Annotated in this window: 55 protein-coding genes, 1 tRNA gene and 1 pseudogene (1 of these 57 running past the window's edge); 25 read left to right on the top strand and 32 right to left on the bottom strand. The window is 74.2% G+C overall.

Translation table 11 applies throughout. The features are described from left to right. On the top strand, positions 1 to 2,154 hold the 3' portion of the coding sequence (locus ACZ6ZI_RS33565; protein WP_469527346.1) for a HAMP domain-containing protein. 1,860 nt of this gene lie to the left of the window's left edge; only the last 2,154 of its 4,014 coding nucleotides appear in the window; its start codon lies beyond the left edge, outside the window; it ends in the stop codon at positions 2,152 to 2,154. Positions 2,155 to 2,287: 133 nt separating this feature from the next. Then, positions 2,288 to 4,756 (top strand): SpoIIE family protein phosphatase, encoded by a 2,469-nt coding sequence (locus tag ACZ6ZI_RS33560; RefSeq protein WP_469527343.1) that lies wholly within the window; start codon positions 2,288 to 2,290, stop codon positions 4,754 to 4,756. A gap of 19 nt (positions 4,757 to 4,775) precedes the next feature. On the opposite strand, the gene ACZ6ZI_RS33555 is transcribed toward ACZ6ZI_RS33560, so the two are convergent. Continuing rightward, positions 4,776 to 5,243 carry an ATP-binding protein gene (locus ACZ6ZI_RS33555; RefSeq protein ID WP_469527557.1) on the bottom strand — a complete coding sequence of 156 codons (468 nt, stop codon included), beginning with the start codon at positions 5,241 to 5,243 and terminating at the stop codon, positions 4,776 to 4,778. A 188-nt stretch (positions 5,244 to 5,431) separates the two neighbouring features. Here ACZ6ZI_RS33555 and ACZ6ZI_RS33550 point away from each other — a divergent pair, with 188 nt between their 5' ends. Further along, positions 5,432 to 5,698 (top strand): DUF4235 domain-containing protein, encoded by a 267-nt coding sequence (locus ACZ6ZI_RS33550; RefSeq protein ID WP_469527341.1) that lies wholly within the window; start codon positions 5,432 to 5,434, stop codon positions 5,696 to 5,698. Positions 5,699 to 5,756: 58 nt separating this feature from the next. On the opposite strand, the gene ACZ6ZI_RS33545 is transcribed toward ACZ6ZI_RS33550, so the two are convergent. Beyond that, a complete protein-coding gene (locus tag ACZ6ZI_RS33545) occupies positions 5,757 to 6,974 on the bottom strand; it encodes an FUSC family protein (protein ID WP_469527339.1) in 1,218 nt (405 codons plus the stop codon). Positions 6,975 to 7,125: 151 nt separating this feature from the next. Here ACZ6ZI_RS33545 and ACZ6ZI_RS33540 point away from each other — a divergent pair, with 151 nt between their 5' ends. The 3 genes from ACZ6ZI_RS33540 to ACZ6ZI_RS33530 all read left to right on the top strand — a co-directional run bounded on the left by ACZ6ZI_RS33540 (position 7,126) and on the right by ACZ6ZI_RS33530 (position 8,485). Next, a complete protein-coding gene (locus tag ACZ6ZI_RS33540) occupies positions 7,126 to 7,593 on the top strand; it encodes a hemerythrin domain-containing protein (RefSeq protein WP_469527337.1) in 468 nt (155 codons plus the stop codon). A 35-nt stretch (positions 7,594 to 7,628) separates the two neighbouring features. Further along, positions 7,629 to 7,946: a hypothetical protein gene (locus ACZ6ZI_RS33535; protein ID WP_469527335.1), complete on the top strand. Its 318-nt coding sequence runs from the start codon at positions 7,629 to 7,631 to the stop codon at positions 7,944 to 7,946. Positions 7,947 to 8,128: 182 nt separating this feature from the next. Continuing rightward, a complete protein-coding gene (locus tag ACZ6ZI_RS33530; RefSeq protein WP_469527334.1) occupies positions 8,129 to 8,485 on the top strand; it encodes an SH3 domain-containing protein in 357 nt (118 codons plus the stop codon). 98 nt (positions 8,486 to 8,583) lie between these two features. Here the strand turns inward: ACZ6ZI_RS33530 and ACZ6ZI_RS33525 are convergent, their stop codons facing one another. Then, a complete protein-coding gene (locus ACZ6ZI_RS33525) occupies positions 8,584 to 10,977 on the bottom strand; it encodes an ADP-ribosyltransferase domain-containing protein (RefSeq protein WP_469527331.1) in 2,394 nt (797 codons plus the stop codon). Positions 10,978 to 11,230: 253 nt separating this feature from the next. Further along, complete coding sequence (locus ACZ6ZI_RS33520; protein WP_469527329.1) at positions 11,231 to 11,506, bottom strand: hypothetical protein; 276 nt, start codon at positions 11,504 to 11,506, stop codon at positions 11,231 to 11,233. 250 nt (positions 11,507 to 11,756) lie between these two features. On the opposite strand from ACZ6ZI_RS33520, the gene ACZ6ZI_RS33515 reads away from it, so the two are divergent. The 3 genes from ACZ6ZI_RS33515 (at position 11,757) to ACZ6ZI_RS33505 (ending at position 12,490) form a co-directional block, all read left to right on the top strand. Continuing rightward, positions 11,757 to 12,026, top strand: a complete 270-nt coding sequence (locus ACZ6ZI_RS33515; RefSeq protein WP_469527326.1) for a hypothetical protein — start codon at positions 11,757 to 11,759, stop codon at positions 12,024 to 12,026. Positions 12,027 to 12,055: 29 nt separating this feature from the next. Next, a tRNA-Ala gene (locus tag ACZ6ZI_RS33510) sits at positions 12,056 to 12,128 on the top strand. A 200-nt stretch (positions 12,129 to 12,328) separates the two neighbouring features. Further along, positions 12,329 to 12,490 (top strand): hydrophobic protein, encoded by a 162-nt coding sequence (locus tag ACZ6ZI_RS33505; protein WP_363058603.1) that lies wholly within the window; start codon positions 12,329 to 12,331, stop codon positions 12,488 to 12,490. 150 nt (positions 12,491 to 12,640) lie between these two features. On the opposite strand, the gene ACZ6ZI_RS33500 is transcribed toward ACZ6ZI_RS33505, so the two are convergent. Together ACZ6ZI_RS33500 and ACZ6ZI_RS33495 are read right to left on the bottom strand one after the other, a co-directional pair. Continuing rightward, the gene (locus ACZ6ZI_RS33500) at positions 12,641 to 13,099 is read right to left on the bottom strand and encodes a C40 family peptidase (protein ID WP_469527323.1); all 459 of its coding nucleotides are present in this window, start codon (positions 13,097 to 13,099) and stop codon (positions 12,641 to 12,643) included. 205 nt (positions 13,100 to 13,304) lie between these two features. After that, complete coding sequence (locus tag ACZ6ZI_RS33495) at positions 13,305 to 14,732, bottom strand: FAD-binding oxidoreductase (RefSeq protein ID WP_469527321.1); 1,428 nt, start codon at positions 14,730 to 14,732, stop codon at positions 13,305 to 13,307. Between the two features lie 303 nt (positions 14,733 to 15,035). Here ACZ6ZI_RS33495 and ACZ6ZI_RS33490 point away from each other — a divergent pair, with 303 nt between their 5' ends. After that, on the top strand, positions 15,036 to 16,025 hold the full coding sequence (locus ACZ6ZI_RS33490) for an AraC family transcriptional regulator (RefSeq protein WP_469527318.1): 990 nt from the start codon (positions 15,036 to 15,038) through the stop codon (positions 16,023 to 16,025). Between the two features lies 1 nt (position 16,026). Here the strand turns inward: ACZ6ZI_RS33490 and ACZ6ZI_RS33485 are convergent, their stop codons facing one another. Then, a complete protein-coding gene (locus ACZ6ZI_RS33485; protein ID WP_469527316.1) occupies positions 16,027 to 16,425 on the bottom strand; it encodes a hypothetical protein in 399 nt (132 codons plus the stop codon). A gap of 177 nt (positions 16,426 to 16,602) precedes the next feature. On the opposite strand from ACZ6ZI_RS33485, the gene ACZ6ZI_RS33480 reads away from it, so the two are divergent. Both ACZ6ZI_RS33480 and ACZ6ZI_RS33475 read left to right on the top strand, forming a co-directional pair. Further along, the gene (locus tag ACZ6ZI_RS33480; protein ID WP_469527314.1) at positions 16,603 to 16,971 is read left to right on the top strand and encodes a PRC-barrel domain-containing protein; all 369 of its coding nucleotides are present in this window, start codon (positions 16,603 to 16,605) and stop codon (positions 16,969 to 16,971) included. Between the two features lie 226 nt (positions 16,972 to 17,197). After that, positions 17,198 to 18,394 carry a PP2C family protein-serine/threonine phosphatase gene (locus ACZ6ZI_RS33475; RefSeq protein ID WP_469527554.1) on the top strand — a complete coding sequence of 399 codons (1,197 nt, stop codon included), beginning with the start codon at positions 17,198 to 17,200 and terminating at the stop codon, positions 18,392 to 18,394. A gap of 20 nt (positions 18,395 to 18,414) precedes the next feature. Here the strand turns inward: ACZ6ZI_RS33475 and ACZ6ZI_RS33470 are convergent, their stop codons facing one another. The 6 genes from ACZ6ZI_RS33470 to ACZ6ZI_RS33445 form a co-directional block, all read right to left on the bottom strand. Continuing rightward, positions 18,415 to 19,326, bottom strand: coding sequence for an oxygenase MpaB family protein (locus ACZ6ZI_RS33470; RefSeq protein ID WP_469527310.1), 912 nt, complete (start codon positions 19,324 to 19,326; stop codon positions 18,415 to 18,417). Positions 19,327 to 19,546: 220 nt separating this feature from the next. Further along, positions 19,547 to 19,843, bottom strand: coding sequence for a hypothetical protein (locus ACZ6ZI_RS33465; protein ID WP_469527308.1), 297 nt, complete (start codon positions 19,841 to 19,843; stop codon positions 19,547 to 19,549). 132 nt (positions 19,844 to 19,975) lie between these two features. Then, on the bottom strand, positions 19,976 to 20,842 hold the full coding sequence (locus ACZ6ZI_RS33460; protein WP_469527305.1) for a hypothetical protein: 867 nt from the start codon (positions 20,840 to 20,842) through the stop codon (positions 19,976 to 19,978). Positions 20,843 to 20,929: 87 nt separating this feature from the next. Next, complete coding sequence (locus ACZ6ZI_RS33455) at positions 20,930 to 21,607, bottom strand: hypothetical protein (RefSeq protein WP_469527302.1); 678 nt, start codon at positions 21,605 to 21,607, stop codon at positions 20,930 to 20,932. A 120-nt stretch (positions 21,608 to 21,727) separates the two neighbouring features. Further along, on the bottom strand, positions 21,728 to 22,648 hold the full coding sequence (locus tag ACZ6ZI_RS33450) for an NAD-dependent protein deacetylase (RefSeq protein ID WP_469527299.1): 921 nt from the start codon (positions 22,646 to 22,648) through the stop codon (positions 21,728 to 21,730). Positions 22,649 to 22,980: 332 nt separating this feature from the next. Next, the gene (locus ACZ6ZI_RS33445; RefSeq protein ID WP_469527296.1) at positions 22,981 to 24,117 is read right to left on the bottom strand and encodes a glutamate--cysteine ligase; all 1,137 of its coding nucleotides are present in this window, start codon (positions 24,115 to 24,117) and stop codon (positions 22,981 to 22,983) included. A gap of 322 nt (positions 24,118 to 24,439) precedes the next feature. On the opposite strand from ACZ6ZI_RS33445, the gene zwf reads away from it, so the two are divergent. Both zwf and ACZ6ZI_RS33435 read left to right on the top strand, forming a co-directional pair. Then, positions 24,440 to 25,915, top strand: coding sequence for a glucose-6-phosphate dehydrogenase (zwf, locus tag ACZ6ZI_RS33440; protein WP_469527294.1), 1,476 nt, complete (start codon positions 24,440 to 24,442; stop codon positions 25,913 to 25,915). 19 nt (positions 25,916 to 25,934) lie between these two features. Continuing rightward, on the top strand, positions 25,935 to 26,270 hold the full coding sequence (locus ACZ6ZI_RS33435; RefSeq protein ID WP_469527292.1) for a hypothetical protein: 336 nt from the start codon (positions 25,935 to 25,937) through the stop codon (positions 26,268 to 26,270). 9 nt (positions 26,271 to 26,279) lie between these two features. On the opposite strand, the gene ACZ6ZI_RS33430 is transcribed toward ACZ6ZI_RS33435, so the two are convergent. Beyond that, positions 26,280 to 26,681 carry a peptidase inhibitor family I36 protein gene (locus ACZ6ZI_RS33430; protein ID WP_469527290.1) on the bottom strand — a complete coding sequence of 134 codons (402 nt, stop codon included), beginning with the start codon at positions 26,679 to 26,681 and terminating at the stop codon, positions 26,280 to 26,282. Between the two features lie 324 nt (positions 26,682 to 27,005). On the opposite strand from ACZ6ZI_RS33430, the pseudogene ACZ6ZI_RS33425 reads away from it, so the two are divergent. The 4 genes and pseudogenes from ACZ6ZI_RS33425 to ACZ6ZI_RS33410 all read left to right on the top strand — a co-directional run. Beyond that, positions 27,006 to 27,665, top strand: a pseudogene (locus tag ACZ6ZI_RS33425) (lysophospholipid acyltransferase family protein); the annotation flags it as partial. A 147-nt stretch (positions 27,666 to 27,812) separates the two neighbouring features. Next, complete coding sequence (locus ACZ6ZI_RS33420) at positions 27,813 to 28,187, top strand: hypothetical protein (protein WP_469527286.1); 375 nt, start codon at positions 27,813 to 27,815, stop codon at positions 28,185 to 28,187. 221 nt (positions 28,188 to 28,408) lie between these two features. Further along, positions 28,409 to 28,756 carry an ArsR/SmtB family transcription factor gene (locus tag ACZ6ZI_RS33415; RefSeq protein ID WP_363058695.1) on the top strand — a complete coding sequence of 116 codons (348 nt, stop codon included), beginning with the start codon at positions 28,409 to 28,411 and terminating at the stop codon, positions 28,754 to 28,756. Positions 28,757 to 28,845: 89 nt separating this feature from the next. Beyond that, a complete protein-coding gene (locus tag ACZ6ZI_RS33410) occupies positions 28,846 to 29,298 on the top strand; it encodes a hypothetical protein (protein WP_469527284.1) in 453 nt (150 codons plus the stop codon). A gap of 54 nt (positions 29,299 to 29,352) precedes the next feature. Here ACZ6ZI_RS33410 and ACZ6ZI_RS33405 read toward each other — a convergent pair whose 3' ends face one another. From ACZ6ZI_RS33405 to ACZ6ZI_RS33375, 7 genes are all read right to left on the bottom strand, one after another. Then, on the bottom strand, positions 29,353 to 30,765 hold the full coding sequence (locus ACZ6ZI_RS33405) for a HAMP domain-containing sensor histidine kinase (RefSeq protein WP_469527281.1): 1,413 nt from the start codon (positions 30,763 to 30,765) through the stop codon (positions 29,353 to 29,355). Continuing rightward, the gene (locus tag ACZ6ZI_RS33400) at positions 30,762 to 31,487 is read right to left on the bottom strand and encodes a response regulator transcription factor (protein ID WP_363058635.1); all 726 of its coding nucleotides are present in this window, start codon (positions 31,485 to 31,487) and stop codon (positions 30,762 to 30,764) included. The genes ACZ6ZI_RS33405 and ACZ6ZI_RS33400 overlap by 4 nt, the downstream gene beginning before the upstream one ends. Before the next feature lie 142 nt (positions 31,488 to 31,629). Next, positions 31,630 to 32,199, bottom strand: a complete 570-nt coding sequence (locus ACZ6ZI_RS33395) for a hypothetical protein (RefSeq protein ID WP_469527278.1) — start codon at positions 32,197 to 32,199, stop codon at positions 31,630 to 31,632. 74 nt (positions 32,200 to 32,273) lie between these two features. Beyond that, positions 32,274 to 33,038: a cytochrome c biogenesis CcdA family protein gene (locus ACZ6ZI_RS33390; protein WP_469527276.1), complete on the bottom strand. Its 765-nt coding sequence runs from the start codon at positions 33,036 to 33,038 to the stop codon at positions 32,274 to 32,276. Between the two features lie 20 nt (positions 33,039 to 33,058). Beyond that, positions 33,059 to 33,664, bottom strand: coding sequence for a TlpA disulfide reductase family protein (locus ACZ6ZI_RS33385; protein WP_469527274.1), 606 nt, complete (start codon positions 33,662 to 33,664; stop codon positions 33,059 to 33,061). After that, positions 33,661 to 34,476, bottom strand: a complete 816-nt coding sequence (locus tag ACZ6ZI_RS33380) for a thioredoxin family protein (RefSeq protein ID WP_469527273.1) — start codon at positions 34,474 to 34,476, stop codon at positions 33,661 to 33,663. The genes ACZ6ZI_RS33385 and ACZ6ZI_RS33380 overlap by 4 nt, the downstream gene beginning before the upstream one ends. 274 nt (positions 34,477 to 34,750) lie before the next feature. Continuing rightward, entirely contained in the window at positions 34,751 to 34,963 is a 213-nt protein-coding gene (locus ACZ6ZI_RS33375; protein ID WP_469527270.1) for a hypothetical protein, read from the bottom strand. A gap of 1 nt (position 34,964) precedes the next feature. Here ACZ6ZI_RS33375 and ACZ6ZI_RS33370 point away from each other — a divergent pair, with 1 nt between their 5' ends. Then, positions 34,965 to 35,306, top strand: a complete 342-nt coding sequence (locus tag ACZ6ZI_RS33370; protein ID WP_469527269.1) for a hypothetical protein — start codon at positions 34,965 to 34,967, stop codon at positions 35,304 to 35,306. A gap of 298 nt (positions 35,307 to 35,604) precedes the next feature. Here ACZ6ZI_RS33370 and ACZ6ZI_RS33365 read toward each other — a convergent pair whose 3' ends face one another. Then, entirely contained in the window at positions 35,605 to 36,543 is a 939-nt protein-coding gene (locus ACZ6ZI_RS33365; RefSeq protein ID WP_469527267.1) for a CAP domain-containing protein, read from the bottom strand. A gap of 282 nt (positions 36,544 to 36,825) precedes the next feature. Between ACZ6ZI_RS33365 and ACZ6ZI_RS33360 the strand changes: the two genes are divergently transcribed. Together ACZ6ZI_RS33360 and ACZ6ZI_RS33355 are read left to right on the top strand one after the other, a co-directional pair. Next, positions 36,826 to 37,209 carry a VOC family protein gene (locus ACZ6ZI_RS33360; RefSeq protein ID WP_469527264.1) on the top strand — a complete coding sequence of 128 codons (384 nt, stop codon included), beginning with the start codon at positions 36,826 to 36,828 and terminating at the stop codon, positions 37,207 to 37,209. A gap of 287 nt (positions 37,210 to 37,496) precedes the next feature. Beyond that, the gene (locus tag ACZ6ZI_RS33355; RefSeq protein ID WP_469527261.1) at positions 37,497 to 38,540 is read left to right on the top strand and encodes a glycoside hydrolase family 26 protein; all 1,044 of its coding nucleotides are present in this window, start codon (positions 37,497 to 37,499) and stop codon (positions 38,538 to 38,540) included. A gap of 35 nt (positions 38,541 to 38,575) precedes the next feature. Here ACZ6ZI_RS33355 and tsaD read toward each other — a convergent pair whose 3' ends face one another. The 5 genes from tsaD to ACZ6ZI_RS33330 form a co-directional block, all read right to left on the bottom strand. Continuing rightward, the gene (tsaD, locus tag ACZ6ZI_RS33350; RefSeq protein ID WP_469527552.1) at positions 38,576 to 39,631 is read right to left on the bottom strand and encodes a tRNA (adenosine(37)-N6)-threonylcarbamoyltransferase complex transferase subunit TsaD; all 1,056 of its coding nucleotides are present in this window, start codon (positions 39,629 to 39,631) and stop codon (positions 38,576 to 38,578) included. 132 nt (positions 39,632 to 39,763) lie between these two features. Then, positions 39,764 to 40,750: a xanthine dehydrogenase accessory protein XdhC gene (gene xdhC, locus ACZ6ZI_RS33345; protein ID WP_469527259.1), complete on the bottom strand. Its 987-nt coding sequence runs from the start codon at positions 40,748 to 40,750 to the stop codon at positions 39,764 to 39,766. Between the two features lies 1 nt (position 40,751). Beyond that, positions 40,752 to 43,136, bottom strand: a complete 2,385-nt coding sequence (gene xdhB / locus ACZ6ZI_RS33340) for a xanthine dehydrogenase molybdopterin binding subunit (protein ID WP_469527257.1) — start codon at positions 43,134 to 43,136, stop codon at positions 40,752 to 40,754. Beyond that, complete coding sequence (locus ACZ6ZI_RS33335; RefSeq protein ID WP_469527255.1) at positions 43,133 to 44,635, bottom strand: xanthine dehydrogenase small subunit; 1,503 nt, start codon at positions 44,633 to 44,635, stop codon at positions 43,133 to 43,135. The genes xdhB and ACZ6ZI_RS33335 overlap by 4 nt, the downstream gene beginning before the upstream one ends. A gap of 323 nt (positions 44,636 to 44,958) precedes the next feature. Beyond that, a complete protein-coding gene (locus tag ACZ6ZI_RS33330; RefSeq protein WP_469527254.1) occupies positions 44,959 to 46,278 on the bottom strand; it encodes an AI-2E family transporter in 1,320 nt (439 codons plus the stop codon). A gap of 152 nt (positions 46,279 to 46,430) precedes the next feature. On the opposite strand from ACZ6ZI_RS33330, the gene ACZ6ZI_RS33325 reads away from it, so the two are divergent. Further along, complete coding sequence (locus tag ACZ6ZI_RS33325; RefSeq protein WP_469527252.1) at positions 46,431 to 46,721, top strand: hypothetical protein; 291 nt, start codon at positions 46,431 to 46,433, stop codon at positions 46,719 to 46,721. A 38-nt stretch (positions 46,722 to 46,759) separates the two neighbouring features. On the opposite strand, the gene ACZ6ZI_RS33320 is transcribed toward ACZ6ZI_RS33325, so the two are convergent. After that, positions 46,760 to 47,149, bottom strand: coding sequence for a hypothetical protein (locus ACZ6ZI_RS33320; RefSeq protein WP_469527250.1), 390 nt, complete (start codon positions 47,147 to 47,149; stop codon positions 46,760 to 46,762). A gap of 151 nt (positions 47,150 to 47,300) precedes the next feature. On the opposite strand from ACZ6ZI_RS33320, the gene ACZ6ZI_RS33315 reads away from it, so the two are divergent. Further along, complete coding sequence (locus ACZ6ZI_RS33315; protein ID WP_469527247.1) at positions 47,301 to 48,410, top strand: hypothetical protein; 1,110 nt, start codon at positions 47,301 to 47,303, stop codon at positions 48,408 to 48,410. Positions 48,411 to 48,477: 67 nt separating this feature from the next. On the opposite strand, the gene ACZ6ZI_RS33310 is transcribed toward ACZ6ZI_RS33315, so the two are convergent. Both ACZ6ZI_RS33310 and ACZ6ZI_RS33305 read right to left on the bottom strand, forming a co-directional pair. Continuing rightward, the gene (locus ACZ6ZI_RS33310; RefSeq protein WP_469527244.1) at positions 48,478 to 49,065 is read right to left on the bottom strand and encodes a Dps family protein; all 588 of its coding nucleotides are present in this window, start codon (positions 49,063 to 49,065) and stop codon (positions 48,478 to 48,480) included. A 233-nt stretch (positions 49,066 to 49,298) separates the two neighbouring features. After that, positions 49,299 to 49,733: a CAP domain-containing protein gene (locus tag ACZ6ZI_RS33305; protein ID WP_469527241.1), complete on the bottom strand. Its 435-nt coding sequence runs from the start codon at positions 49,731 to 49,733 to the stop codon at positions 49,299 to 49,301. A 343-nt stretch (positions 49,734 to 50,076) separates the two neighbouring features. Here ACZ6ZI_RS33305 and ACZ6ZI_RS33300 point away from each other — a divergent pair, with 343 nt between their 5' ends. Beyond that, the gene (locus tag ACZ6ZI_RS33300; RefSeq protein ID WP_469527238.1) at positions 50,077 to 50,664 is read left to right on the top strand and encodes a hypothetical protein; all 588 of its coding nucleotides are present in this window, start codon (positions 50,077 to 50,079) and stop codon (positions 50,662 to 50,664) included. A gap of 36 nt (positions 50,665 to 50,700) precedes the next feature. Here ACZ6ZI_RS33300 and ACZ6ZI_RS33295 read toward each other — a convergent pair whose 3' ends face one another. Together ACZ6ZI_RS33295 and ACZ6ZI_RS33290 are read right to left on the bottom strand one after the other, a co-directional pair. Beyond that, on the bottom strand, positions 50,701 to 51,237 hold the full coding sequence (locus tag ACZ6ZI_RS33295) for a hypothetical protein (protein WP_469527236.1): 537 nt from the start codon (positions 51,235 to 51,237) through the stop codon (positions 50,701 to 50,703). Positions 51,238 to 51,313: 76 nt separating this feature from the next. Continuing rightward, complete coding sequence (locus tag ACZ6ZI_RS33290; protein WP_469527234.1) at positions 51,314 to 52,360, bottom strand: AraC family transcriptional regulator; 1,047 nt, start codon at positions 52,358 to 52,360, stop codon at positions 51,314 to 51,316. A 453-nt stretch (positions 52,361 to 52,813) separates the two neighbouring features. Between ACZ6ZI_RS33290 and fabV the strand changes: the two genes are divergently transcribed. Next, positions 52,814 to 54,028, top strand: coding sequence for an enoyl-[acyl-carrier-protein] reductase FabV (fabV, locus tag ACZ6ZI_RS33285; RefSeq protein WP_469527231.1), 1,215 nt, complete (start codon positions 52,814 to 52,816; stop codon positions 54,026 to 54,028). Positions 54,029 to 54,323 lie beyond the last annotated feature (295 nt).

The following is a 54,323-nucleotide window of genomic DNA, read 5'->3' as shown; positions in this document are numbered from 1 at the left end:
GCCCGCAGCCACCGGATCATCGCCACGGACCAGGTGCCCGCCGCCTACGTGATCTCCTCGGGCCTCGGCCACACCACCCCCGGCAGCCTGATCATCCTGCCCATCGTGGTGGAAGACCAGGTGCTCGGCGTGATCGAGCTCGCCTCCTTCAGCGCCTTCACCCCCGTGCACCGCGACTTCCTCGGCCAGTTGATGGAGACCATCGGCGTCAACGTCAACACGATCGTCGCCAACGCTCGGACGGACGAACTCCTGGGCGAGTCCCAGCGCCTCACCGGCGAACTCCAGGCCCGCTCGGCGGAACTCCAGGTCCAGCAGGAGGAACTCCAGCGCTCCAACGCCGAACTGGAGGAGAAGGCCGCCCTCCTCGCCAGCCAGAACCACGACATCGAGGCCAAGAACCTGGAGATCGAACAGGCCCGGCAGGAACTGGAGGACCGCGCCCAGCAACTGTCGCTGGCCTCCAAGTACAAGTCCGAGTTCCTGGCGAACATGAGCCACGAGCTGCGGACACCGCTCAACAGCCTGCTGATCCTGGCCCAACTGCTCGCCCAGAACCCGACCCGCAACCTCTCCCCGAAGCAGGTCGAGTACGCGGGCATCATCCACTCGGCCGGCTCCGACCTCCTCCAGCTGATCAACGACATCCTCGACCTCTCCAAGGTCGAGGCCGGGAAGATGGACATCAATCCCGAACGGGTCCACCTGCCCCAGCTGCTGGAACACGTCGACGCCACCTTCCGGCCGATGACCACCCAAAAGAGCCTCGACTTCACCGTCACCACCGCCCCCGACGCCCCGGCCGACCTGCTCACCGACGACGCGCGACTGCGCCAGATCCTGCGCAACCTCCTCTCCAACGCCGTCAAGTTCACCGAACGCGGCGGAGTCGAGCTGCGCATCGAACCGGCCACGGCACCCGAGGTCCCCGCCGGCCTGCCCGGCCGCGGCCCCGTGGTGGCCTTCCGGGTCCGCGACACCGGCATCGGCATCCCCGAGCAGCACCTGGAGTCCGTCTTCGGCGCCTTCCAACAGGCCGACGGCACCACCAGCCGCAAGTACGGAGGCACCGGCCTCGGGCTCTCCATCAGCCGTGAGATCGCCCAGCTCCTCGGCGGCGCCGTCACCGCGGAGAGCACCCCGGGGCAGGGCAGCACCTTCACCCTCTACCTGCCGGTCAGCCGGGCCGACTACGAGGCCTCGCCCCTGCCCGACCCGTCGGCGCCGGCCGCCCACGACGGCTCCGCGTCCGGCTCCGAGCCGGGTCGCGCGGGCCTCCTCCTCCCGCCGCAACGCCAGACCCGGCGCCTCCTGGTGATCGAGGAGCGCCCCAACGGGCTGCTGTCCCTCGTGGCCGAGAGCGCCGACCGGGACATCGCCCCCGGCCACCGCTCGGTGGGGGACCACGGGGGCATCCAGGTGGTCAACGCGACGAGTTCGCGGGAGGCCGCCGCGGCCCTGGCATCCGACTCGTTCCACTGCGTCGTCCTCGAACTCGACATGCCCGACGGCGAGGCCCTGCGCTTCCTCGACGCCCTCGACGGAGACCCGGCCCTGTCCGCCCTGCCGGTCCTCGCGCACAACAACCCCCGCCTGAAGACGGGCCAGGACAGGGCGCTGCGGGAGCGGAGCGCCTCCCGCCACCTGGAACTCCTGTCGAGCCTGGACGAGCTGCGCGAACGGATCGTCCTGCACCTGTCCGCCGACCAGCCGGGGGACGTGCTCCCCCTCGGGAACGGCGCGGAGCGCCAACAGACCGCCCACGTGCTCGACGACGACCTGGCCGGCCGGACCGTCCTCGTCGTCGACGACGACGCGCGCAACCTCTACGCCCTCAGCGGCGTCCTCGAACTCCACGGCGTCCGCGTCCTGCACGCCGAGGACGGGCGCAAGGGCATCGACACGCTCCTGCGCAACACGGGCGTCGACCTGATCCTCATGGACGTGATGATGCCGGAACTGGACGGCTACGCGGCCACCGCCGAGATCCGCCGGATGCCCTCCTACGCGGGCCTGCCCATCATCGCGGTCACCGCCAAGGCGATGCCCGGCGACCGCGAGAAGAGCCTCGCCGCCGGGGCCAGCGACTACGTGACCAAGCCCGTGGACACCGACGACCTCATCGCCCGCGTCCGGCACTGGCTGACACGATGACGCCCGCCGCCCCGCCCGCCCCGGGAGCCCCCGGGGCGCCCGTGACATCGGCGGACGCACGACCCGCACGCGTACGCCCCGTACGGCCCGGCCCCGCGGACCCGGACCGCCCCAGCAAGGAGTCGGCAGCACGGTGAGCACCCCCGACACACAGCGCTACGACGACCGGCCGCCCGCGGGAGCCGCGGTCGCGGGGCCCGCGCGGGGCGCCGTACCGCACCAGGCCCCCTCGCCCCTGGGGCGGCTGGTGGCCACCGTCGAACGGTTGCGCCGCGAGGTGCGGGAGGCGCACGCGGCGGCCGACGGGAGGGCCCTGATCGAGCTCGCCAAGGGCATCCTGATCGGGCAGATCGGCTGCACCCCGGCCGCCGCGGCGCACCAACTCGACGAGCTGTGCCGCGAGAGCGGGCTGTCCCCGCTCGAACTCGCCGCCGACATCGTCAACCAGGCCGCCCGCGACCACGTCAGCGAGGTCGCCGCCGAGTTCGTCGAACGCACCGCCGGCGCGGCCCCCACCGGCACCGGCGCCCGCCCCGACACCAGCGGGTCCGCCGGCCCGGACGCGGAGCCCGCCACCGTCGCCGTGCGGCTGCGCACCGCCGAGAGCGGCGTGCTGGCCGCCGCCGACGACACGCAGGCGGTGGCCGAGTCCCTCCTGACCAACGCCCTGGCACCGCTCGGCGCCGTCGCCGTCGCCGTGTGGACCGCGGCCTCGGACGGTTCCCTGGCCCTCGCGGGCCACGCGGGCTTCCCGCCCGGGGAGGCCGCCCGCTGGCGCCACGTACCGCCGGGCGTCTCGACCGTCGCCGGTCTGGCCCTGCGCGAACGGCGCCTGGTCGACCTCGCCCGCCTCGAACCGGGCGGACCCCCCTCCATCGGCCGTCTCCACTGGCCCGAGGGCGGCCGCGTGGCCGTACCGGCCGGGACCGGTGGACGGATACACGGCGTCCTGGAGATCTGCTGGCCCGGGCCCCTGGCACCCCAGCCCCCGCGGATCGAACGTCAGATCGAGGCCCTCGCGGAACTCTGCGCCCGCACCATGGACACCTCGCCCCCGCGCGACCACGCCGCCGCCGAAGCCGTGCTCCCCGACGTGGCGGAGCTGATCGACCTCGCCGAAGGGCTGCACGACCCCGCCGTCGTCCTCACCCCGGTGATCGACGCCGAGGGACGCCTGGGCGACTTCCGCATCCGGCACGCCGGCAGCCGCTTCGTCGACCCCGCCGGCCGGCCGCGCGGCGACCTCAACGGCGCCCTGCTGCTGGAGGCCTACCCGATGGCCGCCGGCGAGAGCGGACTGTTCGACATCATCGAGCGCGTGCACGCCACCGGCGAACCCTTCCGGGCCCGACGCATGAGCCTGACCGCGCTCGTCGACCAGATCCCCCTCACCTCCGTCGCGGACATCAGCGTCAGCCGACACGGCGCGGCCGTCCTGCTGATCTGGCGCGTCGAGGACGAGACGGCGCGACTGGCCGACCTCCTCCAGCACGCCCAGCGCCTCGGCCGGATCGGCGGCTTCGAGGAGAACCTCCTCACCGACGAGGTCACCTGGAACGCCCAGCTGTACGCCCTGCACGGACTGCCCGCCACGGCGCCCCCCGTCCGACTGCGCGAGCTGCCCGACTACGCCCACCCCGACGACTCCGCGGCCCTGGGCCGGTTCCTGCGCGCGGTGCTGGGCTACCGCCGCCCGGCCTCCGTCGACCTGCGGCTGCGCCGGGCCGACGGGATCACCCGCCACATCCGCGTCGTCGCCGAACCCGTCCTCGACGCCGACGGGCGCCTGCACGCCGTACGGGGCGCCTACCAGGACGTCTCCGCCCAACACTGGACCGAGGTGGCCCTCGCCGCGACCCGGGACCAACTCGCCCACACCGCCGCCGAGTCCGCCGAACGCAACCGGCTCGCCCTGCAGCTCCAGCACGCCATCATGCCCCCGACCCCGCAGGCCATCGAGGCCCCGGGCCTGCGGGTCGCCGTCCGCTACCGCCCCGCCGAGACCGAGTCGCTCGTCGGCGGCGACTGGTACGACACCGTCGTACTGCCCTCGGGGCTCGTCATGCTCTCCGTGGGGGACGTGGCCGGCCACGGCATCGAGGCCGCCACCGGCATGGTCGTCCTGCGCAACGCCCTGCGCGGCCTCGCCGTCACCGGAGCGGGGCCCGCCCAGCTGCTGTCCTGGCTCAACACCGTCACCCACCACCTGGCCAAACACGTCACGGCCACCGCCGTCTGCGGGATCTTCGACCCCCGCACACGGGTGATGCGCTGGGCCCGCGCCGGCCACCTGCCGCCCGTACTCGTGCGCGGCGACGACGCCGAGGCCTTCCCCCTCATCGAGGGCCTGCTCCTCGGGGCGCTCCCCGACGTGACCTACGCCGAGCGGGAAGTGCGCCTCGAACCGGACGACACCCTCCTGATGTACACGGACGGGCTGGTCGAGCGCCGGGACTCCTCGGTGCAGGACTCGCTCGGCCACCTCGTACAGGCGGCCGCCTCCTGCGCCGGAGACCTCGACCGCCGGCTCGACCGGCTCCTCGTCGAGAGCCGCTCCGACACGGACGACGACACCTGCGTGATCGGCATCCAGGTCGGCTGACGGCACGCCCCGCGCGGCGTCAGCCGACCCGGACGCCGCGCGGTCGGCCCGAGCGCAGCCGGGCCCCGTCGATCTCGGCCCACACCACCTTGCCGTGCGCGTGGGTCTCGCAGCCCCAGCGGTCGGCGAGCCTGCGCACTATCCACAGGCCGTGCCCGCCCGGGGCGCCGGGGCGGGCCGCGGGCGGCGCCTTCGGCAGGTCGCCGCCGCCGTCGTACACCTCGACGCGGAACGCGTCCCCGCCGCGGAGCGCCAGCTCGTGACAGCCACCGGCGTGCAGATTGGCGTTCGTGACGAGCTCGGACACCACCAGGAGCGCGTCCTCCGCGGTGTCGAGACCGTCCCAGCCCCAGTCCCTGAGCGCCTCACGGGCGAACTCGCGACCCCGCGCGACCGGCCGGCCCGCGCCGCGCAGGCCGAGCCGGCGGCGCTGGCGCACGGCAGGTGCGCGGGCACCCGATGTGGGCCCGCCGGTGTCCGCTCCCATGGTGCGCACGTGCTCTCACCCCGTCCTCGGCTTCGTGGTCTCGTGTCGTCCCGTGGCGCCCTTGTACCCGCCCAGCCCGAACGGACACCCCGGGACCGGCGACGTTCGCCGAGAGCCGCGGTGTGTGCGCGACCCCCGCGGGGGAAGACGGGCCCGTGACGGAGCCGACCACGAAGCGGAGGTCCGCCATGAACGCAGCGAAGGTCGCCTACAAACCGGTCGGCACGGCCCTCGGGGCCGGGGCCGGCCTGTTGGCCGGTGCGCTGTTCACACGGGTGTGGAAGCTCGCCGGCCACCAGGACGACGCCCCGAACGCCACCGACGAGGATCGCCGGTGGCGCGAGATCCTCATCGCGGCCGCCGTTCAGGGAGCCGTCTTCGCCCTGGTCAAGGCGGCCGTGGAACGGTCCGGCGCGGTCGCCGTCCGCCGCCTGTCGGGAACCTGGCCCGGCTGAGCGACCTCCGCTCCGCGGCCGATCGGCATCCCTCCCGGACCGGCCGTCCGGGAGGACCTCAGCGGCGGCCCGCCGGCGCCCCACGACGCCGCGGCCGCACCGGTCGCCGCAGCCGGCCGCCCCGCTCGCGCCGGGTGCGCGCGTGCCGGTCCAGCTCCTCCACGAGCCGCTCGGACCGCTTCTCCACCCCCAGCTCGTCCAGCACCCGGTCCACCTCCGCGAGCAGGGCGCCGTAGAGCTGCCATTCCCCCGGGTGCGCCCGCGCCCGCTCCGCCAGCAGCCGCGCGGCCCGCTCCCGGCAGGTCCGGGCCGCCTCCAGCTCCCGCGCCAGCGCGGTCTCCGCCTCCTGCGCGCTCGAACTGATCTGGGCGGTGATCAACACCGCGAAGCTCTCGACGGCGACCGCCGTGTGCCCGAACAGCTCCCGCAGCGCCCCGGCCGCCTCGTCCGGAAACAGGGATCCGTCGCCGCGCGCCCGGGCCAGGTCCGTCAGCGTGCGGCAGGACATCCGCAGCACCACGGCGCAGATCTCCAGCGTGTCCAGGCCCGTACGCAGCACCAGCCGGAACAGCAGCCCCTCCTTCACGCGGGGGTTGAGGCGCAGGCTGTCCTCGGCCCGCCGCAGCGCCGCGTCCACCTCGGTGATGTCGCCGTCCAGGCGTCGTGCCTCGTGCAGCCGGGCCGTCGCCCTCTCGACCGGAGTGTGCTCGGCCAGTTCGTCGCCGAGGTGGACGAGCAGGTCGCGCATCCGCCGCGACAGCGAGGCGATCGCCTCGTTCGCGGGCGCCACCCACACCGGCGGCGCGAGGAAGAGGTTGAACAGGAGCCCCACCACGGCCCCGATCAACGTCTCCAGCACCCGGTCCCAGGCGGTCGCCGCCACCCGTGTCACCCCGAGCACCAGCATCGCGCTGATCGCGACCTCGGGCACGAACTCGTCGACCCGTACGAGGTGGCCGACGATCAGCGAGGTCAGGATGACCAGCCCGAGGCTCCACCAGGTCAGGCCGACGAGGGTGCTGAACCCGATGGCGACCAGGACGCCCGCGACGACGGAGTTCACCCGTCTGATCCCGGTGGTCAGCGTGGTGTACAGCGTCACCTGCACCACGAGCAGCGCGGTCAGCGGCGCCGTCAGGGGCGCGGGCTCGCTGCTCAGCCACAGCGCGACGACGTAGGACACGACGGCCGCCGCCGTCGAGCGGATCGTCTGGAGGACGATCGGCTCCCGACGACGGCCTATCAGGGAACGTACGGGGACGATGACGTGCTGCATGTGTGCCCGCCTTCCCAGAAATCACTTTGGCACCACACGTCACATGCGCCACGAGCTGCCGCGCCGGCCGTTAGCCCGGGGCCACCCCGGGTACCCGCGCGACAGGCCGGCGCCGGGCCGGTCGTCGACCCCACGGGAAGGGAGCCGTGCCATGGCACACGGAGGCGATGTCATCGCCGAACTGACCGCACAGCACCGCGAACTGGACGAGATGTTCGACATCATCGAGCGCGCGCCCGCGCCGGTCGAACGGCAGACCACCGCCGCGCGGCTGACCGCCGGCCTCGCCCGGCACGCGACGGCCGAGGCGGAGCACCTCCACCCGGCCGTCCGCGACCACCTGCCCGACGGCGGCCTCGTCGCGGACCAGGAACTCGCCGCGCACGCCCGGATCGCGCGGATCCTCGGCGACCTCGAAGGGCTCGACGCCGGCCGGCCCGACTTCGACCGGCTCATCGTGGTACTGAAGGCCGAGGTCACCGCGCACGTGTGGGCCGAGGAGGAGAACCTCTTCCCGCGGCTGCGGCGCGCACTGTGCCCCGACCGGCTGCGCACGCTCGGCGAGGAGGTCCGACGGACGCAGGCGGCCGGCCCGCACGCTCACCCGGTGCGGTCCTGAGCGGTTCGACCCGCACCGCCGCGTAGGCTCGCGCGATGACGGACAACGAGATCCAACTCAAGGCGATCGCCGCGCTCACGGCCCTGCGCTCCGGTGCCGACAGCGAATTCGTCTCGAACCTGTTGGGAGAGGTGGTCCCCAGCGAGTTCGTCGTCCCGGTCGGCGCCGGCGTGGAGGAGACGGGCCTGGCGGTGCTGCGACAGGTCTCGCAACCCCTCAACGCCCTGGTGAACGGGTTCATCCTCGCCTTCGACGTGGTCGCCACCGCCCTGGACGGCGCCGGAGTCGACACCGACACCGAGGAGCTGCTCCAGGCCCTCGCCCTCAGCCTGGCCGCGGAGGACACCGACTGACCCCGCGCTCCGCCCGCACCCGCACCCCGGCAGTGGGTGCGGGGTGCGCGGAGCGGGAACGGCGGGGCCAACCGGGGGAATTCGGGCGTGTCCACCCCCGTCGCGCCCGATTCGCGCGGATAGTCGCTGAGGGCGTCGAAGGCGCCCGACGCACGTCGATTCGCTGAAGCGAGGGCTCGCACATGAAGAAAGCACTGCTCGTGATGGCCGTCGGAGCGGCCCTGGCGGTCGGCCCGATGGCCGCCGCCCCCGGTTGGACCGCCGAGCGGCAGGCGACGCCGTCGGCGACGCCCGCCGCGCCGAAGGCCGCCCACCCGGTGGGAGAGGTCACCTCCAACGCCCCCCTCCACGTCCGCCAGAAGCCCACGGTGTACTCCAAGGTCGTCAAGACGCTGCGACCGCACCAGCGCGTACGGCTCAACTGCCAGAAGCGGGGCGGCTGGGTGGACGGCAACCCCGTCTGGTACCGCCTCCAGGGCGTCAACGGCTGGGTGTCGGCCCGCTACGTACACAACCTCCAGTCCGTGCGCCCCTGTTGATGACGCGCTGACGCGGGGCGCGGGGCTCCCGGTCACCGGACCGGTCATCGGACCCGGTGAGCGGGAGCCCCGCGGCCGTCACCGGCGCGGGAGCCGGATCAGGACACGAGGGGAGCGACGTCCGTCACCTCGGTCAGCCTCACCGTGCACAGGCCGCCCCGCTCGCTGCGGACGTCCGTCACCTTGAGCTGCGTGCCCGGCGCGAGGATGTACTCCTCCTCCCCGGTGAACGCCGAGAAGTTGCGGATCCCCACGGCCCGGGCCGGTGTCACCTCGAAGAGCGTCCGCTTGCCGCGGCTGCCCAGGAAGGACCGGGCCACGTTCGGCTCGGAGGTGCACGAGGAGACCCCCCACCAGGTCACCGTCCGCCCCACCGGGTACTGCGCGCGCAGGTCCAGCGACACGCCGCGCCACAGCGACCGGTCGTGGTTCGGCAGCCCCGAGACGGCCGAGAACAGCAGCCGCAGGTAGGGCAGGTACGGCGTGACCCGGCCGCGGTCGGGGGAGCGCAGGACGGCGTTGATCTCGCGGTAGAAGGCGGACTCGCACGTGTACAGGTAGAGGGCGGAGATCGCGTCGGCGGACAGGCCGGCGGCCGACTCGTCCGCCCGCCGCTTGCCGAAGTCGAGCGACCGGTCGATGTGCCCCGAGAGCCCCGCCAGCGTCTCGGCCACGGGCGCGACGGCCTCCCGGAAGTCCAGGAGCGGGGTGTCGAACACACCGGTGATCGCGGGGAGGACCAGGCCCTCGTCCTTCACGCTGGTGAGGCGTTCCAGGTACATCTGGTGCAGGTTCATGGTCGACTCGATGAAGGCGCCCATGCGCGCCGCGACGGCGCCGTCCGAACCGCCGTCGCCGGCCGTCCCCTCGTCCCAGCCCTTGCTCGGCAGCCAGTCGACCCCGTCGGCGCCCAGCGAGGCGAGGGCCTCGTTCACCATGCCGAAGTGCTCGCCCTCGCAGAACAGGTCGCCCTGCGCGGCCGGGTTCGCGTGGTCGATGTGCCGGACCTCGACGTCCGGGTACTTCTCCTGGAGCCGCAGGACGATTCGCTTCAGGCTGCGGGCGTGCGCCCCCCACCAGGCGAACACGACCCCGCGGTCCTCCTCGTCGGCGTCCTGCTTGGCCTTGAGGATCTCCTCGACGATCCGCTCGGCGACCGGCCGCCAGAACGCCGTGTGCCGGTCCGCGCCCATCGCCCCGTCACCGCTCGCGGTGAGCGAGGCGTTCAGCAGCAACACGCCCTGCGTCAGCATCGCCTGGAACCACTCCGGCGGCTGGACGGTGTCCCGCTCCTTCAACAGCGCACGCACGTCCGCGATGGGCGTCTTCTTGGCGATGCCGTACTTCCACATCGCCGCCGCCTTGATGATGCAGCGGATGCTGACCACCCGGCCGAACTGGCTGTCCTTCCAGTCGTTGAACGTGTTGTCGAACATGGCGATGCCCGTCGCGCTCTCCGGGCGCGGGTACGGGTTCTGCCCGAAGACGACGACCTTCCACTTGTGCGGCGGATGGGGCTTGAGCGCCTGGAACGTCAGCTCGCGCACCGGTACCACCTCGGGGCTGCGCCCCTTGCCGATGAACCGGGCGGCCTCCGGCTGCGCCTCGATGACGGGCGCCAGGAGGGGCAGCCAGGGCTCGCCGCCGCCGTCGAAGAGCGGCGCGAGCCCCAGCGGATCGTTCGCGTCGGTCGGGTTGGTCACGGCGTTCGCCTCGGTGGGGTCGGTGGGGTCGGTCGGGTTGGTCACGTCGGTCACGGGGGAGGGGCCTTCGTTCGTCGCGGCGGCGGTGGGGTGGACAGGGGGGTGCGCGTGCGGCGGGGCGGACGCCGCGGCCGGCGGCGGCACGATGCGGACCCGCTGCTCGACCGGCGCGTCCTCGATGCCGCCCAACTGCGCGGTGATCGTGGCCCGCAGCTCGTCGTCGTCCTCGAACCAGTGGTCGTGGAAGAGCGTGTAGCCGGTCCACATCAGGTTGGCGCAGACCCGGGCCGGCACCCGCCCCGTCTGCGCGCCCATCCCGACCAACGCCACCGACCGGATGCTGCCCGGCGCCTTCCGGTTCTGCCGGTGGACGGCCTGGAACGCGGCGGCGCACGCCAGGGCCACGTTCAGCGTGGCACTCACGTTCTGCGAGGACCCCACCATCGTCGGCGTCGATATCAGGAACCGGGGCACGGCCGCCCCCGAGGGGACGCAGACCGCGCTGCCCACCGGGAGGGCGCCGGAGAACCGGTCGCGGATCGCCCGCCGCACGCGCAGCTGGATCCCGGATCCGAGGTAGCGCTTGATGACGGCGTCGACGCCACCGTCCATCCGCCCCTGGGAGTTGGTCGGGGTGACCCAGGCGTCGACGTCCTCGTCGAGGATCGAACCCTTGCGGATCTCGATGCCGGGGGTGTCGGCGAACGCCGCCCGCCACGCCTCCACCACACGCTCGTTGACGTCTGTCAGCACCACCCTGAGCGCAGGCTGAATACCGCTCTCGGTCATCGTCCACTCCTTGTCGGAAAACGCCCTTGGCAACACCCCGAACCTAGCCCCCACCACTGACAACACGACTTCGGTGAAGCGTCGGTGACCTCGCGTCACGATTCCGGAACGAGGTCCGGAAGCCGGTGGGGGCCGGCCCCGGGAGGCCGTCGTGCGCGCTCGCGGGCGCACGACGGACCGGCCGCCCGCCCCCGGTGGGGCGGACGGCCGGCGCCGTCTCGGAGCGGGTCTCGAAGGGACCTCGCGGGCGGTGCTACCTCGGCTCGTGGGCGGCCGTGCGGCAGGCGCCGTTGGCGGCGCCGCCGGGGACGCCCGCCTCGGTCATGCCGCTCACGCAGCCCTGTAGATCGCCGCTCACGCCGAGCCGGCAGGCGGCCGTCACCGCGTCGGTGTCGGCGGCGCCCGCCTGGCCCGCCAGCCGGGTGCACGCGGGGATGTCCGCCCGGGCGGCGGGGGCGGCGAGCGCGGCGCCGCCGAGGGTGAGGGTCAGGCCGGCGAGGACACCGGCGAAACGGGTCGACCTGCGCATGGGAGCACCTGCTTTCCGGGACTTCCGCTTTCCGGGACTTCGCTCACGCGACCTCGCGCCGGCCCGCTCCGAAGCCACCCGCGGGCCACGCGCCCCTCCCGCTGTCTTAACCGTACGACCGGGCCCACCCCACCACGAGCCGGAATGGGACCCGGAGGTTTCCGGTCCGGCCGGCCGGGCACGCGCCGGGCGTGAAAGGGATGGTGGGAGTGGTGGGGGCGGTGGGGGTCGACGTACGAGGAGGACGATCATGGAAGACCAAGGCGGCGCCGGAGGCGCCCCCCTGCACGGCCACGACGACGAGCGACGGCGGCGGGCGCCGCACGTCGCACGGCGCTCCGAGGCCGACCCGGCCGACGCGGCCCGGCCCGAGGGCCTCGGGCCCGTGCGGGCCCGGGACACGGACGAGGCGAGTCGGCTGGACCGCCCCGACGACGCCGGCGCCGGTCCCGGTTCCGGTCCCGCGTCCGAGCGGCGCGGGCGCGGGACCGCACATCGGCAGAAGGGTGCGGGCGCGTAGGGGCGCTGCTCTATGATCACGGGCGGAACGGGGTCGTAGCGCAGTGGTCGTCGCGCCCTCACCGCATGTGGGAGGACGCCGGTTCGAATCCGGTCGGTCCCGTTCCGTCCGTCTTTCATCCTTCGTTGCGGCAGGGTCGCGAATTCTCGCCGACCCTGCCGTTTCGGCGCGATGGGTGCCCCTCGCGTATTTCGCGCCGAATGCCGGGAGGTCGCGAGGAATTCGGCCGGGGAAATCCGTGGGCCGCGGGCGTGCATGGGGGAGGGGGTCGGGGGCATACGGCTCCCTGGAGGTTGATAAACATGGTTCCCCTGCTTCTGGTGCTTCTGCTCGCCGTGCTTCTTTTCGGCGCGGGTTTCGCGATCAAGATCCTGTGGTGGATCGCTCTGGCGGTCCTGGTGCTCTGGCTCGTCGGATTCGTCGCCCGTCCCAAGGGGAGCAGCGGGCGGTGGTACCGCTGGTAGTCGGAAGAACGTCCCTCGGGACGTCCTTCGGGACGGGTGAAAGCGTCCGGCGTCCGACGCCGCGGGGGTGATCCCGTCTTCCGATCCCGGTCCGGGGGCCGCGCCGACGCGGCCCCCGGGCCTCGGCGCGTCAGGGGTCGTCGTGCGGGCTCAGTTCGCCCGGGTGTAGTGCACCGCGCCCGTCCAGATGCGTTCGAGCCTTACGCGGGTGCCGGGTTGGGGGGCGTGCCAGATCTTGTCGTGGCCGGCGTAGATGCCGACGTGGCCCATGGTCCGCCCGCTGGGGAAGAAGACCAGGTCGCCGGGGGCGCGCCGGTCGCGCGGGATGCGGCGGGTGTTCTCGTACTGCGCCTCCGCCGTACGGGGCAGGGTCCGGCCCGCCTCGCGGAAGGCGTAGAGGGTGAGGCCCGAGCAGTCGAATTCCCTGGGCCCGGTGGCGCCGTAGACGTAGGGGGCGCCCTTCTTGGAAGCGGCGACCGCGACGGCCTTTATGCCGTAGGAGGAGGCGGCCTGGGCGGGGTTGGCCGGGACGAAGAGGGCGGCGATGGAAATGACCAGGACCAGTGCCGGAGAGCGATGGCTCTCCCGGCGTTTATTCCTGTTCGGCAATCGTGATACCTCCGCATTCAGATTCAGGAACAAGACCGTGATGGTGACTGTTCTGTTCTCGGTGACTGCGTATCGGCTGCCGATAAGCGCCTAATTTGCCCGAAGTGTTCGCGATCGAGAGGGTCGGACACGGCGCGGAAATGTCTCGGTTGGGCAAAACAACCCGAGATGATATGCCTAATCCGGGACGGGCCGCGTGCGCCGGCTACAGGCCGTGGCACCCCGCGCGGCGCCTCGTCAGGATCCCGTCGGGGTCGTGGTGGGCACCGATCTCGCGCAGCCGCGGCAGGTTGCCGCCGTGGTAGGCGGTCGCGGCGTCGGCAAGCGCCGGGTCGGTGTAGTTCGGGTAGGCGTGGCCGTTGCCGTACGGGGCCAGCGCCGCGTGCAGGAGGTCGACCGTGCGCGCGCTCGCCCCCGCCGACCGCTCCGGCCCGGCGGGGTCCCACTCGCTGCGGCACTGTGCCAGGAAGGCCGCCCGCCGGTGCCAGAACGCCGTCTCGCGCGGCTGCGGGTCACGGGCCCGGCCGCCCCACGGCGTGAGGGCCACGGCGCCCCCCACCTCGCGGGGGGCGCCGTCCAGCACGTCGAGCACCGCGGCCGCGCCGACCTCGTCGAGGGCCCCGTCCAGGTAGTGCGACCGCGTCGCCGAGGCCCACCGGGGCGCGGTTCCCGGTCCGTCCTCCATCCCCGCGAACCAGCGCACCGTCCCGACGAACGACAGGCGGCGCACCTCCCGTCGGGCCCCCGGACCCACCTCGCGCAGCAGCGCCGCCAGCCGACCCTCCACGTCCACTTCCGGGCCGATCCCCACCCCCCGCACCCGTGCGAACGCGCCCCCGCCGGGCTCCGTGCCGAGCACCAACTGGGACCACAGCTCCGCGGGCGCCCCCGACGCCCACTCCTGCCACGCGCCCGGCACCCGCCGCGTCGCCGAGGACTCCCAGCGCAGGGTGAACACCGTGCACGGCGCCGTCGCCCAGGCACGACACAGCAGCGAGGTGACGACACCGGGAACCGCGTGCCCGCCACCGCGCACCGCCCACCACAGGTCCGGCTCGCGGTCGGGGCCGCACTCCACGACCCGCCCGTCGGCGAGCACCACCCGGGCCCCGACCACCGCGTCGCAGGTCAACCCCCGGGCGCGGCTGAAGGCCCCGTGACCGCCGCCCAGGGCCAGGCCGGAGAAGCCCACACCGGGACACGTCCCGCCGGCCACGGCCACCCCCGACCGGGCGAGGCGCCCGTAGACCTCCCCCTGGCGGGTTCCCGCGCCCACCCGCCACAGCCCCTCCTCGGGCCGCACGCCCGCCAGCCGCGACACGTCGATCACCAACGGTCCGCGGCTGGAGCACCCGCCGAAGCAGTGCCCCCCGCTGCGCACGCCGACCCCCACGCCCCGGGACCGCGCGAACTCCAGGCAGCGGGCCACGTCCGCCTCCCGCGCGCAATGGGCGATCGCCTCCGGTCGGGACCCGTCCGCGAACCGGGCGTTGTACGGGAGTCGCGACCGCTCGTGGTCGGCGGTTCCGGGGAGCGACAGGCGCCCCGCCAGGGCGCGTTGCAGCGGGCCCCAGTCGTCGCCCGCCTCCCGTCCGTCCCGCGGGCGACCGGCCGCCCCGGAGGATCCGCTCATGACACCGTCCTCAACCGTCCCCGGCCGCCGCTCTCGCACTCCCGTTCCCTTCCCCCGGGACCGGGCCCCCACCCCGACCGCGCCGTTCGGATCACGTCGGGCCCGTGGCCCGCCGCATCCCTTCCGCCGCATCCCTTCCGCCGCATCCCTTCCGTCGCATGCCGTCCGCCGTCCGCCGTCCGCCGTCCGCCGTCCGCCGTCCGGCGTCCGGCGAACGCGCCCGCCACCCGCACCCGGCCGCCTACGCTGGTACCGCGCCGCTCCCGCGTGCCGCGCCCGCCGCCCCGGAGGACGTCCACCGCCATGCACCAGCCGCCGCCGCGGCCCCGCCCGTCGGGCGCGGGCGAGCACAGCTTCACCACCACCGAAGTGGACGTCGCCCGCGACTGGTTGAGGGCGGCCTACGGGACGAGCCTGCGCATGCGGGCCCCCGCGCCCCACACCCCCTTCCGGTACGCGCGCGACAGCGCCGGCCCCGTCGCGCTCAGCACCCTGGACCTGCCCACGGAGTACTCCTACGCCACGGACCCCCTCGGCGCCGTGGCCGTCACCCACGTCGTCGGAGGCCGCATGGTCCGCGAGTGCCCGGACGACGTCACCGAGGCCGGATCCGGAGACGTCCTCGCGATCTCACAACCCCACCTCCCCTACGCGGGCCGGGTGTACCGCGCCGAACTGCGCGCCGTGACCCTCCCGGTGGCCCTGGTGGAGGAACACGCGGGCCGTCCGGTCGGGCACCGCGGTCGCCCGCTGCGCTTCACCCGCTTCACCCCCGTCTCGCGGGCCATGGCCGAGCACTGGAAGAGGACCGTCGCCTACGTCGGCGAGAGCGTCCTGCCCCTGCCACCGGGTGGCGCCCCGCTCGTCGTCGACGCCGCCGCCCGGCTGCTCGCCGCCACCGTCCTGGCGGTCTTCCCCACCGACGCCCGCCCCGACCCCGTGCTCGCGGACACCCGGGACGCCACCCCCGAGACCGTCCGGCGGGCCGTCGCCTTCATCGAGTCGCGACCGGCCTCGGAGATCGGTCCCGCCGAGATGGCGGCCGCCGCCGGCGTCACCCCGCGCGCCCTCCAGTACGCCTTCCGGCGGCACCTCGGCACGACGCCGACCGCGTACCTGCGCCGCGTACGACTGGCCCTGGCCCATGCCGACCTGGTGGCGGCGGACCCCTCGCGGGACACGGTCACGCGGATCGCCGCCCGGTGGGGCTTCCACCACCAGGGGCGCTTCTCCGCCGCCTACCGCCAGGCGTACGGGACCCTGCCGCGCAGCACGCTCGCCGCCTCCCGCTGAGTCAGCACGCGGGACGGCCCGCCCCGTCGCCGGCCCCGTCGGTCGGCCCGGTTCCGGGGCGCAGGACGACGAGGTGCTCCCCGTGCGGGGCGACGTCGAGTCCCGCTTCGCGCAGGATCACGGCGAGGGCCGTCCGCAGCGCCCTGTGCAGCCCCGTCAGGGAGGTGAAGCGGGAGAGGTCCTCCTCGTGGCCGTGGACCTGGACGGTCGGCCGCAGCACCTCGCGGGCGGCCCAGCCCACCACCACCCCCTCGGGCGCCCTCCAGACCCGTAGGCCGTCGCCCTCCAGCGGTGACGTGTCGAAGCCCGCGCGGCGCAGGGCGTCCACGACCCGCTCGTGGTCGTCGACGGGTCGGTCCTCGGGGGGTCCGGCGTCCGCCGGGACCTGTGTGGGGGGCATGGGCCCACTCCAGCGGGCCGCGTGCGGGGGCGAAAGCCGCTGCGCGAAGGCGTCGGGGCGCCGACGGCCGGAAAACGAAGCGGACCCGCGATCGGCCCGTGTGAGAGCGGTGGGCCTGGGCAGGCGCGGGGTCACACAGGGCAGAGGCCTTCACCCGAACGGAAAGGACCACTTCCGATGACCGACCACGTGTGGGGCTACCGCGAGACGTCCGGCCGATCGCAGGACATCGATCTGAGCGGATTCAAGGTCGAGGCCGTCGACGGCTCCATCGGCGAGGTGGACAAGCACTCCGACGAGGCGGGCTCGGCGTACATCGTCGTCGACACCGGCCCGTGGATCTTCGGCAAGGAGGTCCTCCTGCCGGCCGGCACGGTCTCGCGCATCGACGTGGGCGAGGAGAAGATCTACGTCGACCGGACGAAGGAACAGATCAAGAACGCCCCCGAGTTCCACCGCGACACCCACCTCGACCACCCCGGCTACCACGACGAACTCGGCGCCTACTACCGGTCCGGCGACGCCTTCGGCGGCCGTCCCCTCTGACGCTCCGGGCAGCCGGGGAGCCGCACGACCCGACCCGTACGCCCATCCGGCCGTACGGTCGAGGCCGCGGTGTCGGGGACTGTGGGACGCTGGTGGGACCGGCGGTCGGGCCCGGCTCGCGGGGCCGCCGCCCGTACCCGGGTGAGGTGCGGTGAGCCTGAACGATGGAGCCTGTGAAGCCGCCGGAGCCGATGGCCCCGACGGACGCGCCGGACGGGTGCGGGACCTGCTGGCCGGCCTCCTGGAGGCCAGTCACGTCATGTCCTGGGACGAACTCTCGGCGCAGGTCGCCGCCCGGGCCGCGCCGGCCGGCTTCCGCGACGTGGCGATCTACCTGGCCGACCTCCAGGAGGACGTGCTGCGGCTCCTGCCCGGCGGCTCGGGCGAGCGCGAGCTGCCCGTGGCCACGACCGTGGCGGGCCGGGCCTTCCAACTCGTCCGCCCCCTGTCGGTGACCTCCCCCGAACAGCGCGGGACGCTGTGCTGGCTACCGCTCCTCGACGGCACCGAACGGCTCGGCGTGCTGAGGGCGACGGCCGGGGCCGACGACCCGCCGACACGGCGGGAGCTGGGCCTCCTGTCCTCCCTGGTGGGACTCCTCGTCGTCAGCAAGCGCGCCTCCAGCGACACCCACGCCCGCCTGGTGCGGACCCGGCCCATGAACGTCGCCGCGGAGATGCAGTGGCACCTCATGCCGCCCACCACCTACGCCGACCCGCAGGTGGTGGTCGGCGCGGTGCTGGAACCGGCGTACGAGATCGGCGGCGACGCCTTCGAGTACGCGCGGGCCGGCCCCGTCCTCCACCTCGGCATCTTCGACGCCATGGGGCACGACACCTCCGCCGGGGTGACGGCCAACCTGGCGGTCGCGGCCTGCCGCAACGGCAGGCGCCAGGGGCTCGACCTCGCCGAGACCTCGGTCGCGATCGAGCGGGCCCTCATGAACGAGTTCGGCCGACAGCGCTACGTCACGGGGATCCTCGCCCGGCTCGACACCACCACCGGAGCCCTCTCCTGGGTCAACCGGGGCCACCACCCTCCGGTGATCATCCGGGGCGGACGTTGGATGACGAGCCTCCACTGCCCGCCCGCCCACCCGATGGGCACCGACCTCGGTCTGGAACCCACCCTCTGCCGGGAACAACTGGAGCCGGGCGACCGCGTCGTCCTCTACACCGACGGCCTGACCGAGGCCCGCAACGCCGACGGGCAGGAATTCGGCCTCGAAGGCTTCGTCGACTTCCTCGTCCGCCACCACAGCGACGGCCTGCCCGTCCCCGAGACGCTGCGCCGGTTGATGCGCGCCATCGTCACCCACCACGCCGGCTACCTGACGGACGACGCCACCGTCCTGATGGCCGAATGGCTGGGCCCCGAGGGCGGCAGCTCCCTGGCCCGCGACCGGGTGGGGTTCCCCGGGTGACCCGATCCGCAGGACACGACCTAATCGACCCGCCCGGCGTACGCCTCGGGGGTCGGCGGCGGGGGTTGTGCCTGGAGCGCCCAGCGGATCACCGAGGTCAGGGCCCGGCCGGCGGGGCGTACGCACAGGGCGTCGAGCCCCGGCAGGCGGGGCACGCCGAGCAGGTCCCGGCCCCAGGGCGGCAACAGGGCGACGGCGTTCGCCGCGAGGACGGCGTACGGGCCCCGGGCCGGCAGCGGCAGGGGCGGACGCAGCAGGATGAAGCGGGCGGCGTCCCGGGCCTCGCGGGTGGCCCGCAGTTCGGGCCGGTAGGCCTCCAGTCGGGCGGCCAGGGCGGCCCGGTCGCACGGCGGGTCGAGGACCCCGAGGGCGGCGGCGACACGGGCGGTGCCGGCGAGGTACGCGTCGCAGCCTGGGCCGTCGAGGGGGTGGGCCCCGTAGCGCTGGTGCGCCCGCAGGAAGGAGTCGACCTCGGCGGCGTGCACCCACCCCAGCAGGTGCGGATCGGCGGCGCGGTACGGCAGGCCGTCGGCGGTGACCCCGCTGACGCGCTCGTGCACCGCGCGGACCCGCGCGACCGCCCGGTCGGCGTCCGCGGCGGTGCCGTACGTGGTCACGGCGAGGAAGGTGCTGGTCCGCTGGAGCCGGCCCCAGGGATCGCCGCGGTAGCCGGAGTGCGCGGCGACGGCGGCCATGGCCACGGGGTGCAGGGACTGCAACAGGAGCGCCGCCAGACCACCGGTGAACATCGAGGCGTCGCCGTGCACCGCACGCACGGGGCTGTCCGGAGGGAACCAGCGGGGTCCGGGGGTGCCGTGGATCCGGGCGCGGTTCTGGGGGCCCGACGGGCCCGCCACACGGGTGAACAGGCTACGGCCGAGCCGTTCGCGGATCCCGGCGGGAGCGCCGGGGGAGGGGGCGGACGGATTCACCCCTCCAGTGTCGCGCGGACGCCGCGATCGCGGGCCGCGACGGGCCGGGCGTGGCACGGGCCGCGGCGGGCCGCCGCGACGGGCGAGGCGGGGCGTGGCGTACGCGCCGGGCGTGGCGTGGCGTACACGCCGGGCGTGGCGTACGCGCGGGTTCCGGGGAGGGGCGTCGGCCCTGGGCCTCGCCCCGCCCGACCCGCGCACACGCCACGCGCTGGTCGACTCAGTTGCCGATGCCGGCCGTGCCCAGGCCCGAGTTGCCGATGCCGGCGGTGCCCAGGCCCGTGTTGGCGAGGCCCGCGTTGCCGATGCCGGAGTTCAGGACCCCCGCGTTGCCGAGGCCGGTGTTCAGGGCGCCCGCGTTGCCGACGCCGGTGTTGACGAAACCGTGGTTGCCCACGCCGGAGTTGCCGATGCCGGAGCTGCCGACGCCGTCGGCGCAGGCCAGACCGGCACCGCCCAGGCCCAGGACGGCGGCCGTGCCCAGGGTGGCGGTGAGACGGAGAAGATGAGTACGCATTACATACCTCCCGATTTGAGGTCGAACCGCCCTATCTGTAGCACCGCCGGCTCCGTACGCGCCGGCATCCCGCGTGCGGCGCGCCCGTGTCGCGCCGAGTGGAGTACGCGAGTGGGCGCGCGGGTCGTCCGGTCAGCGGCCCCTGCTCAACCCGTACCGGTCGGCGGCGTCCGGATCGCCGACGTAGCGGACGAGTTCGGGGCTGCCGTCGTGGCCCTCCACCCGCCACGCGGGCAGCGAGCAGCCCGCGATCCGGCTGTCGACGCGCTGCCCCCAGGTGTTGCGGAGTCCGGGAGTAAAGGTCCAGGTGCCCGTTCCGGTGCAGGTGCGCGTCACGTCGTCCGCGCTGTCCCCCGGCCCGAACAGGCTGATGCCGGAGGCCGTGACGCGGCCGTCCGCCTCGAAGGTCATGTGTCCGCCCCGCCCGTCGTGCCAGGTGCCGGTCACCGCGGCCGCGGTGATCGACGGCGGCCGGTACCTCGGCACGATGTCGGTCCACAGGGCGAAGGCGCCCAGGAGGGCGATCCCCGCCACGACCGCCGTGCCGCGCTTCGCCACCAGGGCGAGCAGCCCCTCCCGTCGTGGGCGGCCGAGGAGGGCGGCGACGGAGAGGACGGCGGTGGCCACGGCCCAGGCCGTCGTCACCCCGGACCCGTCCGAGCCGCTCCACAGGGCCCACGCCGCCGGGACCGCGAGCACGGCTCCGACGGAGGCGGGCACCCACGCCCAGGAGTCCGCGCCGCCGACCAGGCGCCCGAGGGCGTCGCCGAGCGCCACGGCGGGCAGGACCACCACCAGCGACAGCACCGCGCCCACCAGCGCGGAGATCCAGGTGAGGTGCACCAGCGCCGGCACCACCTCGACGGAGACCCCGCCCAGGTGCGGCGGCACCCGCGTCATCGCGTACAGCACGCCGATCGCGGCCGCGAGCGCCACCTCCAGGCAGAACACCAACGTCGAGACCACCAGAATCCGGCCGAAGGATCGCTTCGTCTCCATGGCCCCCCCGTTCCCGGCATGCCGAAGGGACGCCACCCTCCGCTCGGGGGACGCCTCACCCCATGGTGCCACTCTTCCTGAACGTGTTCAATTATGGGTGGCGTCGGGGAGGGCGCCAGGGGCCTCGACGCGGTAGTGGGACGTCAGGGCCGCCGCGTACGGCTCGGGGACGGACCCCCTGAAGACCAGGGAGAGGTACGTGTCCAGCGCCTGCTCCACCTCCCGGAAGGGCCCGAACTCCGCCCGCCACGCGTCACGGGTGGCCCGGTCGGGAAACCCTTGGAAGACCGCCACCTCGGGGTCCCGTTCGCCCCAGCAGCCCCACTTGCGCGAAGGCCCCGTCAGGGCCACGACGTTCGCCATGATCGTGATCGCGTCCCCGACGTCGTCCCCCTCGTCGAAGCCCACCGCCTCCCAGTAGTCGTCCTCGTGGGCCTCCACGGGCAGCGCCAACGGGGCGAAGGAACAACGGTCGTCGTCCGGCGAGAGAACCAGCAGTTCGACGTACCGGTCGCCGTGCGAGCGCGCCAACGCGCGCAGGGCCGGCCACAGTTCGGGAGTGAGGAGCGAGTCGAAATCGACGAACAGGGAATCTCCCGCATCCTGGCGGAAGACCGGTTCGGGCAGCCGGGCGTCGAGGTCGAAGACCTCGGCGCAGTGCGCACGGATCCCCTCCGGGCCCGGGTGGTCACCGGGGTCGCCCGGCGGGGGAGTGCCGGACCGCGTGCGGTCCGATCGGGCGGCGGCGGTGCGTGGGTCGTGCACGATTTCCTCGACTCCGTCCTTCGTGAGCCGCTGCCCGCGAGGGACGGCGGACGGCCTGCCAGGGCCTGTCGTCGAACTCCCGCCTGCCTCCGGGCGACGACAGGAGTGTGACGACAGGCTCTAGGCGGAGTCCGAGCGTACGTTCCCCCCGGGGGGATCCTCCACGGGGATGCCCAGCCGGTCGGCGATCGAGCCCAGGGCCGATCCGAGGGGGAGTGCGACGCGGGCGCCGGCGTGCCGGTCGCCCCGGGTGGGGTCGCGGTTGACGATGAGCACCGGTTTCCCGGCGCGCTCGGCCTGCCGCACGAAGCGCAACCCGGACATGACGGTCAGGGAGGAGCCCAGGACCAGCAGGCAGGACGCCCCGTCGACCAGCGCGCGGCACCGCTCCACCCTGGGCGGCGGAACGGATTCGCCGAAGAACACCACGTCGGGCTTGAGTACGCCGCCGCAGTGCGCGCACGGCACCACCCGGAAGTCGGCCACCTGCTCGTCGGTCAGGTCGGCGTCGCCGTCGGGATTGAGGCCGGCGGCCACCGGCTCGAAGCCCGCGTTGGCCTCCTCCAGCCGCCCGGCGAGCTCGCGGCGCGAGCAGCGGGCGCCGCAGGACAGGCAGACCACCCGACCCAGGGCCCCGTGGAGCTCCACCACGCCCTCGCTGCCCGCGGCCTGGTGCAGGCCGTCGACGTTCTGGGTGATCACACCCGCGAGCAGCCCGTGCCGCCCGAACGCGGCCACCGCCCGGTGCCCGGCATTGGGACGGGCACGGCCGAACGTGCGCCAGCCGAGGTGGCCGCGCGCCCAGTAGCGGCGCCTGGCCCGGACGTCGCCGACGAACTCCTGGTAGGTCATCGGGGTGTGCCGGCTGAGGCTTCCGCCCTCGCCCCGGTAGTCGGGGATGCCCGACTCCGTGGAGATCCCGGCGCCGCTGAGCACCAGCACGCCGCCCGCGCGCAGCGCGGCGGCGACCGGCTCCACGTCGGTGGTGCCCGGCGGCAGGTCCTCGGCGGGGGTCCAGCTCAGAGTGGGACGCGTGCGCATGCCGCCAGCGTACGAAACGGGAGGAGCGAAGGCACGGGTCCGGCCGGTCCGTCCCGTCCGTCCGCTCCGCCCCCACGGAGCCGGGGCCTCGGCGCAGGACGGCGGCCGCGCGCCGGTGCCCGGGGGGACGGGACACCGGCGCGCGGCCGTCGACCTCGGCGGGTCGCCGCCCCGCTCGAACGGCGACCCGCCGACATGGACGCGTATGACCCCGAATCGAGACCTCAAACGGGGTCCGCGAAAACTTTTCCCCGCGCTCCGCGCTCGGCGCTCGGCGACGCGGCCGCGGCGAGCCGGGTACGACGGGTGGGCCGGGGGCCGGGTGGGCCGGGTCAGCCGTACGACCGGCCCCGAGCGGCCTCGACCCCGGTGTCGCCGGTGGTCCGCCGCGCGCAGTCCCGGACGACGGAGGCGAGGTCCCCCTCCGCCCGCAGCAGCTCCCGCTGCACGCGCGCCCCGTTGCCGTGCTCCAGCAGGTCCGCCACCCCCGCCCGTACGAGGTGCTCGTCGCCGGCGTCGGCCAGGGCGTCCCCCACGTGCCGGCACAGCGCCTCGACGGCCGCCTCGGGCGAGGTGGCCCGCAGCGACCGGGGGTCCAGCAGGGGTCCGTCCAGGCCGGAGCGGCCCGCCTGCCAGGACGCGAGCCGCAGCAGGCCGGTGCTGACCCGGGCGGGCGGCTCACCGGCCCGCCACTGCCGGGCCGCCGTCTCCACGAGCCCCCGTACGAGCGCGGCCAGCAGGACGGGGGTCGAGGCGTCGAGGCACACGTCCGCCACGCGCACCTCCACCGTGGGGTAGGAGGCGGACAACCGGGCGTCGAACCAGAGCATGCCCGCGTCGCGGAGCACGCCCGACTCCACCATGGCCCGCACCTCCGCGTGGTAGCGGTCCGCCGAGCCGAACACGTCGACGGGCCCGGCCGAGGGGAGCCGGTTCCACACCCGGCTGCGGTAGCTCCCGTACAGGGTGTCCTCGCCCTGCCAGAACGGCGAGTTCGCGCTCAGCGCGGTCAGGACGGGGAGCCAGGGGCGGATGCGGTCCAGTACGCCGACGCCCTCCTCGTCCGACTCCACCGACACATGCACGTGGCAGCCGCAGGTCAGCTGCTCCTGCGCGGTCATGCCGAACTGCCGCGCCACCCACGCGTAGCGGTGGCCCGGCGAGATGGAGGGCTGCACGGCCAGCGGGGAGGTGGCGATGGCCGCCACGACCGCCCCGGCCGTCGCGGCGTGCCGGGCGGCCTCGGCGCGCCACCGGACGATCTCCTCGCGCAGCTCGCCCATCTCCGTCACCGGCTTCGTGGCGAACTCGACCTGCTCCTCCTGGAGCTCCGCCTCGAAGGTGTGTTCCCGCCGGTCATCGGCCCCGGCCCGGTCGGCCGCGGCGAGCACGGCCCCCGCCACGGCCAGCGGCGCCCCGGTGTCCGCGTCCGCCAGCAGCAGTTCTTCCTCAACGCCCACGCTCCGCATGCGACCGCCTTCGTTCTCGTTCTCGTGCTTCCGGCTCCCCGGTCTTCCGGTTCCCCGGTGGTCGTCACCGCCTGCCCGACTCCGCCACGGGTATGCCGGGCCGCCGGGGCGGCGGACACCCGACACCGCGCACCAGGACACCGCGCACCAGGACACCGGGAGCGGGGTCGCCCGGGAGCCAGGCGGGGCCGGGGCGACGGCGCCCCGCACCCGAGTGGACGACCCCGGGTGCCGGTCCGGCCCGGGGCCCGCACAGTGGGGCCCTGAGGACGGTACGAACGCCGCCGAGGCGGCGGAGACGGCACGAGTGAGGACGCCCACCATGGCCCAGCCGGACCAGTCCCCCGAACCGCCCCCGGCGGACCACGTCATCGTGTTGTTCGGCGCCACCGGGGACCTGGCCCGGCGCAAACTGCTGCCGGGCCTGTTCCACCTGGCCCGGGCGGGACTGATGCCGGCCCGCTACCGCATCGTGGGCACCGCGCCGGCGAGCGAGGCCCTCACCGACACGGAGTTCCGCGCCCACGCCCGGCAGGCCGTCACCGCGTTCGGACGGGCCCGCCCCGAAGGCCCGGCCTGGGAGGCCTTCGAGGCCGCCCTGACGTTCGGCGCGGCCGACACGGGCGCCGCCGAACCGCTGATGACGGCGGTCCGCGAGGCGGAGGCCGCCCTCGGCGGCGGCCCGCGCCGGCTGTTCCACCTCGCCGTGCCGCCCGTCGCCTTCACCTCGGTCGTCGACCTGCTCGGCGCCACGGGACTCTCCCGGGACGCCCGCGTCATCGTCGAGAAGCCCTTCGGCACCGACCTGGAGTCCGCCCGCGCGCTCAACGCCGCCATCCACGCCGTCTTCGACGAGTCCCACGTGTTCCGCATCGACCACTTCCTGGGGAAGGAGGCCGTCGACAACATCCTGGCGCTGCGCTTCGCCAACGGCCTCTTCGAACCCCTGTGGAACCGCGAGCACATCAGCCACGTGCAGATCGACGTGCCCGAACGGATCGACATCCAGGGCCGCGCCCACTTCTTCGAGGGCACCGGCACCTTCCGCGACATGGTCGTCACCCACCTGTTCCAGCTCCTCGGGTTCGTGGCCATGGAGCCGCCGGTCGCCCTGGAGGCGCAGTCGCTGCGCGACGAACAGGTCAAGGTCTTCCGCGCCCTGCGGCCGGTCGATCCCGCGCACGTCGTCCGCGGCCAGTACACCGGCTACCGGGCCGAGCCGGGGGTGGACCCGGCCTCGGACACCGAGACGTTCGTGGCGCTGCGGGTCGAGATCGACAACTGGCGCTGGGCGGGGGTGCCGTTCCACCTGCGGACCGGCAAGGCCCTGGCCGAGGGGCGGCACGTGGTCACGCTCGGCCTGCGCGAGCCGGTGCTGCGCATGTTCCCGCTGGACGCGCGGGCGGCCGTCGACGGCCGGAGCAACGAACTCGTCATCGACTTCGCCGACCCCGGCTCCGTCACCGCCCGCTTCCTGGTCAAGGAACCCGGGCCGTCGATGCGGCTGGCGGAGGCCGACCTGGTCTTCGGCTACGACACCTCCTTCGCCGCCGCGAACTCCCTGGAGGGGTACGAACACCTCCTGCTGGAGGCCATGCGCGGCAACCAGTCCCTCTTCACCCGCTCCGACGGCATCGAACGCCTCTGGGAGGTCGCGGGGCCCCTGCTCGACGCCCCGCCGCCGGTTCGGCCCTACGCCCCGGGGAGTTGGGGCCCCGACGCCATCGCCGCCCTGGTGGCGCCCTACCGCTGGCACCTGCCCGACCGGCCCGCCGGAGCGGACGCCCCGTCCTCGTAGCCCCGCGCCGGCCACTACGATGCCCGGCGTCCTCGGACTTCCGGGGAGGATCGTCCTCTGGGCGGTGTGCCTGTGGTCGATCGTCTTCGCCCTGTACGGCATCGGGCTGTCGCTCGTCCACGTCTTCCGCACCGCCGACATCCACGAGGTGCTGCCCCCGCTCCTCGCGGGCGTCCTGGTGTGGGAGATGGCCCTGCTGGACGTGGTCACCGGCGCGTACCCCGAAGTCCCGTCCGGCGCCCGGGCGTTGTTCATCCTCGGCGCCCCCGTCACCGTCACGGCCCTGTCCTGGTGGGAGACCCGCCGCCTGCGCCTGCACCACGGCCTGACCATCCGCGACGCCCTGGGCCGCTGACGTGCCCGGTCAGGGCGGCGGGCAGGGGTGGAACCGGTTGGAGCGGACGTTCCCGAACGAGGCGGGCAGCCGTGCGACGCCCTGGTCCGGACGCAGGACCAGGCTCCGCCCCCGGTACTCGGTGGCGTTGTACACGGTGACGCAGCGGGCCTGGAGCCGGCCGTCCCGGCTCCGGGTCCCGGCGCCGTTCCAGACCGAGGCCCCGTCGTTGAAGCCGACGTAGGCCGTCGTCTCCGGGTACCGCGGGAAGTCCTCGGCGACGAGGCTCGCCACGCCCGTGAAGTCCGGGCCCGTCCAGCCGCACATCCAGCCGGGCGGGCAGCCCCCGGCCGGGGCCGGGGCGGGCGCCGCCGGCGCGGCGGGGGCCGGTGTCAGGGCGAGGCAGGCCGCCGCGGCGAGCGCCGCCGCCATGCGCCCCGGGTGAAGGGGGCCGCAGCGGCGCCCGGTGGGCGGTCGCCCGGGCGGGACGGGCTCGGGCACGGGATCACCACCCCTTCGGGAAGGCCGCGCGGCGCGCGAGGCACGGTCGGGGAGTCCCCCGTACCTCCATCGCACCTCCGCCGCGCCTTGATCGCACCACGGGGATCGCACCGGCGGGGCCTTCGCCGTCCGCGTACGGGGACCGGATGAGTACGCGGACCCGTACGGGCTGAGGCGGACGACTCAGGCGGAACGGGCGGGCGGCGGAGAGTCTGGGGACAGCAGTTGCCGCTGTGACGAACGGGGAAGAAAGACATGCTCAGCCGCCTCGCCCACCTCCTGGTACCCACCCTCGGACGCCTGTCCGTCACCACCGCGCCCGACGCCCGCGTACGCCCCGGCAGCGTCGTCGTCGCCAACCACACCTCCCTCGCCGATCCCGCCGTGGTCCTCGCCGCGCTGCGCCGGTGCGGGGTCGAGCCCGTCGTCCTGGCCACCGCCGGCCTGTGGCGCGTGCCCGTCCTGGGCCGCGCGCTCGCCCGCGAGGGCCACGTACCCGTCCACCGGGGGCACCGGCGGGCCGCCGAGGCCCTCGACCACGCGGCGGCGGCGTTGGCCTCCGGCCGGACCGTCCTCCTGTACGCCGAGGGCGGGATCCCCACCCGCCGCGACGCGGCCGAGGCCGCGCCGGAGGCCTTCCGCAGCGGCCTCGCCCGCCTCGTCGCCCGCACCGGAGCGCCCGTGGTCCCCGTGGGCCAGGCGGGAGCCCGGCGCATCACCTCGGGCGGGGTCGCCAAGCAGGTCGCCGGGCTGCTCACGGCGCCGCTGCGGCGACCCGACCTGCACGTCCACATCGGGCGGGCCGTCGACCTGAGCGGGGACACCGCGGCCCGCACGCTCCAGGCGCACGCCGCCGTCACCGAGGCCTGGCGCACGGCCGCCGCCCACCTGCGCGAGCCCGCCGCGCACGCCGCGGGGGAGCGCCGGCGGGGGTGGGAGGAGGGCGAGGGGCGGGATCGAGCCAATTCCCGGGATCGGGCCGTACGGAGCCGAGCGGTCGGTAGCGTCCCGGTACGGAAGATCGGTGCCACGCCCGGCACATGACACCAAGGGAGGACAACCATGGCCAACGTGGAAGTGTCGCTGAAGGAAGCGATGACCTCGATCGAGGGGGCCCTGGGAGTGGCGTTGGTCGACTACGCCAGCGGAATGGCCCTCGGCACGCTCGGCGGCGGCAAGGACCTGGACCTGATGGTGGCCGCCGCCGGGAACACCGACGTCATCCGGGCCAAGGTCCGCACGATGGAGATGCTCGGACTCCAGGACGAGATCGAGGACCTCCTGATCACCCTCAGCAGCCAGTACCACCTGATCCGCCTGCGACGCAGCCGCTCGGGAGGGGGACTGTTCCTCTACCTCGTCCTCGACAAGGGCCGGTCCAACCTGGCGATGGCCCGGCACCAGCTCGGACGCATCGAGGCGCAACTGGAGGTCTAGGCGCGGCGCGTCGTCGGGCCCACGCATGCCCACGAGTTGAAGAGATCTTCAACTCGACACATGTGAAACAGGTCAACTTCCGGTCCGCGGGAACGGGCGGGCAGCGACGATGGGCACCGGTACGACCCACCGACCCGCCCGTGACGACCGGCCGGCGGTCGCGTCCCGGTCCCCGTTCCCGTCCGAGATCGAGCGCGAGGAAGAACAGGAGCGTCGTGGGAATGCAGGTCCCGCTGTACCAGGTCAAGGCCGAGTTCTTCCGGATGCTCGGCCACCCGGTCCGCATCCGTGTCCTGGAACTCCTCCAGGACGGCCCGATGCCGGTACGGGACCTGCTGGCCGAGATCGACGTCGAAGCCTCGAACCTGTCCCAACAACTGGCGGTCCTGCGCCGGTCGGGGATCGTGGTCTCGACGCGGGAGGGCTCCACCGTCACCTACGCCCTCGCCGGCGGCGACGTCGCCGAACTCCTGCGCGCCGCGCGCAGGATCCTCACGGAGATGCTGGCCGGGCGCAACGCGCTGATCGCCGAGCTGGGCGAGGTCGAGGCGGGCCCGGCCCGCACCTAGGCCCCGTCGCCCTCCCCGGGGCGACGGCCGAGGTGCGGCCACCGGGGTGATGGGGGAAGCTGGGCTCGGTACCAGAAGGAGCGTTCCCCATGGACATCGCAGGCAGGACCCGGACGGTCACGGTGTGCGCGGTCACGGCCGCCCTGATCGGCGCGACCGCCACCGCCTCCCTGGCCTCGGCCGCGCCCGCCGTCGAGCCCGAGCCGGTGGTGGCCGTCCTCGACTGTGTCGGGAAACCCCAGGTCAAGCCGGAGGAGTACCTCCTGGCCTGCGGAGACGGGAACAACCGGCTGGTCGGGCTGGACTGGAAGTCCTGGGGGCGGACCACGGCCACCGCCACCGGCACCGACATGGTGAACGACTGCAAGCCCTACTGCGCGGCCGGCCGGTTCCGGGGGTACCCGGTCGAGGTGACCCTCAGCCACCCCGAGAACGATCCCGACCGCACCGACCTGCGCCGCTTCACGCGCATGCGCCTCGTCTTCCCCGAGGCGGCCCCCGCGCCGATCCCGCACGACGTGACCTACAAGATCGTCTGGTGACGGCCCGGACACCCACCGGGCACAGCCCGACCCCCCGCTCCGGGATGACCCGGCCTACGCCGGGGACGCCCCCTGACGCCGGCGGTTGCGGCCGCGGGAGATCCGCGAGCGGTGCCCGGACGGGGCCGGCGAGGCCAGCGCGAACGTCACCGTGATGTGCGCCCCGCCGAGCGGTCCGCGCGCGACGCGCAGGGCCCCGCCCGTCGCGTTCGCGGCCCGGTGCGCGATGTCGAGACCCAGACCCGTGGACCCCGTGCTGCTCCCTCGGGACAGCGCCCGGTCCGGATCCGGGATGCCCGGTCCGCCGTCCTCCACCACCAGCTCCACGGCCTGGGCCGTCCGCACGACCCGCACCCCGAACGCCGTCCCGTCGGGGGTGTGCCGGAAGACGTTGCCGATCAGCGCGTCGATGACGGCGGCGAGGTCGTCGTCCGAGAGGCCGACGGCCGTGGGCTCCTGCGTGAGGTCGAGGGTGCACGGGCGCTGCTGCTGCTCCGCCAGCACGGCCCAGAAGGCGGTCCGCCGCCGTACGACCTCGGCCGCCTCGCAGCGCGGTGCGGCCTTCCCCGACCCGGGGCCCGGGCGCGGTGCGGCCGGTTCGGTGCCGAGCAGGCCCTGACCCATGGGCCCCACGGCCAGCGGGGTGCGCGCCGCGGCGATGATCGCCCGGAGCTCGGCCTCCAGCTCCCCGACGGCCGCCTCCACCCGCGCCGACTCCGGCGTGCCGGCCATGCGTTCCGACGCCAGGTGCAGGGCGGTCAGCGGGGTGCGCAACCGGTGCGAGAGGTCGGCGACCAACTCTCGCTCGACGGCGAGCAGCTCGTTCATGCGGTGCGCCATCGCGTTGAACGCGACGCCCGCGTCCCGCAGCTCCCTCGGGCCCATCGGCTCGACCCGCGCGTCCAGGTCACCCAACCCCAGCGCGTGCGAAGCGTGGGCCAGCCTCTTCGAGGAACGGACCACCTTCGCGCCGAGCCGGTCGGCCACCAGCACCGAGCCGGCGATCAGCCCCACGGCGAGGAAGCACATCACCGCCCACGACTGCGCCACCCCGCGCGTGAGTTCCGCCTCGGGCACGAAGTTCTCGATGACGGCGACCTCGTCGCCCGGAAGCACCACCGGCTGGAGGCAGATCCACCCCTCCGGGACCTCCTGCGAGATCGACTCGCGCCCGCGTTGCGCCCGTTCGAGGAGCGCGGAGGGCGCCTTGGAGCGGCCCAGGGTCCCCGATCCCGGCAGGTGCACGACCAGGTGCTCCGCCGCGTCCAGGCTCGCCACGGACTCCCGCAGCGCGTTCGGGTCCGTGGTCAGGGTGAGCACCGGCGCCAGCGCGGCGGCCCGCTGTTCGGCGGCCGTCACCCCCTGTTCCTTGACCAGCGACATCACCAGGGCGGCCAACGGTATGAGGAAGGACAGGGCGACCATGGAGGTCACCGCCAGCGCCACCCCGGCGAGCGAGCGCCTCAACGCGGTGCCACCAGCTTGATGCCGACCCCGCGCACGGTCAGCAGGTAGCGCGGGGCCGCCGCCCGTTCGCCCAGCTTGCGGCGCAGCGAGGACAGGTGCACGTCGACCGTCTGGTCGTCCACGTACGGCTCGCGCCAGACCTCGGTCAGCAGGCGCCGCTTGGAGACGACCTGACCGCTGTGGTGCGCGAGGAAGGCCAGTAGGTCGAACTCCCGCCGGGTCAGCCGCAGCTCCCGCCCGGCCAGGTGGGCGGTGCGCGCCCCCGGATCCACCGCCAGCTCGCCCACGACGCTGGGGCGCGGCGGTTCGGCGGCCTGCGGGGGCGCCGCCGCCCCGACCGCCCCGCCCGCGGCGGGAACACCGCCGGTGCGTCGCAGGACGGCGGAGAGGCGGGCGAGGAGCTGCCCCCCGGAGAAGGGTTTGACGAGGTAGTCGTCGGCGCCCGCGTTCAGGATGTTGATGATCTCCGACTCGTCGTCGCGGGCCGTGGCCACCAGCACCGGTACGGAGGAGATCCCGCGGATCATCCGCAGCGCGTCCCCGCCGTCCAGGTCGGGCAGCCCCAGGTCCAGCACCACCGCGTCCACGGGCGACTGCGTGACCTCGCGCAGCGCCCCGAACCCGTCGGCGGCGCTGCGTACGGCATACCCCTGTTCCGTCAGTACCTCGATCAGTGACTGGCGGATGCTGGGGTCGTCTTCCACGACCAGGACGCTCGGCATGCGGACACCTTAGACCGTGCCCCGCACGGCCGTTGGCCCGTGGGCCCGCATATCGGACGGGGTGAGTGGAGTCGGATATTCCGGATGGGTCGCGGTCGCGCGGCGCGGTGCGGCGACGCCGACAGCGGCCCGTTCGCGCAGGTCACGTACCCGTGAACGTCAGGCCGTCCGGGGTGACGTCCACAGCCACGGCGCGGTCGGACACCGGGATCGTGCAGCCGTCGCGCGTGCTGCAACTCGCGTACCCGAGGACCACGGTGGCCCTTCCGGGGCCGGACGCGCGGACGGGCAGGGTCGTGGTGACGGGGCCGTCCGGGTAGACGGGTACGGGCGCGTCGACCCCGGGCACCGGGATCGACCGTTCCGTCGAGTCGGTGCGCAGGGGGCCCTGCGCCGCGAGGGTGCCGGTGACGGCGACCGCGGTCGGACGGCCGACGCCCTCGACGCCGGTCGGCGGGAGGTCCTTGCTGTAGAGGTGGAACCCCTCGGTCTCGGGGGTGAAGACCACGGCGAGGGTGCCCCGGGAGCCCTGCCAGTCGGAGACCGAGAGCGTGACGGTGACCCCGTTCTCGGAGAAGCGCGTCGTGGCGCCCGGGGCGACGGGCGACGCCCCGGTGGGCGCGCCGCCACAGGCCACGAGCGCGGCCAGGGGGAGGAGGGCGGTGGCGAGGCGGGCCCCGCGGCGGAGGCCCGGTCGTACGGAAAGGTTCATCTGTGTGCCTCGGTGTCGGGTGGTCTGGGGGCGGGGGACGGGGGACGGGGGGTGGGAGGGGAGAGGTGGACGGCCTACACGGCCGTGGTGAAGTTCGCGCTCCACACCTGCGCGCGGTAGACGAGGTCGTTCCACACCCCCGTGGCCAGCAGTACGCCGACCAGCACGAGCAGCCCGCCGCCGACGCGCAGCACCCACGGGTAGTGCCGTTTGACCACGCCGAACGCGCCCAGGGCCCGCCGGAAGGTGAGCGCGGCCAGTACGAACGGCAGCCCCAGCCCGAGGCTGTACACGGCCATCAGCAGGGCTCCGCGCGCCGCGCTCGCCTCCGTCCAGGCGAGGGCCTGGACGGCCGCCAGCGTCGGACCGACGCACGGGGTCCAGCCGACGGCGAAGACCGCCCCGAGCACGGGGGCGCCGGCGAGGCCGAGCGCGGGCCGCCGGTGACTGCGCAACTCCCGCTGGGCGAAGCCGGGGAGGAAGCCCATGAAGGCCAGACCCATCAGCACGGTGAGCCCCCCGAGCGCCCGCGTGACCGGCTCCTGGTGCTCCGCCAGGATCCGGCCGAAGTGGCCGAACAGGGCGCCGCCCGAGACGAGGACGGCCGTGAACCCCAGGACGAACAGGAGGGCGCCCGTCACCATGCGCCCGCGCCGCGCGCCGCGCGCGTCCGTGAGGTCGGCCACCGACAGGGTGGTCACGTAGCCGAGGTAGCCGGGCACGAGGGGCAACACGCACGGCGAGAGGAAGGAGACGAGCCCCGCGAGGAAGGCGACCGGAGCCGCCACCAGGACCGTTCCGTTGACGAGGGAGGAAGCGGTGTCCGGGGCGGCTGCCATGGAAACGGGCATCACGAGCGTCATCGTTCCGCCACCACCCGGGCGATCAGGGGCCGCAGTTGCCCGTCGGTGACGGAGCCGCCGATGGCGACGGCGACGCGGCCGGCGCGGTCGATCACCAGCGTCGAGGGGATCGAGGCGGGGTTGAGCTGAGCGGGAGGGAAGCGGAGCAGCAGTTCGCCGTCCGGGTCGTGGAGACTGGGGAAGTCCAGCCCGTGCGCGCGTACGAAGGACCGTGCGGCGCTCCGGTCCCGGTCCCGGGTGTTGATCCCGAGGAAGCGCACCCCCTGGCCCCGGGTCTGTCCGCTGAGCCGGCCGAGGTCGTCGGCCTCCGCACGGCAGGGCGCGCACCAGGAGCCCCAGACGTTGAGGACGACGACCTCGCCGCGGAGGGCTTCGAGCGACACCGGGTTCCCGTCCAGGTCGGCCCCCGCCAACGCGGGCGCGGCCGCGCGGGCGCCGACGGCGAGGACCTCGGCGTCGGCCGCCGCGCGGAGCCCGCCCCCACGACCGGCCGGAGCGCCGCCGTCGCGGTCCGTTCCGACGCCGGTCAGGAACAGGCCCGCCGCCACCGCGAGGCCGGCGCCCACGGCGACGACGACCCGCCCCCGCACCCCTCGTCTCACGGAGCCCACTTGCGCAGGAAGGCGTTGACGCCCTCAGCCGTCAGAGACGGGTTGCCCGTGACGTGGGTGTCGGTGCGCGTCGCGCCCGACGGCGAGACCACCACCAGGACGGGCATCGTGTACGTCCCGCCCGAGGGGCTGTACTTGCGCAGGAGCGCGGAGTTGGCGGAGCTGTCCCCGCCGATGTCGACCTTCACGAGGTGGTACGAGTCCCCGAGGATCGCCGAGGTCTGCGGCTGCGCGAACACCTTGTCGGCGGCTTTGCAGTTGCCGCACCAGTTCGCCCCGAAGTCGAGCAGCACCATCCGCCCGTCGGACTTGGCGGCCCGCAGCGCCGCGTCGATCTGCGCCCGCGCGTCGGCCGAGGCGTCGTAGCCGGGACCGGGAACGTGGGCCCGGCCGGGCGAGGCGGTCGTCGGGGCCGGCTTGGTCGCCGTCCCGCCGCCCCCGGACCCGGAGGAACCGGAACCGGACCCGGAACCGGTGCCCTTGGCGGTACGGGAGGCACTGGGCGACGCGGCGCCGGAGGCGGGCCCGGACGCGGAGGCAGAGGCCGAGGCCGAGGCCGAAGCGGAAGCGGACGGCAGCGTCGACGGGGTCGCGGAGGTCTCCGGGGAGGCTGACGCCGACGCCGACGGGGACGGCCGGGCGCCGGCCGGAGCGGCCGATCCGGCCGGCTCGGAGGAGGGGCCGCAGGCGGCCGTCATCCCGGCCACGACCACGGCGGCGGCGACCAGCGGCAGCCTCCTGCCGAGCGCGCCGGCGGGGCGGTCGGACGGCGTACGGCCCGCGGCGCGGACGGATCGGAGCATGCGAGAACTCATGACGAGGACACCCCTGGGCAAGGTCGGGACGCGGGGGCGGGCGTGGCGCGCCCCCGATCGGTGAAAGCCGGGGTCGACGGTCCACCGGGCCTTGACGCGTCCCGGTGCCGACTCCCGCTCGGCTGACGCGAGCATAGGACCGCCGGGGGCCCGCGGAACCGCCCCGGCCCGATCTTGAGGTTGCCCTAAGGAACCGCTCACCTTCCGCTTCGGCGGAACCCGGCCCACGGCCGTACACAGCGGCCCGAATCCGGCGAACGGTTCAGAAGGAGGTTTCGCGGACGCTCGCCTTGGCCGCCGGGGTGATCGTGGCCGTGACCACCGAGCGGTGGTCGTCACCGGAGAACGTGACCGTGAGCGTGTCGTCGGAGGTCTGCGAGGTGGTCGCCTTGAAACCGAGCCCCGGGACCGCGGAGATCAGGCACACGCCCCGACTCCCGTACCGGACCGTGACCTTGCCGCCGCGGGAGGGCACGGTGTGCAGGCCAGCCCCGCCCTTCTCGCAGTCGACGGCGGACTTCGGCGTGGAGGTCCGCGCGGGGCCGCCCGACGGGGTCCTGACGGGGGAGGGCGTGGGGGAGGCGGACGCGGACGGCGACTGCGTCGCGGAGGGCGAGGGGCTCGGGGAGGCGCTCGGGCTCGCGGAGGCGCCCTCCGGCGGCGGACTGCCCGCCTGCCAGGCGGGGGGTGTGTCGATGACCACCGGCGCGGAGCGCGCGACCGGCGGCGAGTGCCGGGTCGAGCCGACCACGAACTGGACCGTGGCGAGCACGGCGGTCACGCTGGCGGCCGTGCACGACAGCCATATGAGCAGGTAGCGCGGAGTTCGGGGCACGGCCCCATAGTGGCGGATGGCCGGCGGGCGCCGTCACCGGCACCCCCGGAAGCGGTATCCGCCCCTCCGCGTGCCCGCGTACGTGCCTGGCCCCCGCGGGGTCAGGGGAACGCCGACGTCCCCCGGACCCGCGGGGGGTCGGGGGGACGTACCAGGGCCGCTCCGGAGGCGACGCGCTCCGGAGGTGGGGCGGCCCGGTTCCAGGGCCTGTCGTCACACTCCCGCCTGCCCCGCGGGCGACGACAGGAGTGTGACGACAGACCCTGGGGCGTGGCCGGCGGCTACTTGCCGGTGCCGAAGTTCTGCGTCCACCAGGGGCCGCCGTCGCCCTTGTGGACGCCGATGCCGATCTCGCGGAACTCGCAGTTCAGGATGTTGGCCCGGTGGCCGGAGCTGTTCATCCAGGCCTTCATCACCGCGTCGGCGTCGCTCTGCCCGCGGGCTATGTTCTCGCCCAGGCGCGACCACTTGTACCCGGCGGCCTCCACCCGGCTGGTCATGGTGGATCCGTCGGGCCCGGTGTGCGACATGACCCCGCTGCGGGCCATGGTGTCGCTGTACGCCCGCGCGGCGGCGCTCAGCTTCGCGTTGGCCGTCAGGGGGCCGCACCCGGCCGTCGCCCGCTCCTTGTTCACCAGCGCGAGCACCGCGGACTCGGTGCTCGCGTCGACGGTGCCCGACCCGCCGGAGCCGCTGCCGCCCGAGGTGCCCGTGCCCCCGGTCCCCTTGGAGCCGCCGGAGCCCGTCGATCCGCCCGAGCCGCCCGTTCCGCCGGAGGTGCCCGATCCGCCGGAACCACCCGAGCCGCCCGCCTTCGTGGGGGAGGAGCCGCGCGCGGGGTCGCCCGCCCCGCCCGCACCCGAGGTGGCCGGTGCGGCGTTCGTCTGCGGGGCGCCGTCGCCGGCGGCGGCCGACTGCGAGGCCGCGGTGGAGGGCGAGCCGGAGGGACTGGCGCTCGCCGACGCCGAGGCGGAGGCGTCGGGGCTGCCGGTCGGGGTCACGTCCGCGGGGTCCGGGGTCGGCGTCGGCGCTCCCGTGCCGGGCGCCGCCTCGGTGTTGCGCTGCTCCGTGCGGGAGCCGCCGTCCGAGTCCGCCACCGCGACGCCCACCGCCACGGCCGCGGCGGCCGCGGTGACGGACAGCACGATGCGCGTGCGCGCCGTCTTCTTGCGACGCGCCTCGACGCGGGACGGGTTCGCGGGGGTTCGACTGCGGCTCATACCGGTGACACCTCACTGGAGAGGGGGAGGGGATGCGACCGAGCCTAGGCACGTGACCAGGGCGAAGAACGCCGTGGAGGGGGTTCCTCAGGTTCCCTTAAGGAAGCCCGCAGGATCGACTCAGGGACGAGCCGGACAATGGCCCCAACTCGCCCCGCCCGAGCGGTCCGGCCCGCCCGCCGACCGGACGCCTCCCACCCCCGACCGGCGGCCGGCGCGCGAACCGTCCGCCACGGCCGGTCACCGAGCGTGGGTGCGCGTCCGCGGGGTAGCTTCAGGGGCATGGCATGCCGCATCAGTGAACTGGTCCTCGACTGCGTCGATCCGGAGGGACTCGCCGCCTTCTGGAGTGAGGTCCTCGGCTGGGTCGAACTGGGCCGGGAGGACGACGGCAGCATCGAGATCGGGCCGCCCGACGCCGGGTTCGGTGGTCCGCAGCCCACCCTCGTGTTCCTCCCCGGAACCGACCCGCGGCCCCCGAAGCTGCGCCTGCACCTCGACGTCAACCCCACGGACCGCGACCAGGACGCCGAACTGGAGCGGCTCCTCGCCCTCGGCGCCCGGCGCGCCGACATCGGCCAGACCGGCTCCGAGGCCTGGCACGTCCTGGCCGACCCGGAGGGCAACGAGTTCTGCCTCCTGCGCAGGCGGCTGAGCCCCCTCTGACCGGGCCCCTCTGACCGGGCCCCTCCGCCGGGCTCCTCCGCCGGGCTCCTCCGCCGGGCTCCTCCGCCGGGCTCCTCCGCCGGGCTCCTCCGCCGGGCCCCTCCGACCGGGTGCCCGCCGACCGGAGCGAGGGCGTGACGGCGGCGCGGACCCTCACCCGGTCGGGCCAACCGACGGCGCCCCACTGCCGCGAACGGCCCAGCCCCGCGACCCCCGACAGGCCGGACCTCGCGAGAGGTGCCTAACGTCGCTGGCGCAGACATCGATTCGCGAAGTGTGGAGACACCATGTCCCGACGACGCCGTCGACTGGTGGGAGCGTGCGCGGGCACGCTCGCCGCCGGCATCCTCGCCACCGGTGGCGGTCTCACCGCCGCGCCGCGCGAGCTTTCCGACCGGGGCGGCGGACGCGAGATCGCGGTGGGCGCCTACCTGCACTACGGCTCGCCCGGCGTCGAGCGGATGCGGGACCTCTCGCGCTGGCTCAGGGGCACCGAGCTGCGGGCGGGGCACACGTACCTGCCGGGCGACACCTGGTCGAACATCGAGGGCGCGCCCGACTCCCTGCGGACCTGGGCGCGGTGGCGCACGGCGCGGGCCGACCGGCTGTTCGTCCTGAACGTACCCATGCAGGCGGGCAACGAGGCCCACCTGTCCGACGGACGCGTCGCCGAACTGATCCGCGCGGGCGCGCGGGGCGAGCGCGACCACCACTTCCGCAGGCTGGCCGAACGCCTGGTCGCCCTCGGGGTCCCGGACACGGTGATCGTGCTCGGCTGGGAGATGAACGGCTTCGACTACACCCACCGGTGCCGGCCCGATCCCGAGGGCTGGAAGACGTACTGGCGGCGCGTCGTGGCCGCCATGCGCTCGGTGGAGGGGCAGCGCTTCCGCTTCGACTTCGCCCCCAACCGCGGCGCGGACGCGATCGCCTGGACCAGGTGCTACCCCGGCGACGACGTGGTCGACATCGTGGGCATGGACTCCTACGACCAACCGCCCGGCGAGACCTTCGACGAGCAGGTCACCCAACCCTACGGACTGCGGCACCAGGTCGAGTTCGCGAAGGCGCACGGCAAGCGGATCTCGTACCCCGAGTGGGGACTGTTCCGGGGCGGCGACAACCCCGCCTACATGCGGGCCATGTTGACCTGGATCGCCGAACACCGGCCGCTCTACCACAGCATCACCGACTACTGCCCGCACGGTGTGTGGCAGTGCACCGAAAACCCGCGTTCCGCACGGGTGTTCCGGGACTTCCTGTCGGCGGGACACGACCGGGGCGCCCGCCGCCGGCCGTCGACCGCCTCCGGCGTCCTGACGCCGCCGTAGGCCGGCCCGGAAGCCGGGCGGCGGTCCCCGCCGCCCTACCCGGCGGCCCGCGGGGCGGGGAGCGGGGTCAGCGAGGCGTACTCCAGGGGTGCGGACGGGTCGATGGACACGTTCAGCGGCGCCGGATGCGCCCCGGAGCGGACCAACAGGTCACCGACGGCCGCGATCATGGCACCGTTGTCCGTGCACAGGGTCATCGCGGGCACCCGCAACTCGATGCCGGCGGAGGCGCACCGCCGCTCCGCCAGGGCCCGCACCCGCGAGTTCGCCGCCACGCCGCCGACCACGACCAGCGTTTTCACGTCGTGGTCGCGGCAGGCCGCGACGGCCTTGCGGGTCAGCACGTCCGCGACCGCCTCCTGGAGCGCGGCGGCCCCGTCGGCCACCGGCGGCTCCTCGCCCCGCAGCCGGTGCCGCTCGGCCCAGCGCGCGGCGGCCGTCTTCAGGCCGGAGAAGGAGAAGGCGTACGGATCGTCACCCGGCCGGGTGAGCGGACGCGGGAACACCACGGCCTTCGGGTCCCCGTCGCGGGCGGCCCGGTCGATGGCGGGACCGCCCGGATACGGCAGCCCCAGGATCCGGGCCACCTTGTCGAAGCACTCGCCCGCCGCGTCGTCGAGGGTGTCGCCCAGGTGGACGATCGGGTCGCGGACCAGGTCGCGCACCAGGAGCAGCGAGGTGTGGCCGCCGGAGACGATCAGCACCACGCAGGGGTCGGGCAGCGGACCGTGGTCCAGGGTGTCGGCGGCCACGTGCCCGGCCAGGTGGTGGACGCCGTACAGCGGCACCCCGGCGGCGTAGGCCAGGGTCTTCGCCCCGGCCAGGCCCACCTGGAGCGCGCCCGACAGGCCCGGTCCGGTGGTGACGGCGACCGCGTCGATCTGGCTCATCCGCAGGCCCGCCTGGTCCAGGGCGCGCCTGACCACGGGGTTGAAGGCGTGCAGGTGGGCGCGGGCGGCGATCTCGGGCACGACGCCGCCGAAGCGGGCGTGCTCGTCCATGCTCGACGCCACCACGTGCGCGAGGAGCTCGCCGTCCCGCACGATCCCCGCGCCCGTCTCGTCACACGAGGACTCGATCCCGAGCACCACCGGACCGCCCACCACGGCACCCCTCTTCTTGCCTGTCACTCTTTATTGCCAAAGACTCGCAATAAGGATAGGGCACCGGGCCGCCCCCTCCGACGGGGCGGATCCCGCCGGTCGGGGGGGCGTCCGCACCGGCTACCGAGGGCCGCCGGTCAGTCCCGCGCCGGCCGGCACCCGCCGTTCCTCGACCTCGCGAGGTTCCTCGGGCCTCCGGGGCTCCTCGGGCCTCCGCGGTTCCTCGGCCACCCGCGGTTCCTCGGGCGCCCCCGGTTCCGCGACCGCGTGAGGTTCCTCGACCGCGAGCGGCACCGACGCGCGGTCGTCGCGCTCGAAGGTCCGCAGCAGGTCCGCCGCGACGCTCACCGCGATCGTCGCGGGCTCCTTGCCGTTGATCCCGAGGATGCCGATCGGGGTCTTGATCCGGTCGATGGTCGCGGCGTCGTGACCGCCCTCCGTCGCCAGGCGCAGGCGGAACCGCGCCCATTTCGCGGCCGAGCCGATCAACCCGATCGACCCGAGACCGGAGGTGCGCAGCGCGGCGTCGCACAACGCGGCGTCCTCGGCGTGATCGTGCGTCATGATCAGCACGTGCGTGCCGGGCGGCAGCTCCGCGAGCACCTCCTCCGGCAGCAGCGGGGTGTGGTGCACGTGGACCTGCGCCACCGAGTCCCCGAGCACGCCGAGCCGTTCGGGCGTCAGCATGTCGGGGCGGGTGTCGATCAGGTGCAGGTCGAGGTCGTGGCGGGCCAGGATGCGCGCCAGCTCCAACCCGACGTGCCCGACCCCGAAGAGCGCCACCGCCTGCACCACCGGCAGCGGTTCGAGGAACACGCTGACCGCGCCACCGCAGCACTGCACCCCGTGCGGGCCGACGACCTTGTCGTTGAGCGCGAACTCCATCAGCTCAGGCTCCGGATCGGGAGCGCCGTTCAACTGGCGGGCCCGATCGATCGCCACGGCCTCGATGTTGCCGCCGCCGATCGAACCCCAGGTCTCGGTCCGACCCACCACGAGTTTGGCACCGGCCGCGCGGGGCGCGTGGCCGCGCACGGACGCGACGGTCACGAGCACGCCGGGCTCCCGGCGTGCTCGCAACCGCGCGACCGCGGCGACCCAGCCCATGTCAGGCATGGATCGGTACGCCGATGTCGACGGCGACCCCGCCCGATGCGGCGGGCACCCTGTCCGCGCGGGCCGCCTCGATCGCCCAGTACACCGCCTCCGGCGTCGCCGGGGAGGCGAGTTCCACGCTCACCCCGGCCGGCCCGAAGGCCGCCGCGGCCTGCCGCAACGCCTCCCGGACCGAGAACGCCAGCATCAGCGGGGGCTCACCCACCGCCTTGGAACCGTAGACCGCGCCCTCCTCGGTGGCGTTCTCCAACAGCGTGACGTTGAACTCCCCGGGCATCTCCGAGAAGCTCGGCAGCTTGTAGGTGCTCGCGGCCTGGGTCAGCAACCGGCCCCGGTTCGGCCCGTCACCGGTGTCCCACCGCATGTCCTCCAACGTCAACCACCCCGCACCCTGCACGAACCCGCCCTCCACCTGGCCGATGTCGATCATCGGGGACAGGCTGTCGCCGACATCGTGGACGATGTCCACCCGGCGGATGCGGTAAGCGCCCGTGAAGCCGTCGACCTCGACCTCGGCCGCGGCGGCCCCGTAGGAGAAGTACTTGAACGGCGAGCCCCGGAAGCCCTTGGCGTCCCAGTGCAGCCCCTCCGTCCGGTAGAAACCGGCCGCCGACAACTGGACCCGCTGGAAGTAGGCGGTGCGCACCAGGTCGTCCCAGGCCAGTTCCTCGTCACCGCCCAGGGCGCGCGCGACGCCCTCGACGATGCGCACGTCCGAGGCGTTCGCGCCCAGGCGGGTGCCGGCCACCCCGAGGAGCCGCTCGCGCAGTTGCTCGCAGGCGTTCTTCACCGCCGCGCCGTTGAGGTCCGCCCCGGCGCTGGCCGCGGTGGCGGAGGTGTTCGGCACCTTGTCGGTGCGCGTCGGGGCCAGTCGCACCTTGTGCATCGGGATGCCCAGGGTGGTCGCGGCCACCTGGAGCATCTTCGTGTGCAGCCCCTGGCCCATCTCGGTACCGCCGTGGTTGATCAGGACGGAGCCGTCCTTGTAGATCAGCACGAGGGCGCCGGCCTGGTTGAAGGCGGTGAGGTTGAACGAGATCCCGAACTTGATGCCCGTCAGCGCGAGGGCCCGCTTGGTGTGCGGGTGCGCGGAGTTGAAGGCCGCGATCTCGCGCTCGCGAGCGGCCAGTTCCCCGTTCTCCCGCACCTTGCGCCAGACGGCGGAGATCCGCTCGGGGTGCGCGACCGGCTGCCCGTACGGTGTCGACTGGCCGGCCCGGTAGAAGTTGCGCTCCCGCAGTTCCATCGGGTCGAGGCCGAGCAGCGGCGCGCACCGCCCCATGATGTCCTCGATGACCAGCATGCCCTGCGGTCCGCCGAAGCCCCGGAATGCGGTGTTGGAGACCTTGTTGGTCTTCGCGATCCGGCCCGTGACGTGCGCGTTGGGGATCCAGTAGGTGTTGTCGATGTGACACAGGGCGCGGGCGACCACCGGCTCGGACAGGTCCAGGCTCCAGCCGCCGTCGGCGGTCAGGGTGGCCTCCAGGGCCTGGATGCGGCCGTCGGCGTCGAACCCGATCTTCCACCGGGCGTGGAAGCCGTGCCGCTTGCCGGACATCGTGAGGTCCTGGGTGCGGTTGAGACGTACGCGCACCGGGCGGCCCGTCAGAAGGGCGCCGAGCGCGGCGACGGCCGCGAACCCGTGCGGCTGCATCTCCTTGCCGCCGAAGCCGCCGCCCATCCGCAGGCACTGCACCGTCACCTCGTGACTGTGCAGGCCCAGCACGTGGGCGACGATCTCCTGCGTCTCCGAGGGGTGCTGGGTGCTGCTCTGGACGAACATCTGCCCGCCCTCGTCGACGTGCGCCAGCGCCGCGTGCGTCTCCAGGTAGAAGTGCTCCTGGTCGGAGAAGAGGAACTCGCCGGTGAACACGTGCGCGGACTCGGCGAAGCCGTCCTCGACGTCACCGGCCACCATCACGGGCCGGGCGCCGTGGAAGCTCTCCGCCGCGATGGCCTCCTGGAGCGTGACCAGGGAGGGCAGTTCGTCGAGTTCGACCTCGACGGCCGCCGCGCCCAGCCGCGCCGCCTCCAGGGTCTCGCCCAGCACCCAGGCCACCGCGTGGCCGTGGAACATGACGTGGTCGGGGAAGAGCGGCTCGTCGTGCTTCATTCCGGCGTCGTTGACACCGGGTACGTCGGCACCGGTCAGCACGCGGACCACACCGGGTACGGCGAGGGCCGGCCCGGTGTGCAGCGCGGTGATCCGGCCGTGGGCCTTCATGACCTGCACCGGGTAGGCGTGCAGGACGTCCTTGGCGCGGTGGATCAGGTCGTCCGTGTAGAGCGCGGCGCCGGTGACGTGCAGGCCGGCGCTCTCGTGCGGCAGGGAGAGGCCGACGACGGGCTTCTCGGGGCGTTCGGACAGATGGCTCACGACGACACCGCCTCGGTGGTTTGTGCGTACAGCTTGAGCAGGCTCTGGCCGAGCATCGCGGAGCGGTAGCCGGCGCTGGCGCGGTGATCGTCCATCGGCGTGCCCTCGGCGCGCAGCGCCCGGGCGGCGGCCTCGACGGTCGACGCCGTCCAGGCCTCGCCCTCCAGGGCCGCCTCGGTCTCCAGGGCGCGGATCGGCGTGGCCGCCACCCCGCCCAGGCCGATGCGGGCCTTGCGGACGATCCCGTCCTCGATGTCGAGCGCGAACGCGATGGCCACGCTGGAGATGTCGTCGAAACGCCGCTTGGCGATCTTGTGGAAGGCGGTGACCGGCGACAGGGGCAGCGGGACGCGCACGGAGCGGATCAGCTCGTCGCGGCGGCGCACGCTCTGCCGGTACCCGGTGAAGTAGTCGGCCAACGGGACGTGGCGCTCGCCGTCGGCGTCGGCGAGGGTCAGCGTCGCCTCCAGCGCCAGCAGGACCGGCGGGCTGTCGCCGATGGGGGAGCCGGTCCCCAGGTTGCCACCGAGGGTCGCACCGTTGCGGATCAGCCGTGACGCGAACTGCGGGAACAGGTCGGCCAACAGCGGGACGGCGCCGTCGAGGCGGCGTTCGATCTCGGTGAGGGTCAGGGCCGCGCCGATCTCGACGTGGTCGGACCCGACGCGCAGTTCCCGCAGTTCGGGCAGTCGATCGACGGCGATCACGCGATCGGCGCGCCGGGAGCGGATGTTCACCTCGACGCCCCAGTCGGTGCTGCCCGCGACCACCACGGTGTCGGGCCGCTCGCGCAGCAGGCGCAGGGCCTCGGCCAGGGTGCCCGGCCGCAGGAACGTCCGCTCGCCCTGCGTGTACGCCGTGGCGGCCGGCTCGGGCGGTGCCTGCTCGCGGCGGCGCGCCAGCGGGTCGTCCTCGGCGGGGGCGCCGACGGCGAACGCGGCGTCGCGGATGGGGCGGTAGCCGGTACAGCGGCACAGGTTGCCGCTCAGCGCGTGCAGGTCGAAGCCGTTCGGACCGTGCTCGGCGTCCGCGTCCGCGTCGGCACCGGCACCGGCACTGGCACCGGCATCCGCGTCGGCGGCATCGGCGTGGGCGCAGCGGTCGGGCCGGTAGTACTCGGAGGCCATGCTGCAGATGAACCCCGGCGTGCAGTAACCGCATTGGGAGCCGCCGCGGACCGCCATCTCCTCCTGCACCGGGTGCAGGGTGGCGGGCGTGCCCGGCTCGCCGGGGGTGGCGAGGCCCTCGGAGGTGATGACCTCCTGGCCGTCGAGCGAAGCGGCCGGGATCAGGCAGGCGTTGACGGCCACCCAGTCGGTGGGCTTGTTCACGCCGGGACGGGCCACCAGGATCGAGCAGGCTCCGCACTCTCCTTCGGCGCAGCCCTCCTTGGTGCCGGTGAGGCCGCGTTCGCGCAGCAGGTCCAGCATCGTGGTGTGGGGCGCGGCCGGTGCGATCGGGGTGTCGTTCCCGTTGACCGTGATGCGGGGTGTCACCATCGGGCACCCTCGTTCCGGTGAGCGGTCGAACAGATGGTCCTGAGACCGATTGTCCTGAGAAGCATGTCGGGCTTTCCATTTCGTGGCGCGGCGGCGCGGGGAACCGCGGCGCGGATCGGCACGTACGGGCGTGCCGCGGGCGGTGTCGGAAATCGAAAGAAGCCGGGGCCCGCGATCGGGCATACCGGTGGGAGGCTGGTCAGCAGCCGTGGGCGACGAGACCCGGAGCCCAGGCGATCTGATGGGCGGGGCGACGCAGTTCGGAGAGGGTGGACATCCGACGTCGCCTCCTTCCATCGGCTCAGGGGTCGGTCCGCCCGAAGCTACGTTGCCGCAGGTCGATCGGTCAAGACGTCGTCCGGCGGCCGGGACCGTGGCCCCTGTGGACCACCGTCCCCACCGCTCCCCTCGACCTCGTCGTTCCCGTCGTTCCCGTCGTTCCCTTCGTCCCCGTGGGCCCGGAGGTGCGAGACGACCGTGTGGACGACGGCGGTCAGCGGGACGGCGACGACCGCGCCGCCGATCCCCGCGATCAGCCCTCCGGCGGACACGACCAGGACCACCGCCAGCGGATGGATCCGCACGGCACGTCCGAGGATGAACGGCTGGAGCACGTGGCCCTCGATCTGCTGCACGACGAGCACCACCATCAGGGCCATCAACGCGGTGAACACGCCCTCGGTGACCAGGGCGACGATCACGGCGAGCGCGCCGGACGCGATCGCGCCGATCAGGGGCACGAACGAGGCCACGAAGATCACCACGGCGATGGGCACGGCCAGGGGCACCCCGAGGAAGTAGATGCCCACGCCGATGAACACCGCGTCGATCATGGCCACGATCATCGTCCCGCGTACGTAGGCGGTCAGCGTCCGCCAGGCCGGAGGACCGGCGTCCGCCACGGCGGGGCGGGCCGGGGCGGGGAGCAGTCCCAGCGTCCACTGCCAGACGCGCCTGCCGTCGTACAGCAGGAAGAGCGTGGAGAACATCGCGAGCAGGGCCCCGGTGACGACCTCCACGAGGACCGTCACCCCGCGCAGACCGGTCGAGGTGATCTCGCTGGTGTTGGTGCCGATGGCATCGCTCAGACCGGAGGCGACGTCGTTGATCTGCTGCTCGCTCACGTGCAGCGGACTGTTGACGAGCCAACGTTTCAGTTCCTCCAGGCCCTCTTGAAGGCGTCCCGAGAGACTGTCGAGGTTGTCGAGCACCTGCCAGACGACGAACCATCCGACCAGGCCGAGGACGACGAACCCGCACAGCGCCGTGACCACCGTCGCGACGGCCCGGGGCAGCCCCCGGTGTTGGAGCCGGGCGACCGTCGGCTGGAGCAACGCGGTGACCAGCAGGGCGACGACGAACGCGAGGACGACGAGCCGGACGGCGCCGATCACCCGCATCAGGACCCAGACGGTGGCGGCGAGGACCAGGAACCGCCAGCCCAGCTCCGCCGCGACCCGCACCCCCCACGGCACGGCCAGGGCCGGGTCGCCCGTCCGGGCGCGCGGCGCCCGTCGCGCCCGCAGCTGCTCGGCTTCGACCTCGTAGACGGCGTCCTTGCGGGCTCGGGCCTGTGCGCCGCGCGCCCTGAAGGCGGCCAGGGCGCCCCGGGAACGGTCGATCAGGGCGTGGATCGCTGGCATGCGGAGCTCCTTCGTTCTCCCCTTCGCCGGGCGTCTGCCCAGGGATCGCGTGATCAGGCCCCGGTCCGGTCCGCGAAGAACGCCGTCCGGCCTCTGCCCGTCCGCCGCCCCATCGCCGTCCGATCGCGGTCCGATGTTCGAGGAGGGCGACCGTGGGCAGGCGCGTCACGCAGCGCACGTCCGCCGAAGGGACCCCGATGCTTTTCGCCGCCCTGCTCCTGCCGCCGTTCATGCTGGTCGCCGTACTGGCTCTCGGACGCTACGAGGAGACCCTGCTGGGTCGTCCCGACGGCGCCGGCCCGCACACCACCCACCCCGCCCGCGAGCCCGCGGAGCGGCGCCCGCGCCACCTCCGCGCGGTACCGAACCCGAACCCCTCCGCGGCGCGTGCGGGCCGCGCACCGGGCCGCGGCAGGCGCTCCGGGGGGAGGCACGCGGCGTAGGGGCGCGAGGAGCGGCCGCGGTGGCCCCGGGTCGTACGTCAGCCCGCGCGGCGGCGACGGTGCGCGCGCCACCGGGCGAGGAGTTCCGCCGGAGTGCGGGGCGGGGGAGTGGGTTCGGGGGACCTGGCCTCGTCCGGGGTGAGCGGGACGACCGGCATCAGGTACGGCCGGCCCGCGCGGTCCAGGGAACACAGGGGTTCGCCGCCGGCGACGTCGGGGCGCCCGACGCGGACGGTGAAGGGCCACGCGTCGGCGCCGTCGGTCACCTCGCCGCGCAGCTCGGTCACCGCGTGGGGCGCGGTCCGGAGGGAGGCCACGACCCTGCCGTCGACCAGCACCTCGGTACGTCCGGGAGCGGGGGCCCACATCACGGTGATCGAGTGGCCGTCCTGGTCGAGGTGGAAACGCCGGTGGACACGCTCCTTCACGGCCGCCTCCTCGATCCGCTCGATCCGCTCGCGCAGCGCCCCCCTCCCAGCGTAGCCGGCGCCGGGCGGGGCGCGGCGGGCGGAGCGTGGCGGGCGAGGAGGGGCGGCTACGATACCCCCGCTCAACTGTGCGAACACGAAAGGGGCCGTCATGCCTGGCCCGCAGCCCCGCCGGGTACCGTCCCCGTCCCCCTCCCCGTCCGAGCAGCCGCAGCCGACGCAGGTTGCGGAGCCGGAGCTCCCTGACGCCACCGCGCGCCGCACCGCCTGGTGGCGTACGAACACCGCCCGGTTCGGCCTCGTCGCCGCGGTGCCCCTGCTCGGCCTCCTGACGCCCCGTCTGGGCGCCGTCGTGCTGCTCGCCGCGCTGATCGTGGTGTGGGCGGCCGACACCTGGAGCAGGACCGCGCGGTTCCTCACCACGGTGGCCGCCATGTCCCTGCTGGGCGCCGTCGTGCCGGACTCCCCGAAGGAGAACACGGCCGACGCGGCTCCCGCCCCGCGGACCGCGAGAGCCACGCCGACCCCCTTCGGCGCGAGGGCCTCCGCCGAGCCCACACCGACCCCCACCGTCGCGCCGCTCGCCGACTTCCGCGGCCAGTCCCTGGAGAGCGCCTTCGACCGGGCCCGAGCGGCCGGTTACCTGGTCCGGGAACACGACGCCTCGGAGAAGGACGGCTTCGTGCGCGGCCGTTCGCGGTGGACGGTGTGTTTCCAGGAGACGGGCCGGGAGGGGGCCAGGGCGACCGCGGAGTTCGGCGTCGTACCGAACGGCTCCCCCTGCCCCGAGACGGACGGCGAGCCCATCCCGTGGCCGAGGATGCCCGACCTGGTGTGGAAGACCTGGCGCACGGCCCACGCGGACGTCGTCGCCCTCGGCGTGCGTCCCGAACGGATCGAGGCGCGCGCGGCGTACGCCAACGACACCCTGCCCGCCCGGGGTGAGTACGAGGACTGGCGGGTGTGCGTCCACGAACCGGCCGTGGACGCGCCGGTGAAGCCCGACGACCGGGTACGACTGCGCCTGACCGCCGAGGAGAACGGCTGCCCGGAAGGGGACCGCGGCGCCGGCACCGCCGCGAACCTGCCGGACCGCGACGGTGACGGCGACCCCGACTACCGAGACCCCTACCCCGGTGACCGCGACCGCACCAGGGCGTTCCCGGACGGGTTCCCCGGCGGGGACGGCGGCTCCGGAGGGTCCTCGGGAGGCTCGGGCGGCGGGGGTTGGAGCCCCTGCCGACACACCCGCTGGTGCTGACGCGCGCACGGCGGCGTGCGCCTCGACGGGGTACGCCTCGACGGGGTACGCCCGGGCCGCGTACGCCTCAACTCCGGGCGCCGGCGGCCCGGGCGGCCTGATCGGCGGCCTCGGCCAGGGTGTGGGCCCCGGCGGTGCTGAGCCGTCCGCCGCCGCTCTCCAGATGGGCGCGCACGAACCACTGGAACTGCTCCAGCCGGGCCAACTGCCCGATGAGCATGTCCTGGGTGACCAGGTCGAGGTCGTCGGTCTCCTTCATGGCGGCCCGGTGGTCCTCGATCACCCCGCTGTACACGAGGTCGAGGGCGCCGAGGTGGGCGACCGCGTCCGCGCGGCCCACCTCGTAGTCGTCCCAGGTCCGCTCGGCGACGATCGCGCCGGGCGTGCCGACGGGCACGCCGCCCAGGGTCGCGATGCGTTCGGCCATGGTGTCGGTCATCTCGCGCACCGCGTCCACCTGGGGGTCCAGCATCTCGTGGACGGCGATGAAGTGCGGACCGACCACGTTCCAGTGGACGTGCTTGAGGGTCAGGGCCAGGTCGTTGAGGGCGTGCAGCCGGGCCTGGAGGATCTCCGACACCCGCTCGGCGTCCTGCCGGTTCATGCCGGGCACGGTGTGCGGGGCGGGGGCCTGGGCCTGCTCGGAGCGGGACATGGGGGCGTCTCCTGTTCGTCCGTCGATCGGGGTGAACCGCTTGCGGTCACGCGCCTGCCCGCTCCCGCCGCGTGCACACCTCCGCCCGCCCGGCCGCACTCCCGCCCACCCTCCCGGCCGCCGCGCATCCCGTGCGCGGCGGCACCACGACGCGCGGGAGCCCGGACACCGGCGGCCGGCGCCCGCGGGCGCCGCCTTCCACCGGTGTCCGGGCCCACCGCTCCCGGTCCCGCTCAGTTGGTGAAGACCTGCACGATGCGGTCGCCCGCGACCGCGACGCCGGTCTTGGTGAAGTTGCAGTTCTTGATGTTGCCCGCGTGGCCGGTGCTCGCCAGCCAACCGTCGACGTGCACCTTCTCGTCGCCGGAACCCCAGGCGATGTTCTCGGCGGAGGCGGTGAACGTCGCCCCGGCCTTCTTCAGCCGGTCCGGTACGGTCGAGCCGTCCGAGCCGCGGTGGTCGGTGGTCGTGTCGTTGGCGTACTCCTGCGCCGCCGCGGTCAGCGCGGGATCGACCGTCAGCGGCTGGCAACCGGCCGCGGTGCGCGCCTGGTTGACCAGTTCGAGGACCTTGTTGGGGTCGGCCTGGAGCGGTACCACCGCACGGGTGCCGACAGCGGCGGTGGGGGTCGCGGCGGAGGCCGCCCCGGCGCCGACGGCGCCTGCCAAGACCAGCAGTGAGGACGCGCACGCCACCGTGCACCTGCGCCGTATTCGGCCGGATCCGGAAACCATGGGTCTACCTTCCTGTTCGCCGAGAGAGCGGCGGACGCGGCGACGGCGCCGCCGGTTCCCCCCGTCCCCGTCCCTGTCTCCCCACCCCCGCCGATTCTCCGCCGCACCCCACCACCGCGCATCTTCCGGCGGAGTACCCGCAGGTGGGAGCGGTGGCGGCAAGATCGCGGGCGCGGCGGGCGGTGGGGTTCCGGTCGACACCCCCGCATGCGCGGCGCGACCATGGAGGAGGAAGACGCCGTCGCAAACCGCTGTCGAGACACCCTGGCGGATCGCCATGACCCCTCACGGCACAGCACGTCGCGCGGCCTTCGTCGCGCTGCCGGTCGCCGTCCTGCTCGGGATCGGCCCGACCGCCGCGGTCGCCCGGTCGGCGCCCGCCGTCCCCGCCGTCTGCCACCTCCTGAGCCAGCCCGCGGACCCGTACCACCTGGGCTGCCGCGAGGGCTTCAGGCTGGGCGTGGCCGCCGGCTACGAGAACGGCCTGAGCTGCCACAGGCTCCCGCCCCCGCTGGCACCGGTCGATCCGACGCCGTACGAACAGGGCAAGCGGCAGGGCTACAAGGACGGCTACGACCAGGCCTTCAAGCACACCTACGACAGGAACTGCGACCTGCCGCAGCTTCCCCCGGCGCAGAAGCAGCCGCCGCCCGCGCAGACACCGCAGACGATGGCGGAGGCGGGCCAGGCGGCGGGCGCGACCTGGGGGCGCGAGGACGCCCGACTGACCTGTACCCGCGCACACGCGAACCTGGTCCCGCCCGCCAAGCCCGACGCGCTGATCATCGCCTACCAGAACGGCTACCGGGTGGGCTACGACGTCGCCTACGACGAGGCGTACCGACAGCTCTGCCCGAAGCCGTGAGCCGTGGGGGCGGGGTGCCCCGCCGCCCCCGGCGTCTCAGTGCTTCAACGCGACCTTCAGGGCGACGATGACCAGGCCCAGCACCAGGTTCACGGCCGCGGCCGCCACGACCGTACGGCGCGTCGCGCCCGCCCGGTGCGCGGCGTACGCCCCCCACCCGACCTGCCCCGCGACCGCGACGCAGAGCGCCAGCCACACCGCCCCCGCGGTGTCCAGCCCCAGCAGGGGGCTGACGGCGACCGCGGCCGCCGGGGGCAGGGCCGCCTTGACGATGGGCCACTCGGCTCCGCAGACCTGCCGGACCTCCCGACCGGTCAGGGGCACCATGGCGATCCGCTCGCCGAAGAGACGGGCGAGGACGTGCGCCGCCCAGAACACCACCCCGGTGGCGAACAGCAGCACGACGAGTTCCACCCGGGGGAACCGGCCGAGCGAACCGGCACCGACCACGACCGACGCGGCGAGGAGCGAGCCGTACACCGCACCGGTGTAGTCGACGTGCTCCCGCGCGGTGCGCGCCGGGCCCCGGGGCGGATCCTCCCCGGGGCCTTCCTCCGCTCTGTGACCTGTCATGCCCCAGTGTCGTCACGGGCGGGCCCCGGCGCGGGGCAGCCACGCCCGGCGGCCCGCGCGCCGCCGACCGGGTGCGCTACCGCCGGGCATCCTCACGGCCGTCTCGGCGCAGGGAGGCCGGGGTGCTCCCGTACCAGCGTCGGACCGCCCGGCGCAGGGCGCGGGCGTCGGCGTAGCCGCTGCGGGCGGCGATCGCGTCGATGCCGAGGTCGGTGTGGTGAAGGAGCCGGGTGATGTGCGTGCGGCGCACGGTGTCGACCTCGGAGCTCCAGGTGGTGTCGTGCTCGTCGAGCCGTCGCTGGAGGGTGCGCGTGCTGAGGTTCATCCGCCGGGCCACCACGGCCAGGGTGGGTGCGGTCTCCTCGTGGACGGAGGCGAGGGCGCTGCGGAAGAGGTCGAGCCAGTCGTACAGGGGGATCGCGGCGGCGAGGGACTGTTCGGCGTGTCTTCGCAGCACGGCGGACAGACCGGGTTGGGCGTGCGGCGCGGGGGCCGTCAGGTCGGCGGCGAGGAAGGTGACGGAGCTGTGCGGGGCCTCGAACTCGATGGCGCGGGTGCCGTAGAGCCCGACGAGGGCGTCGTGCCGGCGCGGGGTCCTGGCCGCGAGGGTGACGCGTACGGGGACGAGGGGCCGCCGGGCGGCCTCGCCGAGGCGCCGCTGGTAGATGGCGAGCGCGCAGGCGCGGATGGCGCAGGCGGCGTCGATCGTCACGTCCGCGTCGTTGAGGTGGCTGATGGTGATCTGTTCGCCGTCCTCGGAGATCCGCAGGCTGTCGGTCCCGACGTCGATGATGGCGGCCAGGTACGTCGAGGCGTCCCGGATCCCTTCCAGCGGCGTCCCCGCGGAGGTGATGAGGTAGTCCCAGACCCCGAGGCTGCCGATCGTCGACTGCCGGGCGAGCGCCGCGGCCACTTCGGGCCAGGGGGCCCGGGCCGCCATCAGTTCCGTGATGCGGATGCTCGTGACCGTGGGGGTCCGGAACAGGTCGTCGTCGAGGTGCTCGGGCGCCACGCCCAGCAGGTGCGCGTACTCGGTCGGGGGTATGCCGAAGAGACGCGCGGCGTTGACGTTCAGACGGGTGAGGGCGGAGGACGTCGTCCCCGGGTGCGCATGCGAGACCACAAGCGTCGAGCATAGATCAGCGCGAAAGACAAGATCATCGGCGGACGTCGGCGCGTGAAGTCCCCCTCTCGGCACGGGAGATCCCGCGCCGGCGCGTACGGTCCCCTGGCCGGCGCGTCCGGTCCCCGGCGCGGGGGCGCGCGCGGCCTTAGCGTGGGGACCGTTCCCGCGGGCCCCCTCGCCCCGGCCGGCCGGAACGCATCCACCTCACCTCGACCCGCCCGGGTACGGGGGTCCCGAGCGGGCGAGCGTGAGGTCGGGCCCCGGGGCGACACCGCGAGCGGGGCGACACCGCGACCGCGCCGCCGCCGTCACCGGCGGAACACTCCAAGATCGACTCGTGATCGTTGTCGCCACCGGGGCAACGCCCCGCGAGCGGGCCGGCGCAGACTTGCAGGGCGCGGCGGCCCGTCGGCCGCGCCCACCCGCACCGGCGACCCAAGGACTGCCATCGTGAACGAGCGCGTTCTCACTCCCCGCAACCGGGGCTTCCTCTTCCTCGACTCCCACCCCGCCGGGTGCGAGCGGCTGGTGGCGGACATGTGGGATGCGTGCCCCACCCCCGGGACCGCGCCGCAGGGCGACGGACCGGTGGCGCTGGTGATCGGGTCCTCCGCCGGGTACGGGCTCGCGGCCACGCTCGCCGGACTCAAGCGAGCCGGCATCCGCGGCATCTGCGTGTCCTTCGAGAAGGCCCCCACCGCGCGGCGTACGGCCACGGCCGGCTGGTACCGCACCGCCGCCACCGCCGACCTCGCCCGCGCCGCCGGACGCGACCTGGTCTTCCTCAACGGCGACGCCTTCTCCGACGGGATGAAGGACCAGGTCGCGGACCTCCTGGAGCGGCGCTTCGGCGGCCGGTTGGACCACCTGATCTACTCCGTGGCCGCGCCCCGCCGCACCGACCCCGACACCGGGACCACCTACGCCTCGGTCCTCAAGCCGATCGGCCGGGCCGACCGCACCAAGACCCTCGTCTTCGACGACGAGGGCCTCGGAGAGGTCCGCGAGGTCGAGACCGCACCGGCCGAGGGCGACGACGTCGAGCAGACGGTGGCCGTGATGGGCGGCGCGGACTGGGAGCGCTGGATCGACCACCTCGCCGGGCGCGGACTGCTCGCCGACGGTTTCGCCACCGCCGCCCTCTCCTACATCGGTTCCTCGCTGACGTCGGCGATCTACCGGCAGGGCACCATCGGCGCGGCCAAGGCCCACCTGGAGGACACCGCCCGCACCCTGGACGAGCGGCTCGCCAAGACGGTGGGCGGCCGGGCCGTGACCTCCGTCAACGGTGCCGCCGTCACCCAGTCCTCCACCGCGATCCCCGGCATCGCCCTCTACACCGGCCTGCTGCGCGGCGTCCTCGGGGAAGCCCTCGTCCCGCCGGTCCACCAGCTCGCCGCGCTGTGGGACCAGCTCACCGGCGCCGCTCCGCTCGCCCTGGACGACGAGGGCCGCGTCCGGCTGGACACCTTCGAGCTGACCGACGAGGTCCAGGCGGCCGTCGCCGAACGCTGGGAGAGCGCCACCACCGAGACCATCGCCGACCTGGCCGACCTCGACTGGTTCCGCGCCGAGGTCCGACGCCTCTACGGCTTCTCCGTGCCCGGCGTCGACTACGCCGCCCCGGTCGCCACCGAGGTCCCCTGGCCCGACCACACCCTCTGACCCCCCCCGCGTGAGCCCCCGGGAGGGGGGTACGGGTGGTGACGTTCGGTGAGATTCGGGGGTGTGGTCGGTGACTCGCCCCATAGGACCCACGTCACATACGAAGCGGGATCGTAGGCCCTGAAGGTCCCTTGCACCGGCCCGACGACCGGTTCCCACCTGCGGGGACGACCCTGTGGTCGGGGTGGGGTCGGCGGGCTCGGTGTGTGGGGGTGGGGTAGTAGTGGGGGTCGTTGCCGGCGGGTCGGGGGGTCGGTAGAACTGGATGAGTCGCAAGGCGGCGGGGTCGCTTTCC

This window comes from Streptomyces sp. NPDC103540, from assembly GCF_055584445.1.
The sequence above is the reverse complement of the archived record's forward strand: the minus strand, read 5'-3'. Positions and strand labels throughout refer to the sequence as shown.

Excerpts from the sequence above, each read along its gene's own strand:
- ACZ6ZI_RS33530 (WP_469527334.1), top strand. The coding sequence starts at position 8,129 with ATGAAGAAAGCACTGCTCGTGATGGCCGTCGGAGCGGCCCTGGCGGTC.
- ACZ6ZI_RS33450 (WP_469527299.1), bottom strand. The coding sequence starts at position 22,648 with ATGCGCACGCGTCCCACTCTGAGCTGGACCCCCGCCGAGGACCTGCCG.
- ACZ6ZI_RS33485 (WP_469527316.1), bottom strand. The coding sequence starts at position 16,425 with ATGCCCCCCACACAGGTCCCGGCGGACGCCGGACCCCCCGAGGACCGA.
- ACZ6ZI_RS33535 (WP_469527335.1), top strand. The coding sequence starts at position 7,629 with ATGACGGACAACGAGATCCAACTCAAGGCGATCGCCGCGCTCACGGCC.
- ACZ6ZI_RS33295 (WP_469527236.1), bottom strand. The coding sequence starts at position 51,237 with ATGACAGGTCACAGAGCGGAGGAAGGCCCCGGGGAGGATCCGCCCCGG.
- ACZ6ZI_RS33330 (WP_469527254.1), bottom strand. The coding sequence starts at position 46,278 with ATGCCAGCGATCCACGCCCTGATCGACCGTTCCCGGGGCGCCCTGGCC.
- ACZ6ZI_RS33525 (WP_469527331.1), bottom strand. The coding sequence starts at position 10,977 with ATGACCGAGAGCGGTATTCAGCCTGCGCTCAGGGTGGTGCTGACAGAC.
- ACZ6ZI_RS33505 (WP_363058603.1), top strand. The coding sequence starts at position 12,329 with ATGGTTCCCCTGCTTCTGGTGCTTCTGCTCGCCGTGCTTCTTTTCGGC.
- ACZ6ZI_RS33480 (WP_469527314.1), top strand. The coding sequence starts at position 16,603 with ATGACCGACCACGTGTGGGGCTACCGCGAGACGTCCGGCCGATCGCAG.
- ACZ6ZI_RS33495 (WP_469527321.1), bottom strand. The coding sequence starts at position 14,732 with ATGAGCGGATCCTCCGGGGCGGCCGGTCGCCCGCGGGACGGACGGGAG.
- ACZ6ZI_RS33335 (WP_469527255.1), bottom strand. The coding sequence starts at position 44,635 with ATGGTGACACCCCGCATCACGGTCAACGGGAACGACACCCCGATCGCA.
- ACZ6ZI_RS33400 (WP_363058635.1), bottom strand. The coding sequence starts at position 31,487 with ATGCCGAGCGTCCTGGTCGTGGAAGACGACCCCAGCATCCGCCAGTCA.
- ACZ6ZI_RS33490 (WP_469527318.1), top strand. The coding sequence starts at position 15,036 with ATGCACCAGCCGCCGCCGCGGCCCCGCCCGTCGGGCGCGGGCGAGCAC.
- ACZ6ZI_RS33395 (WP_469527278.1), bottom strand. The coding sequence starts at position 32,199 with ATGAACCTTTCCGTACGACCGGGCCTCCGCCGCGGGGCCCGCCTCGCC.
- ACZ6ZI_RS33420 (WP_469527286.1), top strand. The coding sequence starts at position 27,813 with ATGGCCAACGTGGAAGTGTCGCTGAAGGAAGCGATGACCTCGATCGAG.
- ACZ6ZI_RS33360 (WP_469527264.1), top strand. The coding sequence starts at position 36,826 with ATGGCATGCCGCATCAGTGAACTGGTCCTCGACTGCGTCGATCCGGAG.
- ACZ6ZI_RS33315 (WP_469527247.1), top strand. The coding sequence starts at position 47,301 with ATGCCTGGCCCGCAGCCCCGCCGGGTACCGTCCCCGTCCCCCTCCCCG.
- ACZ6ZI_RS33355 (WP_469527261.1), top strand. The coding sequence starts at position 37,497 with ATGTCCCGACGACGCCGTCGACTGGTGGGAGCGTGCGCGGGCACGCTC.
- zwf (WP_469527294.1), top strand. The coding sequence starts at position 24,440 with ATGGCCCAGCCGGACCAGTCCCCCGAACCGCCCCCGGCGGACCACGTC.
- ACZ6ZI_RS33540 (WP_469527337.1), top strand. The coding sequence starts at position 7,126 with ATGGCACACGGAGGCGATGTCATCGCCGAACTGACCGCACAGCACCGC.
- ACZ6ZI_RS33410 (WP_469527284.1), top strand. The coding sequence starts at position 28,846 with ATGGACATCGCAGGCAGGACCCGGACGGTCACGGTGTGCGCGGTCACG.
- ACZ6ZI_RS33555 (WP_469527557.1), bottom strand. The coding sequence starts at position 5,243 with ATGGGAGCGGACACCGGCGGGCCCACATCGGGTGCCCGCGCACCTGCC.
- ACZ6ZI_RS33515 (WP_469527326.1), top strand. The coding sequence starts at position 11,757 with ATGGAAGACCAAGGCGGCGCCGGAGGCGCCCCCCTGCACGGCCACGAC.
- ACZ6ZI_RS33310 (WP_469527244.1), bottom strand. The coding sequence starts at position 49,065 with ATGTCCCGCTCCGAGCAGGCCCAGGCCCCCGCCCCGCACACCGTGCCC.
- ACZ6ZI_RS33300 (WP_469527238.1), top strand. The coding sequence starts at position 50,077 with ATGACCCCTCACGGCACAGCACGTCGCGCGGCCTTCGTCGCGCTGCCG.
- ACZ6ZI_RS33545 (WP_469527339.1), bottom strand. The coding sequence starts at position 6,974 with ATGCAGCACGTCATCGTCCCCGTACGTTCCCTGATAGGCCGTCGTCGG.
- ACZ6ZI_RS33415 (WP_363058695.1), top strand. The coding sequence starts at position 28,409 with ATGCAGGTCCCGCTGTACCAGGTCAAGGCCGAGTTCTTCCGGATGCTC.
- ACZ6ZI_RS33435 (WP_469527292.1), top strand. The coding sequence starts at position 25,935 with ATGCCCGGCGTCCTCGGACTTCCGGGGAGGATCGTCCTCTGGGCGGTG.
- ACZ6ZI_RS33465 (WP_469527308.1), bottom strand. The coding sequence starts at position 19,843 with ATGCGTACTCATCTTCTCCGTCTCACCGCCACCCTGGGCACGGCCGCC.
- ACZ6ZI_RS33365 (WP_469527267.1), bottom strand. The coding sequence starts at position 36,543 with ATGAGCCGCAGTCGAACCCCCGCGAACCCGTCCCGCGTCGAGGCGCGT.
- ACZ6ZI_RS33430 (WP_469527290.1), bottom strand. The coding sequence starts at position 26,681 with ATGGCGGCGGCGCTCGCCGCGGCGGCCTGCCTCGCCCTGACACCGGCC.
- ACZ6ZI_RS33380 (WP_469527273.1), bottom strand. The coding sequence starts at position 34,476 with ATGCTCCGATCCGTCCGCGCCGCGGGCCGTACGCCGTCCGACCGCCCC.
- xdhC (WP_469527259.1), bottom strand. The coding sequence starts at position 40,750 with ATGGGCTGGGTCGCCGCGGTCGCGCGGTTGCGAGCACGCCGGGAGCCC.
- ACZ6ZI_RS33550 (WP_469527341.1), top strand. The coding sequence starts at position 5,432 with ATGAACGCAGCGAAGGTCGCCTACAAACCGGTCGGCACGGCCCTCGGG.
- ACZ6ZI_RS33460 (WP_469527305.1), bottom strand. The coding sequence starts at position 20,842 with ATGGAGACGAAGCGATCCTTCGGCCGGATTCTGGTGGTCTCGACGTTG.
- ACZ6ZI_RS33445 (WP_469527296.1), bottom strand. The coding sequence starts at position 24,117 with ATGCGGAGCGTGGGCGTTGAGGAAGAACTGCTGCTGGCGGACGCGGAC.
- ACZ6ZI_RS33390 (WP_469527276.1), bottom strand. The coding sequence starts at position 33,038 with ATGGCAGCCGCCCCGGACACCGCTTCCTCCCTCGTCAACGGAACGGTC.
- ACZ6ZI_RS33520 (WP_469527329.1), bottom strand. The coding sequence starts at position 11,506 with ATGCGCAGGTCGACCCGTTTCGCCGGTGTCCTCGCCGGCCTGACCCTC.